The sequence below is a fragment of the Roseovarius sp. M141 genome (genome assembly GCF_024355225.1).
GTDB lineage: Bacteria > Pseudomonadota > Alphaproteobacteria > Rhodobacterales > Rhodobacteraceae > Roseovarius.
Genome location: NZ_VCNH01000008.1, coordinates 796,235 through 853,626, shown reverse-complemented (window position 1 = coordinate 853,626; position 57,392 = coordinate 796,235). Strand labels below are relative to the sequence as shown.

Genomic DNA, 57,392 nt, shown 5'->3' with positions numbered 1-57,392 from the left:
CGATGCCCGGCGCGGTCGCTGGGCAGGAATTCGTGCAGCGGCGGGTCGAGCAGGCGGATGCAGACCGGTTGATCCTGCATGATACGGAACAGATCGGCAAAATCGCCGCGCTGCATGGGCAAAAGCCGCTCCAGCGCCGCCGCGCGGTCGGGGCTGGTGCCGGCAAAGATCATCTCGCGCATGACGCGCAGGCGGCCTTCCTCGAAAAACATGTGCTCGGTCCGGCACAGGCCGATGCCGTGCGCGTTGAAATTTCGGGCCATCTTGGCGTCCATGGGCGTGTCGGCATTGGCGCGCACGGCGATGTCGCGCACGTCGTCGGCCCATGCCATCAGCACCTGAAAACTGTCATCATGGCCCGCGTCCAGCAGCGGCGCCTGCCCGAACAGCACCTCGCCATTGGTGCCATCGATGGTGATTTCATCGCCTTCCTTCAACACCCGGCCATCGGGCGCCGTCAGCTTGCGCGCCGCCGTCTGAAACCGCATCGAGGACGCGCCGACCACGCAAGGCAGGCCGATGCCGCGCCCGATCACGGCCGCGTGGCTGGTCATCCCCCCGCGTTCGGTCAGGACCGCGACGGCGGCATGCATGCCGCGGATATCCTCGGGGCTGGTTTCGCGCCGCACCAGCACGCAGGCCTCGCTGCGCGCAGCGGCGGCTTGCGACGCCTCGGCGGTGAACACGATCTTGCCGGTGGCCGCGCCGGGGCTGGCGGCAACACCGCGCGCCAGAACGTCGCGGCGGGCCTCGGGATCGACCTGCCGGTGCAACAATTCGTTCAGCGCGCGCGGCTCGATCCGCATCAGCGCCTCTTCGCGGGTGATGATGCGATCCTCGGCCAGCGCCACGGCGATGCTGACGGCGGCGCGCGCGTTGCGCGCCACGCGCATACCATCCAAAAGGTGAAGCTTGCCGTTTTCAATGGTGAATTCGGCCTGCATTTCCTCGCGCAGCTTTTCGCGCATAAGCACCAGATGCGATTTCAGCTGTGCGAACGCCTCGGGCGCGAGGTCTTCCAGTGACGGGCCGCGCGCATCGCGCTCCAGATAGATCGTGCCGTTTGTGCCGCTCAGCGCATCGCGGCCCTGGCTTTGGCTGAGGTAGCGCCCGGTGATCTGGCGCGCGCCCGATTTGCTGTTGACCAGCTGCATCACGCCGCTGCCGCTCTCGCCATGGCCAAGGCCGATGGCCATTTCCTGCACCACAAGGCCCAGCCCCGCATCCGCCGGCGCGCCCTTGGCCTGCCGCAGAAGGCGGGCGGTCGTTCCCTCCCACGCGCGCGCCATGGAGCGCAGGACCTCGGCCAGTTGCACGGCGATGTCCTGCGGAAACGGCTCTTCTGTTTCTTCAAGGTAGACCCGCAGCGCAAAGGCCACTGCATCATCCGGATCGTCGGGCATGTCGTCCAGCATGTCGGGGTCCAGCCGCGCCACGTGGATCGCGTAGCTTTCGATAAACCGCAGGTACAGCCGCGTCGCGGCAGCGAGGCCGATCCGGTCTGCCAGCGCATCGCGCATCGCATCCGACATGCCGATATTCAGCACCGCGCGCGGACCACCCCAATCGCCGTCTTCCGACGAGGGCCGCACGCAAAGCAGCGCCGAGCCGTCCAGCATCGACAGCAGCGCGCGCAGGTCCGGCATGCCGCCCGCCGCAATGCCGTGAACCACCTTGAAGGACAGCGCGACAGTCGGCGGCACCGGCATCTTCAGCCGGGCAAGGCGTTGCAGGCATTTCGCCCGCCCGCCATGCGTGTTTGCGCCAATCGGCGCCCCGGGGGTGACAAGCGTGATGTCGGTATCGCGATGCTGCACTGCGGCGCCTTTCATGTGTGGGTGCAGCATAGGCGTGATCGCGCGCATGGCAAGGGAAACTGCGGGTGAGGGGCGCAACGTAAGCTGGGCGCGCTACGCGCTTGATTCCGGGCCAAAGGGGCGCTGCCTAGCCCTCGATGCGCGTCAGATCCACTGCGGCCAGCCCGATCTTGCGGATCTGGCCCAGCATGTTCAGCCGGTTGCGCCGCACGATCTGATTGTCGGAATTCACCTGCACCGCCTCGAAAAACGCATCGATCGGCGCGCGCAGGCCCGCCAGCGCGGACATGACGGCGGCGAAATCCTCGGATTTGAGGGCGGTGGCTACCTGCGGCTCGGCGCGGGTCAGCGCGGCGAACAGCGCGCGTTCCTCGTCCGTCTCGGCAAATTTGGCATCGGCGCCAAAGGAGTATTCGACGCCGTCGTTTTCCTCGGCTTGGCTGAGGATATTGTTGGCCCGCTTGAAGCCTTGCAACAGGTTTCCCCCGTCCTCGGTTTTCAGGAAATCACTGAGTGCCGTGGCGCGTTTGACCAGAAGGGCGAGGTCGTCATTGCCTTCCATGGCGATGCAGGCGTCGATGACGTCATGGCGGATGCCTTGGTCCTTGAGGTAGACTTTGAGGCGGTCGTGGAAGAAGGAGAGGAGTTCTGCCCGAGTCTGTTCAATTATCGAGAGACCATCAACTCTATCATCGGTAAAACGGCTCCAGATAATACTCGTGTGCTTATCAATATAATCACTGTGTTTATCCAAGGTGGCTGAAAGCGGTAACCGCAAATCATTCTCCAAAACCAACCGAATAACCCCCAGCGCCGCCCTACGCAACGCGAACGGGTCCTTGCTCCCGGTCGGCTTCTCGTCGATCGCCCAGAACCCGGTCAGGATATCCAGCTTGTCCGCCAGCGCCACGGCCACGGATACCGGCGCGGTCGGCACATCATCGGACGGCCCCAGCGGCGCGTAATGCTCTTGCGCGGCCGCTGCGACTTCGGCAGGCAGGCCAGCGGCCTCTGCGTAATACCGCCCCATCAGCCCCTGCAATTCGGGGAATTCATAGACCATTTCCGAGGGCAGGTCGGACTTGGCCCAGCGCGCGGCCTGCTCGGCCAGATCGGGATCGGCGCCCACCACCGGCGCGATCTCGCGCGCGAGGGCGGCGATGCGGTTCACCCGGTTGGCCTGACTGCCCAGCTTGTTGTGGAAGGTGACATTGGCCAGCGCGTCCTGCCACGCCTGTCCGCCCGCCTCGGCGATGCGCAGGTCATTCTCCCAGAAGAATTTCGCGTCCGACAGGCGCGCGAACAGCACCTTCTGATTGCCAGCCAGAATGGTCGCGCCATTGTCCGCCGTCTCGCGGTTGGCGACTGTGATGAACCGCTCGATCCGGCCCGTCTTGGGGTTGCGCACGGAAAAGAACTTCTGATGCTCCTTCATGCTGGTTTGCAGCACCTCGGGCGGCAGGCCCAAAAACGTCTGATCAATCGTGCCCATCAGGACAACCGGCCATTCGACCAGCCCGGCGACCTCGGCCAGCAGGGCGCGGCCCTCGGCGACCTCCAGCCCGGCGGCGAAGGCCTGATTGGTGGCGTCCTGCCAGATCGCATCGGCCCGCTCGGCGGCGTCCAGAACGACGTGGCGCTTCTTCAGTTTGGCCGCGTAATCGTCAAAACCGGTGACAGCAAACCGCCCCGGCGCCATGAAGCGGTGCCCCTCGGTCGTGTTCCCGGTACTGATGCCGTCCACGTCCAGATCGACGATGCTGGCCTCGCCCGCCTCATCGCTAAGGATGCACAGGATCGAGTGCAGCGGGCGCACCCAGCGCAGGCTGCCAGTGCCCCAGCGCATGGATTTCGGCCACGGAAACCCGCGAATGACACCTTCCAGCACTTCGGCGACGATCACATCGGCATCGCGGCCCGGTTTGGTGATGGTGGCGTAGTAGACCTGCCCCTTCTTCTCGTCCCGGATTTCCAGATCGTCGCGGGTGACACCGGCGCCGCGCAGGAAGCCTTCGATAGCCTTTTCCGGCGCATCTGTGCGGGGGCCTTTGCGCTTTTCCTTTATCGTGGGCGAGGACGCGGTCAGCCCCTCGATCGCCAGCGTCAGACGGCGGGGCGTGGAAAACGCGGCGGCGCCCGCGTAGGTCAGACCGGCCTCGACCAGCCCATCGGTGATGCGCGATTTCAGATCCTCCGCCGCGCGGGTCTGCATCCGGGCCGGGATTTCCTCGGAGAAGAGTTCGATCAGCAGATCGGGCATGGCTTAGTATCCTTCGGGGGCTGGCGGGCAATCGTCGGGGGCGGGCTTGCCGTCAAACACGATCTCGCCGCAGCGGTTGATCTGGTCCCACGCCCAGCCGCGCCCGTCGTCGTGAATGGCAACCATGCGGTCGATGCCGTATTTGACATTTTCAGTGCCGAGAAAGGCCAGCGCGCTGCCTGCCTCGATCGCTGCGCCGATCTCCTTGGCATCGAAACAGTCGAACCATTTGGGCGCGGTCAGCGGCACGGCGTCCTCGTCCAGAATATAGGTTTCGGTCAGCATCGGCAGGCTCATCGACGTGGTGAAACAGGCGCGATAGCGGATGGGCGAGCTGTCGGCGTCGATGGCGCGAAAGCCATCATACAGCGCCGGTTCGGGCGTGTCCGTGATCAGCGACGTGATCTGCACATCGGTGTCGCCGTTGGGCGCCACCTCGTAATAATAGGCATAGACCTGCTGGTAATACATCAGGGCGCCGCCGCCGATGCCGCAGACAAGCAATAACACGGTGAGGACCTTTCCCATCTACGCCGTCCAGCCCCCTGCGGAGGTCTGCACGAATGCATCGGCGCATTGTTTCGCCAGCGCGCGCACGCGGCCGATATAGGCCTGGCGTTCAGTGACCGAGATGACGCCGCGCGCATCCAGCAGGTTAAAGATGTGGCTGGCCTTGATGCATTGATCATAGGCCGGGTGCGCCATGACGATGCGCTTGCCGGTCTTTTGGTCGGTGTCGGGCGCGTCCAGACTGGCGCGGCACTCGGCCTCGGCCTCCTCGAAGTGGCGCAGCAGCACCTCGGTATTGGCGATGTCGAAATTCCAGCGGCTGAATTCTTCTTCGGTCTGGCGGAACACGTCGCCATAGGTCAGCGGGATGGGCGCGGACGGGTCGTTATAGGGCATGTCCATGACGTGATCGACGCCCAGCACATACATCGCCAGACGCTCCAGCCCGTAGGTCAACTCACCCGAGACGGGCGCGCAATCATGCCCGCCGACCTGCTGAAAATAGGTGAATTGGCTGACTTCCATGCCGTCGCACCAGACCTCCCAGCCCAGACCCCATGCGCCGAGGGTGGGCGATTCCCAGTCATCCTCGACAAAGCGGATATCGTGGAGGGTCATGTCGATGCCGATGGCCCCAAGCGAGCCCAGATAGAGCGCCTGCAATTCCGGCGGGCTGGGTTTGATCAGCACCTGATACTGGTAATAATGCTGCAAACGGTTCGGGTTCTCGCCATAGCGACCGTCGGTGGGGCGGCGCGAGGGCTGCACATAGGCGGCGGCCCATGGGCGCGGTCCGAGGCTGCGCAGCGTGGTCGCGGGGTGGAACGTGCCGGCGCCGACCTCCATATCATAGGGCTGCATGATGGCGCAGCCCTGCGCGGCCCAATAGCTTTGCAATCGCAGGATAATGTCCTGAAAGCTGCGCGGTTTGGCGGTGGTTTCGGTCATGCGGGGCCCCTTGAGGATGTCATCGGGCCTGCGCCCCTGAAATCGCGCCCCCTACCTACGGCGGGGCGCAGAAAGGGTCAATCAGGCGGGCGGGCATAATTTGACGCATCTCAGTCGGATCGTCACGCCCATCCGGCCCTGTCAGCGTTCTGAATAGGCATATTTCGGGTGCATACCATGGCCTTTTTGTTAGAACACGTTAAATGCAACGGAAATTGCGCTGAGTTTCAAGGGTGACGAAGAGAATGATACGGACATTTCTGGCGACGGTTTTCGTGATTGTCGCAGGACTCGGCATGGCGCAGGCGCAGCAAACAGGCAGCAGCCGGGATCTGGTCTGGGTCCAGATCGAGGCACAGCCGAGTCTGGCCGCGATCAACGCCGCATTGCGCCGCCGCGCCGCGTCGCTGATCAACGTGAACGGGTTCGATCTGGACGGATCGGGATGGTACGTCGTGGCGCTGGGGCCTTATGACCCCGATACGGCAGCCGAAGTCCTGCGCGTGCTGCGCAGCGACGGCAGCATCCCCCGCGACAGTTACATCACCCAAAGCACGGATTACGCGCGCCAGATCTGGCCGGTCGGCGCCGATTATCTGACGCAGGGCGCAGGGGCCGCGACGGAAAATCCGGCACGCGACACCGATCTAGCCACCGCACTGGACCGGATCGACACGCCTCAATCAGGTGCGCAGCCCGAAACCAATCAGCCCGCGCCCGAATTCGTCGACGAAACCCCGCGTCAGGCGCGCGCCAGCGAGGCGACGCTCAGCCGCGAACAGCGGGCCAATCTTCAGCGCGCGCTGGAATGGGCCGGGCATTACGCGGGGCGCATCGATGCGCAGTTCGGCGCAGGCACGCGCCGGTCGATGGCCAGATGGCAGTCCGCCAACGGCCATGAGGGCACCGGTATTCTGACAACGCTTCAGCGGGCCGAATTGCTGGGCCAATATAACGCCGTACTCGACGGTCTGGAGTTGACGCGCGTCGCCGATCCCAAGGCCGGGATCGAAATGCAGATCCCGCTGGGGGTGGTGAAATTCACCAAATACGAGCCGCCCTTTGCGCATTTCGACGCCACCGGCGACAGCCCCGCGCGCGTTCTGATGATCAGCCAAGAGGGCACAAAGGACACGCTCTATGGTCTATATGACATCATGCAGACGCTGGAAATCGTCCCGCGGGACGGGCCGCGCGAACGGGGGCGCGACAGCTTTACCCTGACTGGCGAAAACGCCAGCATCGTGTCGCATACCGAGGCGCGGCTTGAGAATGGGCGGATCAAGGGCTTTACCCTGATATGGCCTGCAGGCGACGAACAGCGGCGCACGCGCCTTCTGCGCGTCATGCAGGACAGTTTCACCCGCACGGCCGGGGTGCTGGACCCCAGCGCCGGACATAACGACGCGCAGAGCATCGATTTGATTTCGGGGCTGGAGATCCGCAAGCCGAAATTCTCGCGCTCGGGCTTTTACGTCGACGGGCGTGGCACGGTTGTCACCACTGCCGAATTGGCCAATGGCTGCGGCCACGTCACCATCGAGGACGGTCAGGAGGTCGACATTGCCGCGACCGACAAGGCGTTGGGCGTGTCGGTTCTGCGCCCGCGCGGCACCGTGGCCCCTATCGGTGTCGCCGCGCTGAGCCAGGGCGCGCCGCGCATCCAGTCCGAAGTGACGCTGGCGGGATATTCCTATGGCGGCGTTCTGGGCGCGCCCTCGCTGACCTTCGGCACGGTGTCCGACATTCGCGGCCTCAACGGCGAGCAGGGCATCAATCGCCTGACCCTGGCCGCGCTGGAAGGCGATGCCGGCGGGCCGGTGATGGACGCGGGCGGGGCGGTGCTGGGCATGTTGCTGCCGCGCGCTGGCGGCGCGCGCACCCTGCCCGACGATGTCGCGTTTGCCGCTGGCGCCGGCGCGCTGGCGCGCGTGCTGGCCGATGCCGGCGCAACGCCCGCAACTGCAAACCGGTCTGGCGGGGCGCTGACCCCCGCGCAAATGTCAGAGCGCGCCATCGGCATGACCGTGCTGGTCAGTTGCTGGGAGTAACGAAATGACCGGCGACGACGACGCGTGACGCCGCCGCCGGAACCCGCTAAGACCGGGCCTGATACATGATCCCGAGGCGTGGCCCCCTATGACAAAGCCCCCAAAGACGAAACGCACGGCGCTCTATACCGAGCGTGACCGCGAAAACCTGCGCTGGCTCTGGTCGCGTTACCTACAGAAAAAGGCGCCTTGGCTGTTTGTTGTACTGGGCATGATCCTGGTGCAGGGTGTCGTCTATCAGCAGTTCCTGTCGATGACCGAAAGCGGCCTGCGCGTCATTTTCGACAGCGGCAGCGTGGCTGATCTGGTGATGGTATGTATCGTCGTTTTCATCCTGTTCGCCGTGCGTGGCCTGATGTCCTATCTGGTGCCGCGCGTGACGATCTGGATCAGCAACGACGCGATATTCCAGATGCGACGCGACCTGATCGCACATATGATGTCGCTGGATCTGGCCTATTTCGAGCGGACAAAATCGGGCGAGATCATTCAGCGGCTGGTCACGCAGACGCAGGCTCTGGGCGTATTCGTCGGGCAGGCTGTGGCGAACGCCGTGCGCGACGCTGTCACTGTCATCATCGTTTCGGGCTACCTGATCTGGAAAAACCCGATCCTGTTCACCACCGCCGTCATAGTGCTGCCGTTCATCATCTGGATCATGAATTACGTCTCGGACCGGGTAAAGATCGCACAGGGCGAGGCCGAAACGGCGATGGGCGATTACATGAACGGCATCGAAGAGACCGTGAATGGCATGCGCACCGTCAAGATTGCCAGTCAGGAAGGCGTCGAGACCAACCGCCTGATGAAGGGCACCGGCGCGATCCGCGACCTGATGAACCACGTGCAGATCACGCAGGCGCTGGTGATGCCGTCGATCGACCTCAGCTCGGCTTTTGTCTATGTTCTGGTGATCGGCGGGGGCGGTTACATGGTGCTGTCGCCCAGCTTTGACATGGACGGCGCGGGCATCATCACCTTCCTTCTGGGCATGGTCATGGTGTTCGATCCGGCCCGCCTGCTGGCGCTGTTCTTTGGCAGCCTGCCGTCGAATCTGGTCCTGCTGGAGCGTATTCGCCGCATCTATGACGAGGTGCCCAGCATCACCGACAAGGACGGCGCAGTGGCCGAATTCGACACCGGCGGCGATATCGTGCTGGAGGATGTGCATTTCTCCTACAGCCCCGATCATCCGCTGTTTCACGGGCTGGACATGACGTTCAAGGGCGGCGAAGTATCGGCCATCGTCGGCTCGACCGGGTCGGGCAAAACGACGATCCTGTCGCTGCTGACACGGCTTTATGACACCAAGGGCGGGCGCATCACCATCGGCGGCCAGCCGATTGACCAGCTGAAGGTCGGCGCGCTGCGCGGGGCCTATTCGGTGGTCGCGCAGGATATCGTGATTTTCAACAATTCGATCTGGGAAAATATCCGCTACGTCAACCCCGACGCGACCGATGAAGAGGTCTGGCAGGCCGCCGAGAACGCCGAGATTGCAGATCTGATCCGCGCGCGCGGCAGCGCGCCCGTCGGCCCCAAGGGCGCGCAACTGTCGGGCGGGCAGAAACAGCGCATCGCCATCGCGCGCGCCTTCCTGACCGACGCGCCGATTCTTCTGCTGGACGAGGCGACATCGGCGCTGGATCAGGCGACCGAGGCGCGGATCAAAAGCGCGCTGGACCGGCTGACACGCGGCAAGACGACCATCGTTGTCGCACACCGCCTGTCGTCCATCGCGGACGCGAGCCGCATTTTTGTTCTGGAGGCCGGCCAACTGGTCGAGGACGGGCGGCACGAGGATCTGCTGCGCCAGAACCGGCTGTATGCGCAACTGTATCAGGCGCAAAAGCAGGGCTATGACAAACAGTAGGGCGCGCGGCGCAGCGCGGCGATGAACCGCTGGACCCTTGCCCCCACCTGCCCCAGCCCATAGTTTCAGCGCGACCATACCCGCAAGGAGCCCTCCATGACCCAACGCCTTCACCTTGTCTTCGGCGGCGAGCTGACCGATCCGTCGAAAAACGTGTTCAAGAACGTGGACGACCTGCACATCGTCGGCATCTTTCCCAATTACGAGGCCGCCCATCACGCCTGGAAGGCCGAAGCGCAGCGCACCGTCGACAATGCGCATATGCGCTATTTCATCGCCCATCTGCACCGCCTGCGGGATGAGGAAACCCCCGCCTCGCCCACCGAAGAGCTGGGCTGAACAATGGCGGCCCCGCTCAGCCTGGCCGCCTATCTGGCCTGGGTTCGGCGCGGCGGCGCAAGCGCGGGCGCGGGTTTCGTGCCCACCTGCGAGCGGCCGGGCGGCGCGGTGGTCTGGGGCCATGCCACCAGTCTTGAACATGCCAATGCGCTGGTGCAACTGGTCGAACGCCTGTCGGCGCAGCGCGGCAATACGCCCGACATGGCCGGCGGCGGGCTGCATCTGCTGCTGACCACCGGGGATGGCGTGCAACTGCCCGGCCACGCCCGCGCGCTGACGATCCACCAGCCGCTGGAGGGCGACACCGCCGCGACCGCCGCAGCGTTTCTGGCGCATTGGCACCCCGATGTCTGCCTGTGGACCGGGGGCGATCTGCGCCCTGTCCTGCTGAAGGCCGCAGACGGCGCCGGGGTGCCACTGATCCTGGTCGATGCCGATGCGGCCCTGCTGGAGCCGTCCAACTGGCGCTGGCTGCCTGACACCACCGGCGCGCTGCTGGGCCGGTTCCAGAAGATCATGGCCCGGTCCGAGGCGACCGCGCGCATCCTGCGCCGCCACAGCGTGGCCGAGGACCGGCTGAGCGTCACCGGCCTCTTTCAGGAGGGTGCCATCGCCCTGCCCTATGACGAACCGCTGCGCGACGAGATGGCAGGCGCTCTGCGCGGGCGCCCGATATGGCTGGCCGCGATGATCACCCATAGCGAGCTGGACATCGTGCTGAGCGCCCACCGGCAGGCCAGCCGTCTGGCGCACCGGCTGTTCCTGATCGTGGTACCCAACGATATGTCCGAAACGGACGCCTTCCGCGATACCCTGAGACACGGCAAATGGCGCCACGCCATCTGGTCCCAAGGCGGCATGCCCGAGGAAGCGACGCAGGTTCTGCTGGCCGACACGCCCGGCGAGATGGGGCTGTGGTATCGGCTGTCCACGATATCGCTGATGGGCAGATCGCTGATGCCCGGCATGAGCGGCAGCGACCCGAACGGGCCGGCGGCCCACGGCTCGGCCATCATTTACGGCCCCAATGTGGGCCGCTATCTGCCCAGCTACAAACGCTATGCCGGCGCCGGCGGGGCGCGCATCGTGCGCGACGCCGAGACGTTGGCCGGGGCGCTGGCGCATCTGATCGCCGCCGATCGCAGCGCCACCATGGCCCATGCCGCGTGGGAGGTGGCGACGGCCGGCGCGCAGGTAACGGACCATATTCTGGAAATCCTGCACGACATGCTCGACGATCTGGAGCTGCGCTGATGCGCGCGCCGGACTTCTGGCACCGCCCCGCCTCGGCGCCCGGTCTGCGCGCGCGGCTGCTGGCACCGCTGGGCGCGCTCTATGCGCGCGCCACGGCGCGGCGCCTGGCAAAGGGCGTGCCTGCCCGCGCTGCTGCGGCGGTGATCTGCGTCGGGAACCTGAACGCCGGCGGCACAGGCAAGACGCCGACGGTGATCGCGCTGGTGCAGCATCTGGCCGCGCGCGGGCGCGCCGTGCATGTGGTCAGCCGCGGCCATGGCGGGCGGCTGGACGGCCCGGTTCGGGTGGACCCACGCACGCATGAGGCCGCTGATGTGGGTGACGAGCCGCTGCTGATTGCCGCCTTCGCCCCTGCATGGGTGGCCAAGGACCGCGCCGCCGGGGCGCAGGCGGCAGTGCAGGCCGGCGCCGAGGTGATCGTGCTGGATGACGGGTTCCAGAACCCGGCCCTGCACAAGGATATCTCGCTGTTGGTGGTCGATGCCGTCATCGGCTTTGGCAATGGCCGCTGCCTGCCGGCAGGGCCGCTGCGCGAGCCAGTGGACGTAGGGCTGGCGCGGGCCGATCTGCTGCTGTCGATCGGCGGCGCATCGGCGCAGTCCGCGTTTGATGCGGCATGGGGGGCTGCGGTGCGCCTGCCCCATCTGCGCGGCGCGCTGGCGCCGTTGCAGACCGGCATGGACTGGACTGGCACGCGCTGTCTGGCCTTTGCCGGAATCGGCCACCCGGAGAAGTTCTTTGCAACCTTGCGCAGCATGGGCGCCGTGCTGGCCGGGTTCGAGGCGCTGGACGATCATCAGCCCTTTACCACCGCGCTGCTGACGCGGCTCGAGGCCGAGGCGGGACGCCTGGGCGCGCAACTGGTGACGACCGAAAAGGACGCCGTGCGCCTGCCCCCGTCGTTCCGGCCCAAGGTGCTGACGCTGCCGGTCAGGCTGGAAGTGGCAGATTGGTCGGAACTGGACACGCGACTGGAGACGCTCGGCCTGTAGCAAGGCGCGCGGCGGGCGGCCTTGGCTCAGCCGCCGTCGCCCAGCTTCGGAGACGCGGTATCCAGCGACAATTCCGCATCCGAAAACCGGATCGGCGTGCGCACGCCGGGCACGCCATCGGGATTGATCCGCATACCGCGCGCGATGATCTGCGGATCGGCGTAGACCTCGTCCATATTGTTGATCGGACCGGCGGGCACGCCCGCGCCCTCGCAGGCGGTCAGCAGCCCGTCCTTGGTGAATGTCCGCGTCCGCTCGGTCAGCAGCGCGCTCAGTTGGTCGCGGCGCGCCACGCGGTCGGAATTGGTTGCATAATCTGGCGAAACTGCCAATTCCGGCACGCCCAGCAGGCCGCACAGCCGCTGATATTGCGCGTCATTGCCGACAGCGATGATGATGTAGCCGTCCGAGCAATCGAACACCTGATAGGGTGCCAGGTTGGGGTGGAAGTTGCCTATCCGGCCCGGCGCCTCGCCGGTGGTCAGGTAGTTCATCGACTGGTTCGCCGTCACGGCCACCGCCACGTCCAGCAGCGCCATGTCGATTTGCTGGCCCTTGCCGGTCACGCTGCGCTGGTGCAGCGCCGCGAGGATGGCAGTGGTTGCATAGACGCCGGTGAAGATGTCCGTCACGGCCACGCCCACACGCTGCGGCTGCCCCTCGGGGGCGCCGGTGATCGACATCAGGCCCGACATGCCCTGAATGATGTAATCATACCCCGCGCGGTGCGCATAGGGGCCGTCCTGCCCGAACCCGGTGATCGAGCAATAGATCAGCCCCGGATGCTCCTGCGCCAGCGACGCGTAATCCAGCCCGTATTTGACCAGACCGCCGACCTTGAAATTCTCGATGACGATATCGGCATCCGCGATCAGGTCGCGCACCTTGGCCTGCCCTTCGGGCGTGCGGAAATCAGCGGTGACGCTGATCTTGCCCCGGTTGCAGCCGTGGAAATAGGCCGCCGTGCGGTCGCCCTCACGCTCGACGAAGGGAGGGCCCCAGCGGCGGGTGTCGTCACCCTCGGGGCTTTCGACCTTGATGACTTCGGCGCCCAGATCGGCCAGCGTCTGACCGGCCCATGGGCCGGCCAGGATGCGCGCCAATTCGACGATTTTCAGGCCGGCAAGGGGCGCGGTCGTCATTGCGCCAACTTTTCGTCCAAGAGCGCCTTCAACTCGGCATAGGATGGATTGCCATAGGACTGACCGTCGATGACGACGGTCGGCGTCGACGTGATCTCGTCCGCGGCCGCGTGCTGACGGAACCATGCCTCCAGCGTCTCGGCCTTGTTCTGATCCTCGATGCAGGCGACGATCTGATCTTCGCCAAGGCCCGCGACCTTGCCGATGCGGACCAGATTATCCATCACATCGCCCATCGTCTTGGCGTCCAGCCATTCCTTTTGGCGGGTATAGAGCAGATCGTTGATGCCGAAGAACCGCGTCGGCCCGGCGCAGCGCGCCAGAAGCGATCCGCGCAGACCAGCCCCGTCAAAGAACACGTCACGGTAGATGTAGCGCACCTTGCCGGTGTCGATATAGTCGCGCTTGAGCTCCTGAAACGTCGTCTTGTGGAACTCGGCGCAATGCGGACAGGTCAGCGAGGCGTATTCGGTGACCGTCACCGCCGCATCCTCGGGACCCATCGTCATTTCGACGATGGAAGACGTGTCGATATCGGCATAGTCGGACGCGTCGGCATTTGCGGCCCCGGCGGTCTGATTACCGCCCAGTTGGGACCAGCCTACACCGCCAAGGAGGGCCAGCGCAGCAGCGCCAAGCAACAGTCTGCGATTCATGGGGATATTCCTTTCGGGTCAGCGTTTGGGTCTGGATAGAACATTTTGCGCAAGGGCTTCAAGCGCGGCACGCAGCCCGGTGTCGGCCACCGGCGCGGCGATATGGCGCGCCTCCTCGGCTTTTGCGGGGTCCGGCCCGCGCGGGGCCTTCGCAGGCGCGCGATGCTGGAAGCTGGCCTGCCCATCGGCAAAGCCCGTCGGCGCGGTCTGGGTGATGGTGATGCGCGAAATGGCGTTGTAGCCATAGACGCTGTTGACGCGGGCGCGCAGCGTTTCCTTCTGCATCTCCAGCATCGGCGCCTGCGCGCCGGTGGTCAGCAACGTCAGCGTCGCGCCCATGCCACCACGCCCGTACCCGACCTTGACCGGGCGGGCGATGGCGGCGACATCAGTGCCGACAATTTCGGCCCATTGGGTCAGCAGGCGCGATTCGGCAAAGCCCCGGCTTTCGGATGCCTTGCGAATCCGCTCTTGCAGCAGGGTACTGGAGCGGGCGAAACCCTTGGTTGTGGGGCGGCGGGGCGGCATCGGTTGATCTCCTGTCGTCCGGCGCCATTTTAGGGCATGGGGCGGGCGAGGCCAGCAGATAGCACGAATGGAACATAAAGAATGCGTGAGATGGCGAGAGCGGCCGATTTGCTGGAATGGTATGATCGCCATGCCCGCGACATGCCATGGCGCGTCGGCCCGGCGCGGCGCGGCGCGGGCGAATTGCCCGACCCCTACCGAATCTGGCTGTCCGAAGTCATGCTGCAACAGACCACCGTCGCCGCCGTCACCGCCTATTTTCAGCGGTTCACCCTGCGCTGGCCCACCGTCACCGATCTGGCCGGGGCCGAGGATGGCGATGTCATGGGCGAATGGGCGGGTCTTGGCTACTACGCTCGCGCGCGAAACCTGCTGAAATGCGCGCGGGTGGTGGTGGCGGATCATGGCGGGTGCTTTCCCTCCGATCACGCGGCGCTGCTGAAACTACCGGGCATCGGGCCATATACTGCTGCTGCCATTTCAGCCATCGCGTTTGACGCGCCCGAAACGGTGGTCGATGGCAATGTCGAGCGTGTGATGGCCCGTCTGCACGACATCCACACGCCCCTGCCTGCCGCCAAGCCCGACCTGACCGCCGCCGCCGCCGCCCTGACGCCAATGCAGCGCCCCGGCGACTATGCGCAGGCGGTGATGGATCTGGGCGCGACCATCTGCACCCCGCGCAGCCCGGCCTGTGGCATCTGCCCGTGGCGCGATCCTTGCGCCGCGCGCATCGCGGGCACCGCGCCGGATCTGCCGAAAAAGACCCCCAAAAAGGCCAAACCGATCCGCCATGGCATCGCCTATGTCGCCCAGCGCAGCGACGGCGCAATATTGCTGGAGCGGCGCGAGGATCGTGGCCTGCTGGGCGGCATGCTGGGCTGGCCCGGCAGCGACTGGACCGAGGACGCGGCCCTGCCCGCCCCGCCCGTAGACACCGATTGGCAGACAATGAACGAGGAGGCGCGCCACACATTTACCCATTTCCATCTGCGCCTGCGCGTCGAAGTGGCGCAGGTTGGCATGGATGCAGATCCACATACGGGCGACTTCGTCCCGATTGCCCGGTTCCAGCCGACGCAACTGCCGACCGTGATGCGCAAGGTCTTTGATCTGGCGCGTGGAATCCTGCGAGATCCCGGCTAAACTGCGCGCAATGTTACGGAGCCGCTCCATGTCCACCGCCCCCCATATCAGGCACGCCATCCCATTCTGGATGTCCCTGCTGCTGGTTCCCATCGCGGTGATCGGCGCGCTTCACGGCGGCTGGACGGTGATCCTGCTGCCGGTCTTTACCTGGTACTTCTTTTCGCTGCTGGATGCGTTCCTGGGCCTCAACCTGAACAATCTGGACCCCGAGGATGACGTCACATGGTATCGCGCCATCACGCTGATCTGGGCGCCGGTACAATGCGCGCTGCTGCTGTGGATGATCTGGTATGTGCCGCAGGCGGCGCATCTGGGCGCGCTGGAAAAAATCGTCCTGTTCTTCGGCGTCGGCGTCATCACCGGCACCATCGGCATCAACTACGCGCACGAACTGATGCATCAAAAACCGCGCGTCGAGCGCTGGATGGCCGATATCCTGCTGGCCATGGTGCTCTATTCACATTTCCGATCCGAACATCTGCTGGTGCATCACCGCCATGTCGGCACCCCGCGCGATACGGTCACGGCGCGCTATAACGAGGGGTTTCACCGCTTCTTTGCCCGCGTCCTACCGGGCGAAGTCACATCGGCGTTTCGCGCCGAGGCGGCGATGCAGGCGCGCCGCGGGCGCAAGTGGACGCATCCCGGCAATCCGTTTTTCCGCTACTGGGCGCTACAAGGCGCGATGCTGGCGCTGGCGCTGGCCTTGGGCGGCTGGGTGGGCCTCGCGTTGTTTCTGTGGCAGGCGCTGGTCGCGGTCTGGCAGCTGGCTCTGGTCAATTACGTCGAACATTACGGCCTGACGCGCGAACATCTGGGAAATGGCGCGTATGAGCATATCAAGCCGCGCCACAGCTGGAACGCTGCGCACAAGGCGACGAACTGGCTGCTGATCAACCTCCAGCGCCATTCGGACCACCACTACAAACCCGACCGCCGGTTTCCCTTGCTGCAAAACTATGCCGAGGATGAGGCCCCGCAGCTGCCCTATGGCTATCCCGTCATGACGATGGCCGCGATGGTCCCGCCCCTCTGGCGGCGCGTAATGAACCCCCGCGTGCGCGCGTGGCGCAAGGCAAATTACCCCCAGACCACCGACTGGAAACCCTATAACAAGGCGACCAATCCGCCCCCCGCTTGAAGGTGCCGGGGCAGAGGGCTAGCGTAGCAGCCAATGCCAGCCGGGGGGCCGCCTCATGCCAGATGGATCACAGCTGTTTGCACATCTGTTCATGCCGCTGAAAATCGGCGGTGTCGAGGTGGCGAACCGTATCCTGTCGACAGGCCACGACACGTCAATGGCGCACGAGGGCCGCGTGACGGACGCAATGATCGCCTATCACGAGGCGCGGGCACGCGGCGGTGCAGGGCTGATCGTGTCCCAAGTCGTCGGCGTGCATGAAACGGCACGCTATACCTCGCATGTGTTGATGGGCACCGATGACGGCTGCCTGCCGGGGTTTGAGCGGCTGGCACAGGTGGTCCACGCCCACGGCACCCGCATCTTTGCCCAGCTATTTCATCCGGGCCGCGAGATCATGGAGGTCGCGGACGGCACCGCACCAGTTGCCTACTCCGCGTCGGCCACGCCGTCGGATCGTTTTCACGTCATCCCCCGCGCGATGACCCTGCGCATGATCCGCGAGGTCGTCGCTGGCTACGCCGCCGCCGCCCGGCGCATGCAGCAAGCGGGCCTCGACGGGGTCGAGATTGTCGCCAGTCACGGCTACCTGCCCGCGCAGTTCCTCAGCCCGCAGGTGAACCGGCGCGAGGATGACTATGGCAGAAACTTCGACAATCGCCTGCGTTTCGTACGCGAGCTGGTCGAGGCAGTGCGCGCGGCCTCGACCGGACCCGGCTTTGTCATTGGCCTGCGCATTTCGGGCGACGAACATATTCAGGGCGGGATGGAGGACGCCGATAGCCTTGAGGTGATCCGCGCGCTGGCATCCAGGCTCGATTACGTCAGCGTGATCGCTGGCACCTCTGCCAGCCTTGGCGGGGCGATCCACATCGTGCCTCCGATGTTTCAGGACGCCGCCTATCTGGCCCCCTTCGCCCACATGGTGAAACAGGCGGTCGATATCCCCGTGATGGTCGCCGGGCGCATCAACCAGCCGCAGGAGGCCGAGGGCATCATCGCCACCGGGCAGGCCGACATGTGCGGCATGACTCGCGCGCTGATCTGCGACCCGATGATGCCGCTCAAGGCCAAGGCGGACCGCCCCGACGACATCCGCGCCTGTATCGGCTGCAATCAGGCCTGCATCGGCCATTTCCACAAGGGCGTGCCGATCTCCTGCATCCAGTTCCCCGAATCGGGCCGCGAACTGACCTATGGCACGCGCCGCCAGACCACTATGCCCAAAACCGTCATGGTGATCGGCGGCGGCCCCGCAGGTATGAAGGCCGCCGCGACCGCCGCCGCATTGGGGCATGACGTGACGCTTCACGAGGCTGCCGCGCAACTGGGCGGTCAGGCATTGCTGGCCCAGATGCTGCCGGGGCGCACCGAATTCGGCGGTATCATCACGAATCTCAGCCGCGAGATGGAGCTGGCAGGCGTCACCGTATGTCTGAATAGCGGGATCACAGCAGACGCGGTTGCCAAAGCCGCCCCCGATGCCGTCATCGTCGCCACCGGCGGCACTGCGCGCATACCGCAAGGGATGGAATTCAGCGACGACGCGCATATCGTCACCGCCTGGGACGTGCTGCGCAGCCACGCCAATGTCGGCGGCTCCGTCACAATTGCCGACTGGCGCGCCGACTGGGTGGGCCTTGGCGTCGCTGAACTGCTGGCCAGCGCGGGCCGCCGGGTGCGGCTCTGCGTGAACGGCACCCATGCGGGCGAAATGCTGCAAAGTTACGTACGCGACACAATGGTCGGGCGCGTGCAAAAACTGGGGGTCGAGATCATCCCCTACGCTCAGCTTTTTGGTGCCGATGACGACACCGCCTATTTCATCAACGCCGCCAATAACGAGCCGATGCTGGTCGAGGGCACCGATACGCTGGTACTGGCGCAAGGTACCGAAGTGTCGGATGCCCTGCTGACCGCGCTCGATGACTATGCGGGCGAGATCATCGGCATCGGGGACTGCATGGCGCCAAGGACCGCGGAAGAGGCTGTGCTGGACGGACTCAAGGCCGCGTGGGCATTGTGATGGCCAATTCCGGATTTGAGTATTTTTGGAACATTGAAAGCCTGTCATGGCGCATTTTCAATGTTCTGAAAATACTCAAAAAAACGCCCTACCGACAAACGGCAGGGCGCAGTTGATGGTGCCTAGCGTCAGACCACAGGCACCGGCGGTGTTCTTGCAAAACTTGGGGAACTCTTAGTTCGGGCGCTCGGCCATTTCGGCGCGGATCTGCTGGCGCAGAAGGTCGATCGGCACACGCTTGCCGTCCTTCTTGAAGTGCCAGTAGGTCCAGCCATTGCAGCTGGGCGCGCCTTCCAGATGGGCGCCGACCTGGTGGATCGAGCCCTTGATGTCGTCGCCGATCAGCGTGCCATCGGCGCGTACCTTGGCCTTGTGGCGCTGGTTCATCGAATAAAGCTCTTCGCCCGGGCGCAGCATGCCGCGCTCGACCAGCTGGCCGAAGGGCACGCGCGGCTCGGCGCGTTTGGACGTGCTGACCTGCAGCGCCTCGCGGTCGAATTTGCGGATGCCTCTCAGGCGTTTTTCAGCGACCTTGCGATAGGCCTCTTCGCGCTCGATCCCGATATAGTCGCGGCCCAGCATCTTGGCCACGGCGCCGGTGGTGCCGGTGCCAAAGAACGGGTCCAGCACGACGTCGCCGGGGTTGGTGCTGCCGACGATGACGCGGTGCAGCAGGCTTTGGGGTTTTTGGGTCGGATGGGCCTTATCGCCGGCCTCGTCCTTCAGCCGTTCATGCCCGGTGCAGATCGGCAGCACCCAGTCGCTGCGCATCTGCACACCGTCATTGAGCGCCTTCAGCGCCTCGTAGTTGAAGGTGTATTTTCCGCCCTCTTCCTTCGAGGCCCAGATCATCGTCTCATGCGCGTTGGTCAGGCGCTTGCCGCGGAAATTCGGCATCGGGTTCGATTTGCGCCACACGACATCGTTCAGGATCCAGTAGCCGGCATCCTGCAATGCCGCGCCAACGCGAAAGATGTTGTGATAGGATCCGATGACCCAGATCGCGCCATTGGGTTTCAGCAGGCGGCGCGCCGCTTTCAGCCATTCGCGGGTGAACTTGTCATAGACAGCGAAACTGTCGAACTGGTCCCAGGCATCATCGACCGCGTCGACCTGGCTGTTGTCGGGCCGGTGAAGGTCGCCCTTGAGTTGCAAGTTATAGGGCGGATCGGCGAAAATCAGATCGACCGAGTTTTCGGGCAGCGCATTCATCGCTTCGATGCAATCGCCGCTCAGGATGGTGTTAAGGGGAAGCGTCTGAGCCCCCTTGATATTCGTCATCTTTGTCATGTCTTGCCTCTGTCCCGGCGCGTTTTTGCGCTCTGTCTGCTTGAGGACAAGGATGAGTCATGGGCGATTCGCCGTCAATTTCTTTTTGAATCAATAGGTTATTTATTTATCTTGATACAAGATATTGTGTACCGGTTTGAATGAACGTCTATGGTGTGGAGTTACCCCCAGATTTTGAAGGGCCTCTTTGTGGCTTTTCGACGGATATCCTGCATTCGTCTCCCAGCCATATCCGGGATAGTGTTGCGCCAAATCCCGCATGACATAATCTCGACATATTTTGGCCATGATTGAGGCCGCCGAAATCGACACCGACAGCGCGTCGCCCTTGATGATCGCGCGCGCGGGGATGGTCAGGCCACGCGGAATCATGTTGCCGTCGATTAGCGCGATGCAGGGGCGGCGCGGCAGCCCGGCGACCGCGCGTTCCATCGCCAGATGCGACGCGCGCAGAATGTTCAGCTGATCAATCTCTTCCACGCTGGCATGGGCGATGCTGAATTCGGCGCTGGCGGCGATCGCATCATAAAGCGCAAGGCGCCGACGTTCGGTCAGTTTCTTGGAATCGTTCAGCCCCTCGGGGATGCGCGTCGCGTCCAGCACGACGGCGGCAGCGGTGACAGGGCCGGCGAGCGGACCGCGCCCGACCTCGTCAACGCCGGCGACGAGGTGCGCGCCCTGCATCAGCGCCTCGGTCTCATATGAATAATCGGGGCCGGTCATAGCCAAGGCTCAGACCACAGGGCGCGGCCAAAGAAAAGGCCCCACGCGGGGCACTTTTCCAACCATGCCAGCCGGCACGGCAGTGATGCGCGCCTATTTTCCGTAGCGATAGGGACGCGCGCTGTAGCCATATTGCGGACGCTGGTCGCGGCGATACTGGCGGCGCTCGGCCCGGCGGTCACGCACCTCGCGGCGGTGGTCATTATATCCCTGCCGATACGCGCGGTCTGCCTTGGAGTTATGGCGTTTGTGACGCTTGTGGGCCTTGTGCGGACGACGGGCGCCGAAAATGGGCTGCACATGGCGCTGGGGCGCGACGTACCGCTTGTCCCTCTTTGCGTCGTGGATTGCAGCGCCGAGAACGGCGATACCGGCCAGCGCGGCCAGCCCCAGGGCGAGATCCCGGTCAGCCGCACGGGCGGGGGTAACTGTCATACCGGTCACGGCGACCGATGCAGCGAGAATGAGGGTAATGAACTTGCCAGCCATTTTGTGGTCCTTTCATATCAATTCCGAGTTGTGCCACCACGCTGGCCCGCCCGGCGCTGCGCATGCAATAACGCGGCGCTGTTATCCGATAGCAGTGCTGCGCTACCGCTTTGGATATTGAATAGCAGCGCGGTGCAGGTCATGTTCGGTGCATGATGAAAATGATTGCCTCCCTCACTCTCGCCGCGCTGATCGCCGGTCCTGCCAGTGCCGCCTGCATCGCCGAATACAAGGCCAAGCGGGACGACCCGCTGCGCCTGTTCTACGGCACGATCGAGGTCAGCGGTGCCTGCACAGTCGCCGCCGCGACCGCGCAATTGAAGAATCAGCTGTCGGCGCAGGGAATGACCCTGCTCAAGGTGCTGTCGGTGACGCAGGAGTGAGCGGGCCGGGCACGATGGGTCGCCCCATCGCGGCAGATGCGCGCCGATCCGGCAACCGGGTGGTGGTGTTTGGCGTTGCCGCCATCGTGGCAATCCTGTCGCTGGCCGCGATCCTGCTGTTCCTGTCGCTGCCAGATGCGGGCGCCTTCAACGCGCGGGTCGAGCGGATCTTTGTCGAGAACGACGCGCTGACCAGCGACGCCGAGATCAAGCTGCTGGAGATCCTTGCGCTGTCGGGAACAGCGTTCAGCGAAACGCTGGTCAGTTACCGCATGGTGATCTTTGTGCTGCTGGTGTTCAGCGCCGCGCTGCTGATATCGGCGCTGGTGTTTCTGGTGATGCTGGTCACTCTGAACCGCCGCATGGCCCAGATAGAGAGGTCGGGGATCGAGGTGAATTCCCTGCTGATCAGCCGCGCGGAGAAATCGGTGTATCTGAACAACATGGGGTTCAAATTGACCGAAGCCGCAATGGAGACCCTATCGATACTGGCCGAGGCGCGCATGGATGGCGACATCCTCACCGGCGCGCAGATCGAGGGCATGATTTCGGGCCGCGATGCCAGCGATTGCGACGAGGCCGCCGGCGCCACGCGGATCAAGCGTTTGCGCGATACACTGGGCAACCAGATGGTCAGCGAATTGCTGGTACGCAACATCGCGCGGCAGGGCTATGTTCTGGCGATAGACAAGGATGTCATTCGCGTTATCTGAGGCATCGCCAAAAGAGAAATATGCGCTCCGCGCGGGGATATTTTCAGCAAGAAGAACGAGCGGTCTGGAAGCGGGTCCGGGCGGTGTGTATGATTGGCCCATGCCCGCATTTTGCCGAGATTGCCTGAGCGCCAACGAGCCTGAGCAGCGCCGCTGCGCCGTTTGCGGGCGTCCGCGCGTGGTCTCGCATCCTGAGCTGTTTGATCTGGCCATCGCCCACATGGATTGCGACGCCTTCTATGCCAGCGTCGAAAAGCGCGACAACCCCGAGTTGGAGGGCAAGCCGGTCATCATCGGCGGCGGGCGGCGCGGGGTTGTGTCGACCGCGTGCTATATCGCACGGATACGCGGTGTGCGCTCGGCCATGCCGATGTTTCAGGCGCTCAAGCTGTGCCCGGATGCCGTGGTCATCAAGCCGCGGATGGAGGTCTATGCCGCCGTGTCGCGCCAGATCCGCGCGATGATGGAGGATCTGACCCCCGCGATCGAGCCGCTGTCGCTGGACGAGGCCTTCATGGATCTGCGCGGCACGGCACGTTTGCACGGCGCGCCGCCGGCCGTGATGCTGGCGCGGCTGGTGCAGCGGATGCACGGCGAACTGGGCGTGACAGGCTCCATCGGGTTGAGCCACAATAAGTTTCTGGCCAAGATCGCATCGGATCTGGACAAGCCGCGCGGGTTTTCTGTGATCGGCGCCGCCGATACGGCGGAGTTTCTGCACAGCAAGCCCGTGCGCCTGATCTGGGGCGTCGGGCGGGCGGCGCAGCTGTCGCTGGAAGCGGCGGGCATTCGCACCTTTTCCGATCTGCTGCGCTGGGAGCGCACGGACCTGCATGCGCGGTTCGGTGCGATGGGGGACCGCCTGTGGCATCTGGCGCGCGGGCAGGACCACCGTCGCGTCGATGCGCGCGCGCCGGTCAAGTCGATCTCGAACGAGACCACATTCAACGACGACACCGGCGATCTGGATGTACTGGACGGCCATATCTGGCGGCTGGCCGAAAAGGTATCCGGCCGGGCCAAGGCGCGGCAATTGGCGGGACGCGTCGTGACGCTGAAGCTGAAGCGCAGCAATCATTCCAGCCTGACACGGCGACAGTCCCTGCGCGATGCCAGCCAGATGGCCGACACGATCTATCGCACCGCACGCGCGCTGATGGACGGCGCGGCGGGCGAGGCGCCGTTTCGCCTGATCGGGGTGGGCCTGTCGGATCTGGTGCCGGACAGCGCCGCCGACCTGTCGGGCGATCTGCTGGACCCCGGCGCCACCCGGCGCAGTGAGGCCGAGCGCGCCAGCGACGAAATCAGGCGCAGGTTCGGCGACGGCGCGATCCTGAAGGGGCGCGCGCTGCGGTGACGGGCGCTATTCGGCGGCCAGCGGCATGCTGGCGGCGCGCCCGATATCGGTAATCCCGGCGACGATCTGATCCAGCAACGTCTGAAATGCCGCGAAGCCGGGCGCCGGGCGCACCGTCTTTTCGTCCATATAGAGCGCGCGGTCGATTTCAATCTGGATGGCGTGACGCCCCCGCGCCGGGCGCCCGTAGGTTTGCGTGACATAGGCCCCGGCAAAGGGTGTGTTGCGCACGACCGTCAGCCCGGCGGCGGTGAACGCCTCTTCGATCCGGTCGGTAATATCGCCGGCCGCCGACGCGCCAAAGCGGTCGCCCAGTACCACGTCGGGCCGCCGCGCGCCGGTGCGCGCCATTCCGTCCATCGCCTCGTGCGGCATCGAATGGCAGTCGACCAGGATCGCGCGCCCGAACATCGCATATGCGCGGTCCATCTCGGTCGCCAGCGCGGCATGGTAGGGCCGCCAGATGTCGTCGATGCGCCGCTGCGCCTCTGCCAGGGGCAGCTTGCCACGATAGATCGCGCGCCCACCTGCGACGACGCGGGGGATCACCCCCAGTCCGGCGGCGACGCGCGGATTGTGACCCGCATGGCGCAAACCCTCGATCAGGGCCGGGTCCAGTTCGTCCGCACTGCGGTTGAGGTCGACGAACGCACGCGGCGCCCCGGCCAGCAGCAACGGCGCGCCATGGCGCGGCGCTGCGGCGAACAGGTGATCGACAAACGCATCCTCCGAACTGCGCAGGGTCAGCGAATCAAGCAGCGAGCTACGCAGGAACCACGCCGGGTAGTCACGCGCGCTATGCGGCGATGCGAATACGATACAGGTATCGCGCCGGTCGGGAACGTGCAGATGAAAGGCGGCCCTGGGCATGATATCTCCGGCTTGCGACGTGATATGATAGTCCGAAGTTTACGTTATGCAAAAGCCCCTTGATCCCCCGTGCGACTCCTTTTATAGACCAGCGGACCGGCGCGTATTTTCGCGCCCCTTTCTTGTGAGGGGCACGGCGATGGCGGCGGTATTCATGGGCGATTAGCTCAGTGGTAGAGCACTTCGTTGACATCGAAGGGGTCACAAGTTCGAACCTTGTATCGCCCACCATGAATTCACTGGCGCCGAATTCGGCACCGCCCGCAACCTCAGGCGCTGGCCCGCGCCGCGACAGATCAGGAGATGAACGATGAAAGTTCGCAACTCGCTCCGCTCGCTCAAGAACCGGCACCGGGATTGCCGCGTCGTGCGCCGCAAAGGCCGCGTTTACGTGATCAACAAGACCCAGCGCCGTTTCAAGGCCCGTCAGGGCTAAGCTGGCAATCCTCCTACGGGATGGATGATTTCGAGAACCCCGTCTCAGCCGAGGCGGGGTTTTTGTTTGACCCGCGCGCGCTTGCAAACCGCTCTCTTGCCCATGGCAGGCGAAACGCTTTAGCTGTGACTGTGCAGCGGGAGGCAGGACATGAAGACGCAGAACATCATTGTCGTCGGGGCCGGAATCTGCGGGTTGTCCGCCGCGATCTGGCTGCGCCGCGCGGGCCATGACGTCACCCTGATCGACAAGGACGGGCCGGGCGCGGGCGCGTCCTATGGCAATGCCGGGCTGCTGGCCGAATGGGCCGTCGTGCCGGTCAGCGGGCCGGGGATTGCGTGGATGGGCCTCAAATACTTGATGTCGCGCGATGCGCCGCTGTCGCTGCAATGGTCACAGATGCCGCGACTGGCGCCTTGGCTGGCGCAGTTTCTGCGCAATTCCACCGACACGCGCACGCGCCGGATCTCAGCCGCGCTGTCGCATCTGCTACATGACAGCGTCGATCAGCACCGCGCGCTGACACGCGGCACCCGGGCCGAGCGATGGATCGCCTCCAGCGATTTCGGCTGGGCCTACGCCGATCGCGCCGCGTTTGAAAAGGACGCTTACACGTGGGAGCTGCGGCGCCTTGCGGGCTATGTGCCCGACGTGATCGACGGCCCCGCCGTGCGCGAGGTCGTGCCGATGCTGGGCCCCGCCACCAATTGCCTCGTGCGGCTGAAGGGGCATGGTCATATCGTCAATCCCGGCGCCTATATGGCCGATCTGGCGCAGGTGCTGGAGGATGAGGGCGGCACCCTGCGCCGCGCCGAAATGCGCGATGTGGCGATGGTGGACGGGCGCATCACCGAGGTGCTGACCGACCAAGGCCCCCTGCCCTGCGACACTGCCGTTCTGGCCGCCGGCATCTGGTCCGAGCCGCTGGCGCGCAAGCTGGGCGTGCGCGTGCCGCTGGTGGCCGAGCGGGGATTCCATCTGGAATTCAAAGGCCCGTCGCAGGTGCCAAAAATGCCGCTGATGATGACCGGCGGCAAATTCGCAGTGAACCCGATGGAGCAGGGACTGCGCTGCGCCGGCATGGTCGAGCTGGGCGGAACGTCGGCCAAAATGTCGCGCGGGCCGCTGAACCTGCTGGCGCGTAACGTCGCACGGGTGTTCCCGGGTCTGCGCTATGACAGCGTCGAGGAATGGATGGGCTATCGCCCGTCGACCCCGGACAGCCTGCCGCTGATCGGGGAAATGGGCGTCAGCGGCGTGTTTGCGGCCTTTGGCCATCAGCATATCGGGCTGACAGGTGGGCCAAAGACCGGGCGCTGGGTGGCCGACATGATCGGCGGGCGCGGCAATGCAGATTTGCAGCCGTTCGACGCCAACAGGTTCAGGTGGTCCTAGGACGTGCCGGGCAAAAATCGTCCGGCACGTCTTTGGACGTCAGGCGATCATATCGCGCAGCCGCGCCATTCGATCCTCAACCTGACCTTTCAGGAAATCGTTGTTCAGCGTGCCATCCTCGCCAAATTCATTCTGCGCTGCCGCAACCAGAATCAGCGGGCCGTGCACCACGTTGACCTGTAGCTGCGTCAGGATCGAATGGGTCATGAAATGCCCCGTTTCTCCCCCGGTGCGGCCACCGGCGGCGGACAGGATCACGGCAACCTTGTTCTTCAGCACCGGCGGATTGGCGCGGCTGAGCCAGTCGATCGCGTTTTTCAGGACACCGGAAATACCCTTGTTATATTCCGGCGCACCGATCACCAGCGCATCGGCGCGCACGACCTGATCCATCAGGGTCTGAACGGCGGGCGGCGTGCCTGCATCCTCGACATCGCCATCATATAGCGGCAGGTTCAGATCGCCCTCGATCACCTCGGCCTCGCCAAAGGCGCGCACGGCTTCGGCGATCAACATACGGTTGTAGGACCCCTTGCGCAGGGATCCGGACATGGTCAGAAGGACGGGGGCGCTCATCAAATATTCCTTTTCGGTTGGCGTTGCCCCCTTATCTGTGCTGCCGCACGTCAAAAGCAAGCAGGCAGTGCCAGACGGAACAGCGCGGCAGCCGCGCATCCCGGGACGGCGGGCCTACCATTCGGTCGGCCCCTTGTCGGCGAAGGCGTTTACCAGAAAATCGATGAAGGCCCGCACCTTGGGCTGGGTAAACCGGCCCGGCGGATAGAGTGCATAGATGCCTTGGGTCTCATCCGGCAGATCGGGGATCACATCCTCGACCAGCCCCTGTTTCATGGCGGCCGCATAGAGGAAGCTGGGCAGATACGCGATGCCGAGCCCCGATATCGCGGCATTCAGCAGCGATTGGCCGTCATTGACCGACAGACCCCCGGCGGTACGCACCTGACGTTTCTCGCCCGAGGGCGCGGTCAGTTTCCACACCGATCCGCCCGCCTGACTGGAATAATGCAACAGCTTGTGCGCGTTCAGATCGTCGATTTTCCTGGGACGGCCGTATTTGGCGATATAGCCGGGCGCGGCGATCATCCGTCGGGTCGTGTCGGTCAGCTTGCGGGCGCGCAGGCTGCTATCCTCCAGATCGCCGATCCGCACGGCCATGTCGAAGCCTTCTGAAATCAATTCGACGTAGCTGTTGTTCAGCACCATGTTCACCGTGATTTCAGGGAACTCATCCAGAAACGTGCCCAAAACCGGACTGATGTGATTGACGCCGAAATCCGTGGGGACGCTGATCCGCAGCAGGCCCGACGGATCACTCTGCATCGAGCTGACCAGCGCGTCTGCCTCGCCTGCGTCGTTCAGAACCCGCAGGGCGCGGTCATAATAGGCCAGCCCGATTTCGGTCGGACTGACGCGGCGCGTCGTGCGGTTCAGCAGCCGCGCGCCCAGCCGCGCCTCGAGGGACGAGACATGCTTGGACACCGCCGATTTGGACATGCCCAGCTTGCGCGCTGCGTCGGTAAAGCCGCCCTGATCCACAACCGTGGCGAAGGCTTCCATTTCTGTCAGGCGATCCATTTAACGCATCCTTGCGACTGTCTGTCAGCCTCGGGTATGCCCGGCAATTCAGGCGCAATAGCGGCGCGGTTTCGACAATCTCGGGGTATTGCCGGAAATCGTTCACGCTATGGAAACACGGAAACACCCGTTTCCGGGACGTCTCATCGCGGGATGTCAGAACAGACTGCCCTGATCGGGCTTGCGTCCGGCCGACTTGGGCGCCGGTTTTTTGGCCGCAGGCGCCGCGCCGGTCTCCAGACGGCCATCGGCGAATTCGATCTCCAGCGTTCCGGCCTTTTTTGCCGCCTTGCGTGTCGTGACCAATGCACCGCTCGCGCGCACCACGGCATAGCCGCGCTCCAGCGTGGCCTTGTATCCCAGCGTTTCGCGCAAGCGATCCAGCGCGTCGATACGCTGACGCCATGTGACGGTCTGCCGCTGGCCAGCAGCGGACAGGCGTTGCACACTACGGTCCAGATCCGCGCGCCGCGTGGCAATGCCATCGCCCGGCGCACGGGCGGTCAGCCGCGCGGCCAGCCCCTCCAGACGCTTGGCATCGTCGCGGGTGCGGCGCAGCAGCGTGCCGCCCAGCCGCTCGGACGCCGCATTCAGACGGCGGGTGTCACTGTCGATCATCCGGCGCAGCACGCCGGGGCGCAGGGCGCCGCCAGCCTCGGACAGGGCGACGCGGCGCATCTGCACGCCCCGGATCAGCGCGGCAGGCAGGCGGTCGCCCCAGACGTCCAGTCGCTGGCGCGGGGTATCCAGCAGCGCCTCCACCCGGGGCAGGGCGCGCGCCAGATCGCGCAGGCGCTGGCCGCGCTGCGCCACCCCCGTGGTCAGCGCGCGGATCAGCCGCCCCTCCTGCCCGTCCAGCCATGTCAGCAGTTCCAGCCGCACCGGCACGGCCAGTTCGGCGGCGGCGGTGGGGGTCGGCGCGCGCTTGTCCGAGGCATAATCGATCAGGGTCGTGTCCGTCTCATGGCCCACGGCAGAGATCAGGGGAATGTCGCTGGCCGCCGCAGCGCGCACGACTGATTCTTCGTTGAAGCCCCAGAGATCCTCGATCGAGCCGCCGCCGCGCGCGACGATGATCAGATCGGGCCGGGGCAGCGCGCCACCGGGCGTCATGGCGTTGAATCCCTCAATGGCGCGCGTGACCTCCCCGGCGCAACGTTCGCCCTGAACGGCGACGGGCCAGATCAGCACCTTGCGCGGGAAACGGTCGCGCAGACGATGCAGGATGTCGCGAATCACTGCGCCCGAGGGCGAGGTGACGACGCCGATGATTTCAGGAAGGTAGGGCAAGGGGCGCTTGCGTTCGGACGCGAACAGCCCCTCGGCGGCCAGCGCCGCCTTGCGTTTCTCCAGCATCGCCATCAGCGCACCTGCGCCTGCCGGTTTGATATCCTCGATGACGATCTGATAGCGCGATTGGCCGGGGAAGGTGGTCAGGCGGCCCGTTGCGACCACCTCCATCCCCTCCTCGGGCTGGACGGGCAGACGGCCTGCGACGCCCTTCCAGATGATGCCGTTGATCACGGCGCGATCATCCTTGAGATCCATATAGATATGGCCGGACTTTGGGCGGGACACGCGCCCCACCTCTCCGCGCACCCGGACATGACCAAATTCGCCCTCGATCAGCCGCTTGATCGCGCCCGACAGGTCCGAGACGGAGAATTCGGGCGCGTTTTCGCCGGGATGGGGATCATCGATAAGGTCAGACATGCCCCATCAATGCCCCATCCCGGCGCGCTTGAAAAGACGTGCCGTCAGGCAGCGCGCGAGGTATGTTTGCCCTCGCCGATTTCCTCGATCAGCTTGGCGCAGAACGCGGGCAGATCGTCGGGGTTGCGGCTGGTCACCAGCGCCTTGTCGCAGACCACATCCTTGTCGTGCCAGTTGGCGCCCGCATTCTCCACATCCTTGCGGATCGAATGGTAGGAGGTCATGTCGCGGCCCTTGGCGATATCCGCCTCGATCAACAGCCACGGGGCGTGGCAGATCGCGCCGATGGGTTTTTTCGCATCCCAGAAGGCCCGCACGAAGGCGACGGCGTCGGGGTTGGCGCGCAGGATATCGGGGTTCATCTGGCCTCCTGGCAGCATCAGCGCGTCGTAGTCGGCCTGCTTGACCTGATCCAGCGTGTGGTCGACCTTGACGCTCTGGCCCCAGTCGCCGCCGTCCCAGCCGCGAATCTCGCCGCCCTCGGGGGCGATGACATGCACGGTCGCGCCTGCCTCCCTCAGCGCCTTGAGCGGATGCTCAAGTTCGGATTGCTCGAAGCCGTGCGTTGACAGAATTGCGACCTTGCGTCCTGAAATATCAGCCATTGTCTTTCCTTCCGTGTCTTGGTGTCTTCTGTCGGCCCAACGCGCGCCGCGCGGCTGCGTTCCATCCCCTGCCGCTTGCCTGCGCGGCACCTTGGCCCTATTCAGTGCGCGCAGGCGAAAACAGCAGGAGAGCGGCATGAACATCTTGATCCTCGGCAGCGGCGGGCGCGAACATGCGCTGGCATGGGCCGTGCTGCAAAATCCCAAATGCGACCGCCTGATAGTGGCGCCGGGAAATGCCGGGATCGCGGCCATCGCCGATTGCGCGACGCTGGATATCATGAACCCCGGCGCCGTCGTGACATTTGCGGAGCAGGAGGCGATTGATTTCGTCATCATCGGCCCCGAGGCGCCCCTGGCCGCCGGTGTCGCCGACCGCCTGCGCGAGGCCGGCGTGCTGACCTTCGGACCGTCGAAGGCGGCGGCGCTGCTGGAAGCGTCGAAAAGCTTCACCAAGGAAATCTGCGACGCTTGCGGCGCACCCACCGCCGCCTATGGCCATTTCACCGATGCCGCCGCCGCGCGAGATTATGTCGCCGCCCAAGGCGCCCCCATCGTGGTCAAGGCCGATGGGCTGGCGGCAGGCAAGGGCGTCATCATCGCCGAAACGGTCGAGGAAGCGCATGCCGCCATCGACGACATGTTTGGCGGGGCCTTTGGCGGGGCCGGCGCCGAGGTGGTGATCGAGGAATTCATGGAGGGCGAGGAAGCATCGCTGTTTGTCCTGTGTGACGGGGAAAACATCCTGTCCATCGGCACCGCGCAGGATCACAAGCGCGTGGGTGAGGGCGATACCGGCCCCAACACCGGCGGCATGGGCGCCTATTCCCCCGCGCCGGTCCTCACGCCCCGGATCGAAGCGCGCGCGATGGATGAAATCGTGCGCCCCACCATGGCCGAAATGGCGAAACGCGGGATGCCGTTTCAGGGCGTGCTCTATGTCGGGCTGATGATCCAGGATGGTCAGCCGCGTCTGGTGGAATACAACGTGCGCTTTGGCGATCCCGAATGCCAGGTGCTGATGATGCGCCTTGGCGCGCAGGCGATGGACCTGATGCACGCCGCGGCCGAGGGGCGGCTGGATCAGTCGGATGTGACATGGGGCGAGGATCACGCGCTCTGCGTCGTCATGGCCGCAGATGGCTATCCCGGCGACTATGCCAAGGGCAGCGTCATCGGCGGGCTGGAGGACTGCCCGGCCGACAGCTTCAACATGGTGTTCCACGCCGGCACTGCGGCCAAGGATGGTAAGACCACAGCAGCGGGCGGGCGCGTTTTGGGCGTCACCGCGCGGGGCGCCACCCTGCGCGAGGCGGCGGATCGCGCTTACGATACCGTCGACCGGATCGATTGGCCCGAAGGGTTCTGCCGTCGCGACATCGGCTGGCGCGCGCTGTGATCATCCGCGACAAGCCGGGGCTGCTGCAACTGCTCTTTTCAGTGCGCGGCTCGGTCCTGCCCCGAATTCTGCCGCGTATTTTCGTCGTGACGCTTTTCGCCACCGGGCTGGTCTGGATCGACAAGAATTACATGCAGTTGCCCCATACCAGCGCCGCCCCCTTCGCGGTGTTCGGTATCGCGCTGTCGCTGTTCCTCGGCTTTCGCAACAACGCCGCGCATGACCGGTGGTGGGAGGGGCGCAAGCTGTGGGGCCGCCTGATCGCCGACATGCGCTCCCTGTCGCGCGAGGTCGAGATTTTCCTGCCCGAACGCGCCGACCGGCACCGCGTGCTGACCCTTGCGCTGGGGTTCATCCACGCGCACAGGCTGAACCTGCGGCAGCTGTCGTCGAAATCGGCGCCCCTGAATTGGCTGAGCGCCGAAGATCTGGCCACCCCGCACCCGCCCTGCACCAAACTGAACCAGATGACCGAGGTGATCGTGCGCGCCGCGCCCGATGGCTTTGCCCGCCGCGCCCTGGCTGAACGCCTGGCAGCAATCGTACAGTCGCAATGCGGCTGCGAAAGGATCGCGACGACGCCACTGCCTTATGTCTATTCGCTGCTGATCTTTCGGACGACCTATGTCTATTGCGGCCTCATCCCGTTCGGCCTGATCGAAACGGCCGGCTGGCTGTCGCCGGTCTTCGTGGGGATGATGGCCTATATCTTTATCGGCCTCGCCGAAGTGACCGAGGAGTTGGCCCACCCTTTCGGCGAGACGGTGAACGGCCTGCCGCTTGACGCGATGTGCCGCACCATCGAAATCAGCCTTGCGCCGCATCTGGATATGCCCGTGCCTGCACCGATGAAGGCAGACCGTTTCTATCTGAGCTGACCTGCGACCGCCACACGCGCGACACCGGCAGCGTGCGGCGTGCGCAGCAGGGCCACGGGCGCAGCGGCAGACGCCGCGCCCCGGCCAAAGTCAGATCTGTTTTATCAGATTTGCTTTTCAGGCATCTGAACCACGAGGCCGTCCAGATCGTCGGTCACTTTCAACTGGCAGGTCAGACGCGAGCGGGCGGGATCGGGCTCGTAGGCAAAATCCAGCATGTCCTCTTCCATGTCGTCCTTGGCGGGCAGCTTTTCCACCCATGCAGCATCGACATAAACATGGCAGGTCGAGCAGGCGCAGGCGCCGCCGCAATCGGCCTCGATCCCCGGAATGTTGTTGTCGCGCGCGCCTTCCATGACGGTCAGACCGTTCGGAACGTCGACCTCATGTTTGGTCCCGTTATGCTCGACATAGGTAATCTTGGCCATGATTGCAGACTCCCGTTTCTGGCGTTCCGGGCTTGTTAGAGTGTTTCGAGTTCAAGTTGAAGCACAACTTGAATCCGAAACCCGCGCTGCTGGCGACGGCGATACCTGTGCGTCACTTCTCGAACAGGCGCGCGGCGTCGAAGATACTGTCCAGCCGCTCATAGCGTTCGCGCGTTTCGGGCCAGTTCGCCTCTTGAGTGGCGGCAATCAGCGCCTCCAGCAGCATCATGGTCGAGGTGTTGCTGTCCCATGCCGACGGGATCTGCGTCCAGCAATGAAACGTGTGCGCGGCATGGGCGGCGGCCGGGCTGGCCCATTGATCGGTGATCAGGATCACGGCAACGCCGCGCTCGGTCGCCAGCTGGGCAAGGCGCAGCAGGTTCGTCTCGTACCGGCGCATGTCGAACAGCAGCAGCACGTCGCCCTCGGTCATGTCCAGCACGTAATGCGGCCATGTGGCCGAGCTGGAAGTCATATGCGTGATGCGCCTGCGCATCGCCTGAAAATGGGTAAAGGCATAGTCGGCCAGCGCGCGACTGATCCGCCCGCCGACGACATAAAGCCGCCTGTCGGTATCGGCCAGCAGCCGCGTCGCGCTGTCGAACTGCGCGCTGTCCAGATTGGCCAGCGTCTGCTGGATGTTGTCGCCCACCGCCGTGGCAAAGCGGTTCAGCAGGTGCGATTCCGGCACCTCGCTGGCCCATTGGTCGCGGCGCTGGGTGGGGCCGGAGGCCTTGGCCTCAAGCTCGGCCAGCAGGGCCTGCTGGAACTGTGGATAGCCCTTGAACCCCAGCTTTTGCACCAGCCGCGCCAGTGTCGGCGTCGAAACCTGCGCATTGGCCGCGGCGATGGTGATCGAGGCAAGACCCGCCGCCGGGTAATTATCCAGCAGCGCCTGCGCGAATTTGCGTTCGGACTGGGTCAACGCGGCATAATGCGTGCGGATCGCCTCGCGCACCGTTTGGCCTGTGGCATGGCCTGTAGGTCGGGAAGTCTGGCTCATCGCAAGGTTTCTCCGAAAAGGTCTGGAAAGATATTGACAGAATTTCTGCGGCGTGGAAAGATTTTTCCAAGCAACGAGGGGGCGTCATGTCAGGCGAGCCGCAGGAAAACGCAGTAGTCGAAATTATCGGCGCCGATGCCACCGGCGCGGCGCTGATCCTGTGCGAACATGCCGCGCATGATATTCCCGCGCGCTACGGCGGGCTGGGCTTGACGCCCGAGGCGGCGACGAGCCATGCGGCATGGGATCCCGGCGCGCGCGATCTGGCGCAGTATCTGGCCGGTTACCTCGATGGCACGCTGATTGCCGCCACGGTTTCGCGGCTGGTTTACGACTGCAACCGCCCGCCAGAGGCCGCATCGGCCATGCCGGAAAAATCCGAACTGATCGACGTGCCCGGCAATGCCAACCTGACAGATGCCCAGCGCGCCGAGCGGACCGAAACGGTGTATCGCCCGTTCTGCGCTGCCGTGGCAGGCGCCATCGCCGCGCGGCAGCATCGCTCGCAGCCCACGGCAATCATTACGGTTCACAGCTTTACCCCGGTTTACTATGGCGAAACGCGCGAGACTGAAATCGGCGTGCTGCACGATACCGACACCGCGCTGGCCGATGCCATATTGCACAGCGCGGCAAAGGTGGCGCACCGCACGATTCACCGCAACCAGCCCTATGGTCCCGAGGACGGCGTCACCCATTCGCTGCGAATTCACGGAATGGCGCATGGCCTGGCGAATGTGATGATCGAAGTGCGCAACGATCTGCTGAAAACGCCCGAGGATGTCGCCCGGATGGGCGACGAGCTGTGCGCGATGATCGCCCCCGCGCTGATCCATCTGGGCCTTCAAACGCAAGGAGCCAGACATGCCTAAGGTCATCCGGGGTTTCGTGCGCGGCGTCGATGCGATGAATTATTTCATCGGCCGCATCGCGATGTATCTGATCTTTGCGCTGATCGGCGTGCTGATGTGGTCGTCCGTGTCCAAGACGTTTTTCGAGCCGACGCTGTGGACGCTGGAAATGGCGCAGTTCGTCATGGTCGCCTTTTACGTTCTGGGCGGGCCCTATGCGATTCAGATGGGGTCGAACGTGCGGATGGATCTGTTCTACGGCAACTGGACCGTGCGGCAAAAGGCGTGGATGGACGCCATTACCGTGCTGTTCCTGATGTTCTACCTCGGCGTACTGCTCTACGGCGCCATCGGGTCAACCGCCTATTCGCTGGGGCATTTCACCGGCGAACCGTTCAGCTTTTTCTGGGATCTGTTCAAGACGCTCCTCACCGAAGGCCCGTCAGCGGCCAAGGAGCAGATGGGTTTCATGGAGCGCAGCCCGACCGCGTGGCGGCCCTATATCTGGCCGGTCAAGACCATAATGATCATCGGCGTCACGCTGATGCTGCTGCAAGTCACCGCTGAATTTTTTCGCGATATTGGCCGCATTCGCGGGGAAGAAATCTGATGCCATACGAGATGATTGCGATCCTGATGTTCAGCTCGATGATGCTGATGCTGCTGACGGGTCAGCGGGTGTTCGGCGCCATCGGCTTTGTGGCCGCCGCTGGTGGCATGCTGCTGTGGGGCACGGGCGGGGCGGATATGCCGTTTTCCGCCGCGATGAAGCTGATGAAGTGGTATCCGCTGCTGACGCTGCCGATGTTCATTTTCATGGGCTATGTGCTGAGCGAGAGCCGCATTGCCGATGATCTCTACCGCATGTTCCACGTCTGGATGGGGCCTGTGCGCGGCGGTCTGGCGATTGGCACGATCCTGTTGATGGTGCTGATTTCGGCCATGAACGGCCTGTCGGTCGCCGGCATGGCCATCGGCGCGACCATCGCGCTGCCCGAACTGCTGAAGCGCGGCTATGACAAGATCATGGTGACGGGGGTCATTCAGGCGGGGTCATCCCTGGGCATTCTCGTGCCGCCCTCGGTGGTGCTGGTGCTGTATGCGATGATCGCACGTCAGCCGGTCGGGCAATTGTGGCTGGCGGGGGTCATTCCCGGCCTGATGATGGCGACGATGTTCATCATCTACATCTATGTGCGCTGCCGGATGCAGCCCGATCTGGGCCCGCCCCTGCCGGTCGAGGAACGCAATGTCGGCACCCGCGAAAAGCTGCGCCTGCTATCGGCGGGCATCCTGCCGCTGGTCATCTTTGCGGTGATGATGGTGCCCTTCGTCAAGGGCTGGACCTCGCTGGTGGAAAGCAGTGCGATCGGCGCGATGGCGGCCTTCCTCGCCGCCGTCCTCAAGGGGCGGATGACGCGCGAGGTTTTCGAGAATTCGGTGCGCAACACGCTGGGCATCTCGTGCATGTTCATGTGGATCATCCTCGCCGCACTTGGCTTTGGCGCGATCTTTGACGGGCTGGGCGCGGTCAAGGCGATTTCGGATCTGTTCACCGCGCAATGGGGGCTGGACCCGTGGATCATCCTGATCCTGATGCAGCTCAGCTTTATCGTGATGGGCACGTTTCTGGACGATACGGCCATGCTGGTCATCGTCGCGCCGCTCTACGTTCCGCTCGTGGGCGAGCTGGGGTTTGATCTGATCTGGTACGGCGTGCTCTATACGATCACCTGCCAGATCGCCTATATGACGCCGCCCTTCGGCTATAACCTGTTCCTGATGCGCGCGATGGCGCCGCCCGAAATCTCGATCCGCGATATCTATCGGTCGATCATTCCGTTCGTGGCGGTGATGGTCGTCGCGCTCGCGGCTGTCATGGCCTTCCCGCAGATCGCCCTGTGGCTGCCGAATCTGGTGTATAACTGACAACATAAGAACTCCGCCAAGGAGCATTCGAGCCAACGTGAACCAACAAGGAGAGAAAAGATGACGACACGCAGAAAGTTTCTGGCCTCCGCCGGTATCGGTACGGCGGCCACCGCGCTGGGCGCACCGTCCATCGTTCGTGCGCAAGCGCCGATCAAATGGCGGTTTCAGACCTATGCCGGCGCCGCACTGGGCGAACATGTGACGAAACCCGCCATCGACTACATCAACGCCGCCGCCAATGGCGAGATGGAGATCGAACTGTTCTACGCCGATCAGATCGTGCCCACCGGCGAGATGTTTCAGGCCCTTCAGCGCGGCACCATCGACGGCGTCCATTCGGACGACGATTCGATGGCCTCGCCAACGCCGCTGCAACAGTTCGGCGGATATTTCCCGCTGGCGACCAAGCATATTCTGGACGTGCCCGTCCTGTTCAACCAGTACGGGCTGGCCGATATCTGGACAGCCGAATACGACAAGGTCGGCGTCAAATGGTTGTCGGCCGCGGGTCAGGACCCCTGCAACTTCAACACCACCCGCGAGATCACGTCGCTGGCGGATCTGGACGGTCTCAAGCTGTACACCTTCCCCACCGCCGGGCGGTTCCTGTCGCAGTTCGGCGTCGTACCGGTCAGCATCCCCTACGAGGATGCCGAGGTCGCCGTGCAAACCGGCGAGCTGGACGGCATGGCATGGTCGGGCATCACCGAGGATTACACGGTCGGCTGGGCGAACGTCACCGATTATTTCCTGACCAACAACATCTCGGGCGCGTGGATCGGATCGTTCTTCGTCAATCCCAAACAGTGGGCGGACCTGCCCGAGCATCTGAAGCAGATCGTCATGGCCGGAATCGAGGCCAGCCACACCTACCGCAACCAGTGGTATTGGGGCGGCGAGGCGCGTCTGCGTGCGCAGGGCGACAAGCTGAAGCTGCGCTCGATCCCGCAAAAAGAGTGGAAAACCGTCGAAGACGCTGCCGTCATATTCTGGGACGAGATCGCTCAGGAAGGCGAGGTTCACCAGCAGGTCGTGCAGATCTTCCGCGACTATAACGATGTGATCGGCAAGGCGGGCGTGCCCTACTCCTTCGACTGATCGCTTGTGGCAACTGGTAGCCCCGGCATCCTGCCGGGGCTGGCCCCCCCCTGAATTCACCAACCGCTACTTTGAGGTTCCCCATGTCTGCACAGACCCCCGCCCTGACATTCGACGCGCTGAAAAAACAGGTGAAGGACGGCACCACCGACACCGTACTGGTCTGCTTTGTGGACATGCAGGGGCGCCTGATGGGCAAGCGGTTCCACGCGCAGCATTTCATCAATGGCGCCTACAAGGAAACGCATTGCTGTAATTATCTGCTGGCCACAGATCTGGAAATGTCCACGCCTGACGGCTATGCCAGCACCAGCTGGGAAACGGGCTATGGCGATTACATCATGGCGCCTGATCTGGACACGCTGCGCCCGATGCCGTGGCTGGAGGGCACCGTCATGGTGCTGTGCGACGTGCTGGATCACCGCACCCACGAACCCGTCCCCCATTCGCCGCGTGCGATGCTGAAAAAGCAACTGGCGCGGCTGGAGACGATGGGTTTCACCGCCATGATGGCGACCGAACTGGAGTTTTTCCTGTTCGAGAAAAGCTTTGATGAGATCCGCAAGGGTGGCTACCGCGACCTCGCCCCGATTTCGGGCTTTAACGAGGATTACAACATCTTCCAGACCACCAAGGAAGAACATGTGATGCGCCCCTTGCGCAACCACCTGTGGAACGCCGGGCTGCCCATCGAATGCACCAAGGGCGAGGCCGAGGTGGGCCAAGAAGAGCTGAACATCAAATATGCCGCCGCGCTCGACACGGCAGATTACCACACGATTGCCAAGCACGCGGTGAAAGAGATTGCATGGCAACAGGGCCATGCCGCCTCCTTCCTCCCGAAATGGCACAAGGACCGCGTCGGCAGCTCGTCCCATGTGCATCAATCGCTGTGGAAAGATGGTGAGAACGTGTTCTTTGACAAGAGCGACGATCTGGGCATGTCCGCGCTGATGAAGAACTACATGGCCGGGATGCTGAAATACGCACCCGATTACACCTATTTCCTCGCGCCCTATATCAACAGCTACAAGCGGTTCCAAAAGGGTACGTTCGCGCCCACACGCACGATCTGGTCCGTGGACAACCGCACCGCCGGTTTTCGCCTCTGCGGTGACGGCACCAAGGCGGTGCGCGTGGAATGCCGCGTCGGCGGGTCGGACATCAACCCCTACCTTGCCATGGCCGTGCAACTGGCCGCCGGGATTGCGGGCATCGAGGAGGGGCTGGAACTGGCGCCGCCGTTCAAGGGAGATGCGTATTCCGGCGACGAGGGCATGATACCGACCAACCTGCAAGGCGCCTACGCGTCGCTCAAGGGGTCGGACATGCTGCGTGCTGCGCTGGGCGATGACGTTATCGATCACTACGCCCGCGCCGCCGAGATCGAAATCGAAGATTTCGAGGCCGTCGTCACCGACTACGAAATCGCGCGTGGCTTTGAGCGGTGCTAAGCCGCTGACGTTTGCGCTGGCTGAGATCGCCGGAGCCTCCGGCGGGGATATTTTGGGCAAGAAGAATGACTGGCCCTGCTAAAAACTAGATAGGTTTGCCAATGAGCGAGACACTTACCTGCATTTCACCGATCGACGGATCGGTTTTCGCCACGCGCGCGGCGCTGGATGCCGACGCCGCGCGCGCTGCCGCTGATCGGGCGCGGGCTGCCCAAGTCAACTGGGCCGCGCGCCCACTGGATGACCGTATCCGTTTGGTGATGGCAGGCGTCGCCGCCGTGGGCGCGATGAACGACGAGGTCGTGCCGGAACTGGCCCATATGATGGGACGCCCCGTGCGCTATGGTGGCGAATTCGGCGGCTTTGACGAGCGGGCGTCGCATATGGCGAAGATCGCGGCGGATGCGCTGGCCGATATCGAGGTGGGCGAAGACGCGACCTTCACGCGGTATATCAAGCGCCTGCCGCATGGCGTGGTTCTGGTCGTGGCGCCGTGGAACTATCCTTACATGACGGCAATCAACACGGTCGCGCCGGCGCTGATCGCCGGCAATACCGTGCTGCTCAAGCACGCCACCCAGACGCTGCTGGTGGGCGAGCGGATGGCGCAGGCGTTTCACGGCGCGGGCGTGCCAGAGGATGTGTTTCAGAACGTGTTCCTAGGTCATGACACAACATCACGGCTGATCGCGGATCGCGCGGTGGATTTCGTGAACTTCACCGGCTCGGTCGGTGGCGGGCGCGCGATGGAGCAGGCGGCAGCCGGCACATTCACATCGGTAGCGACCGAACTGGGCGGCAAGGATCCCGGCTATGTCATGGAGGACGCCGATCTGGATGCCGCCGTCGATACGCTGATCGACGGGGCGATGTTCAACTCGGGCCAGTGCTGCTGCGGGATCGAGCGGATCTATGTGCATGAGAGCCTGTATGACGCTTTCGTCGAAAAGGCCGTGAAGATCGTACAGGGCTATACCCTGGGCAATCCGCTGGACCCCGCCACCAGCATCGGCCCGATGGCGCATGTTCGCTTTGCCAAGGAAGTACGCGCCCAGATCGACGAGGCCGTGCAGGCAGGCGCGACGGCGCATATCGCGCCGATGGCGGCAGATGACGGCGGCGCCTACCTGACGCCGCAAATCCTGACCGACGTGACCCATGACATGCGCGTCATGCGCGACGAAAGCTTCGGCCCCGTGGTCGGCATCATGAAGGTGGCGTCGGATGACGAGGCGATCGAGCTGATGAACGACAGCAATTTTGGCCTGACCGCCAGCCTCTGGACCGCCGATCTGGACCGTGCGCAGGCCGTTGGCGACCGGATCGAAACCGGCACCGTTTTCATGAACCGGGCCGATTATCTGGACCCCGGTCTATGCTGGACAGGCTGCAAGGATACAGGTAGCGGCGGCGGACTGTCGGTCATCGGCTATCACAATCTGACGCGCCCCAAATCCTACCATCTCAAGAAGGTGACAAAATGAACCTCATTGGAAACTGGTCCTACCCGACCTCCGTGAAATTCGGCGCTGGCCGCATTGCCGAACTGCCCGCCGCCTGCGCGCAGGCTGGAATGAAACGCCCCCTGCTGGTCACAGACAAGGGGCTGGCCGATCTGCCGATTACCGCGCAGGTGCTGGACATCATGGAAGGCGCAGGGCTGGGGCGGGGCATCTTCTCGGAGGTTGATCCCAACCCGAACGAAAAGAACCTTGATGCTGGCGTCGCCGCCTACAAATCGGGTGGCCATGACGGCGTGATCGCCTTTGGCGGCGGCTCGGGTCTGGATCTGGGCAAGATGGTCGCCTTCATGGTCGACCAGACGCGCCCCGTCTGGGACTATGAGGACGTGGACGACTGGTGGACGCGCGCCGATGCGGACGCCATCGCGCCGATCATCGCGGTGCCGACAACCGCCGGAACAGGCTCGGAAGTGGGGCGCGCCAGCGTCATCACCAATTCCGAAACGCATGTGAAGAAGATCATCTTCCACCCCAAAGTGCTGCCGACGGTCGTGATCTGCGATCCCGAACTGACCGCAGGCATGCCGAAATTCATCACCGCCGGCACCGGCCTCGATGCCTTTGCCCATTGCGTCGAGGCGTTCAGCAGCCCGCATTACCACCCGATGAGCCAGGGCATGGCGCTGGAAGGGATGCGTCTGGTCAAGGATTACCTGCCCCGCGCCTATGCCAATGGCAACGACCTTGAGGCGCGCGCGCACATGATGAGCGCCGCGATGATGGGCGCGACCGCATTCCAGAAGGGCCTTGGCGCGATCCACGCGATGAGCCACCCAGTCGGCGCGGTCTTTGGCACGCATCACGGCACCACCAACGCCGTCTGCATGCCCGCCGTGCTGAAACTGAACGCGCCCCAGATCAAGGACCGCTTTCGCACAGCGGCCGCATACTTGGATATCGAAGGCGGCTTTGACGGCTTTTGCAGCTTCGTTCAGGAATTCAACGACGCGCTCGGCATCCCCCGCAAGCTGAGCGATATGGGCGTGGACGCCGCCCGCATCGACGATCTGGTGAACGAGGCGATCAAGGATCCCAGTTGCGGCGGCAATCCCGTCAAGCTGACCGAGGCAAACCTGCGCGCGCTTTACGAGGCCAGCATCTAAAGCGTTTCGCGAAAAACCTGACTCACAGCTCTTCGCGAAACGCAGCGCAACATGTTGGCGTTGCGCGCGTTTCGCCTCAAGTGAGTGTCTCAAGTTTAAGGCGAAACGCTTTGAGCTTTCAATGTTCTAAAAATACTCAAGATCCCCGGACGCCAAGCACGCGCCCGGGGATTTTTCTATCGCAGCTCTTATTCGGCAGGCACGGCCATCTGCGCGTCGCTCAGCGGATGGGGCAGCTTGTCCAGCATTTCACGCGGGCAAACTTGCAGGAAATGCACTTTTTCGACGTCCCAGTGTCGCAAGATATCCAGCGCCTTGAGGCTGCCCGTCTCATCCGCGTGGCGCTGGATCAGGTCCTGCAACTGCGCCTCCCAATGGGGATGCTGAACGGGGCCGGTGACGATGGTTTCGCGGTTCATCAGGGGGTCGGTCTGCCCTTCGGGGTCATAGAGATACGCCATGCCCCCCGTCATTCCCGCACCGAAATTGGCGCCGATGCGGCCCAGAATAACGGCAGTGCCGCCAGTCATATATTCGCACCCGTTGCTGCCGCAGCCCTCGATCACCACATGCGCGCCCGAATTGCGCACGGCAAACCGCTCGCCCGCGCGCCCGGCGGCAAAGAGGTGGCCAGCGGTCGCACCATACAGCACCGTGTTGCCGATGATCGTGTTCCGACTGGCGTCCAGCGGACTGGACATCGGCGGGCGCACCACGATGATGCCGCCCGACAGGCCCTTGCCGACATAATCGTTCGCATCGCCCGACACTTCCAGCTTCAGTCCCGGCGCGGCAAACGCGCCAAGGCTTTGGCCCGCGCTGCCCGACAGTTTGACCGTCAGGTGATCGGGTTGCAGATTGTTGCGCATCCCGAATTTGCGCACGATATGGCTACTCAGCCGCGTGCCCACCGTGCGATGCGTGTTCTGCACGGCATAGTGCAGCTGCATCTTTTCACCGTCATTCAGGAAGCGGGCGGCGTCGCGCACGATTTCAGCGTCCAGCGTATCGGGCACGGCGTTGCGGTCGCGCGTGCGGTTCAGCGGGGCGCTTTGGCTGGCGACCGTGATCAACATGGGGTTCAGGTCCAGATCGTCCAGATGCGCGCTGCCCCGGCTGACCTGCGTCAACAGATCCGCGCGGCCAATCACCTCATCCAGGCTGCGTGCGCCGATACCGGCCAGCACTTCGCGGACCTCCTGGGCGTAGAAGGTGATGAGGTTCACGACTTTTTCGGCGTTGCCGGTGAACTTGGCGCGCAGCGCATGGTCCTGCGTGCAAACCCCCACGGGACAAGTGTTGGACTGGCACTGACGCACCATGATGCAGCCCATGGCGATCAGGGCGGCTGTGCCGATGCCGTATTCCTCGGCCCCCATCATCGCGGCCATGACGATATCGCGCCCGGTGCGCAGCCCGCCATCGGTGCGCAGCGTCACGCGGTCGCGCAGGTTGTTCATCGACAGCACCTGATGCGCTTCGGTCAGGCCCATTTCCCACGGCAGCCCCGCGTATTTGATCGACGTTGCCGGGCTGGCGCCGGTGCCGCCGTTATGACCCGAAATCAGGATGACGTCGGCCTTGGCCTTGGCCACGCCGGCGGCGATGGTGCCGACGCCCGATTGGGCGACCAGTTTCACCGTGACCTTGGCATGGGGGTTGATCTGCTTGAGGTCATAGATCAGCTGCGCAAGATCCTCGATGCTGTAGATATCGTGATGCGGCGGGGGCGAGATCAGCGTCACGCCCGGCGTCGACAGGCGCAGGCGCGCGATCAGCTCGGTCACCTTCATGCCGGGCAGCTGGCCGCCCTCGCCGGGCTTGGCGCCTTGGGCGACCTTGATCTCCAGCTCTTCGCATTGGTTGAGGTATTCGGCGGTGACACCGAAGCGGCCTGATGCAACCTGCTTGATCTTGGCCGAGGGGTTGTCACCGTTCGGCTCGGGCGTGAAATGCGCCGGATCTTCGCCGCCCTCACCTGAATCGCTGCGCGCGCCGATACGGTTCATCGCCACATTGAGGGTCTTGTGCGCCTCGGGGGACAGCGCGCCCAGTGACATGCCAGGGGTGACGAACCGCTTGCGGATCGCAGTGACGGACTCCACCTCGTCCAGCGAGATCGCCTTGCCCATCGGCTTGATCGCCATCAGATCGCGCAGGTGGATCGGCGGGGCCGATTGCATGGCCGCCGAATAGCGTTTCCACAGATCGAAACTGGCGGTATTGCACGCCGTTTGCAGCATGTGCATGTTCTGGGCGCCCCATGCGTGGGTCTCGCCCGTCTTGCGCGATTTGTAGAACCCGCCGATCGGCAGGACATTGTCGGGCGTGCTGAACGCCCGGGCGTGGACCTCCTCCAGCTTGGTCTGGATGCCGCTGACGCCGATGCCGCTGATGCGGCTGACAAGGCCGGGGAAATATTCGGCGCACATCGCGCGCGACAGCCCGATGGCCTCGAAATTCAGACCGCCGCGATAGGACGAGATGACGGAGATCCCCATCTTGGACATGATCTTCAGCAGGCCCGAATCGATGGCCTTGCGATAGCGCGCGACCACCTCGGTCAGGCTGCCGTCCAGCAGGTTCCGGTCGATCCGGTCGGCCAGTGAATCCTGCGCCAGATAGGCGTTGACGATGGTCGCGCCCGCGCCGATCAGCACGGCGAAATAATGCGGATCAATGCACTCGGCAGAGCGCACGTTGAGCGAACAGAAGGTGCGCAGGCCCTTGCGCGTCAGGTGGCTGTGCACGGCAGAGGTGGCCAGGATCATCGGCATCCCGATACGCCCCTCGCCCACCGCCTGATCGCTCAGCACCAGATGGCCCGCGCCGCTGCGCACCGCATCCTCGGCCTCGGCGCGGATACGCGTCAGGCTATTTTGCAGCGCATTCGGGCCGGGGGTAAAGGTGCAGTCGATATGCCCCACGTCCGAGCTGAACTGCTGCATCAGCACGTCCCACTCGCTATTGCCCACAAACGGGCTGTCCAGCACGATGATCTGGGTCTGCGCGCCGCTCTCGTCCAGCACGTTCTTGAGATTGCCGAAACGTGTCTTCAGGCTCATCACCCGGTATTCGCGCAGGCTGTCGATAGGCGGGTTTGTCACCTGCGAGAAATTCTGCCGGAAAAAATGGCTAAGCGGGCGGTACTGGTTCGACAGCACGGCACTGGGCGTGTCGTCACCCATCGACGCGATGGCCTCTTTGCCGTCCTCGCCCATGGGGGCAAGGATCTGCTCCAGTTCCTCGATCGTGTAGCCTGCCGCGATCTGGCGGCGGCGCAGATCGCCCGCGGTGTACATCGGCGCCTCGCTGACCACGGTCAACGTGTCATCCAGTTCCTTGATCTTGCCGACCCATTCGCCGAACGGGCGCGCGGCGGCCAGACGGTCCTTGATCTCGACGTCGTGGTACAGCTTGCCGTCCTGCATATCGACAGCCAGCATCTGGCCCGGCCCCAGCGCGCCTTTTTCGCGCACGGTCGCCTCGTCGATCGGGACCATTCCGGCCTCGCTTCCGGCGATCACCAGACCGTCGCCGGTCACCACATAGCGCATCGGGCGCAGTCCATTGCGGTCAAGCCCGGCGCAAACCCAGCGGCCATCGGTCATGGCCAGTGCGGCGGGGCCGTCCCACGGCTCCATCACGGAGTTGCAATAGGAATACATATCGCACCACGCCTGCGGCAATTCCTGCGCCTGATTGGACCATGATTCCGGTATCAGCATGGTTTTCGCCATCGGGGCAGAGCGGCCCGCGCGCACCAGCACCTCGAACACCGAATCCAGCGCGGCGCTATCGGACGCCCCGGCCGGCACGATGGGTTTGATATCCTCGGCCAGATCGCCAAAAGCCGAGGAAGCCATGCGAATCTCGTGGCTTTTCATCCAGTTGACGTTGCCCTTGAGCGTGTTGACCTCACCGTTATGGGCCAGCATGCGGAAGGGCTGCGCCAGCCACCATTGCGGGAACGTGTTGGTCGAATAGCGCTGGTGATAGATGGCAAAGGCGGATTTGAACCGCTCGTCCATCAGGTCAGGGTAGAATACCGCGACCTCCTCGGCCAGCATCATGCCCTTGTAGATGATGCTGCGGCACGACAGCGACGCGATGTAGAAATGATTGATTCCGGCGGCGATCACCGCCTTTTCGATGCGACGGCGAATCACGTACAGTTCGCGCTCGAAATCCTCCTCGTCGATGCCTTTGGCGTTCGAGATCAGGATCTGCTCGATCTCGGGGCGGGTCGCGTTCGCCTTTTCCCCCAGGCAGGAGACGTTCACCGGCACATGCCGCCAGCCATAGATCGTGTGGCCCATGCGCAGCACTTCGGTTTCGACAATCGTGCGGCAGGCCTCTTGGGCGCCGAAATCGGTGCGCGGCAGGAACACCTGACCGACCGCGACCAGCTGATCCTGACGCGGCTCGTGGCCGGTGCGGCGGATCTGGTCGTAGATAAAGCTGACCGGGATCTGCACATGGATGCCGGCGCCATCGCCGGTCTTGCCATCGGCATCTACCGCGCCGCGATGCCAGATCGCCTTGAGCGCGTCGATGCCCGCCTGCACCACCCGGCGCGAGCGTTTGCCATTGACCGCGACGACAAGGCCGACCCCGCAGGAGGAATGTTCCTCCGCGTGGGCATACATGCCGTTGTCGGCCATCCAGTCGCGCTTGGCTGCTTCGGCGGCGGCCCATGCATCATCATACTGTGTCATTCGGAAATCCCCTTGGCTTGGCAGCTATGGTGCCGGGCTGTTTTCATTCGGCGGCGACCGGCTGTGCGGCGGTGGTCAGATCATCCAGCAGCGCGGCCGCGCAGTCGCGCCCGTCGCGGATGGCCCAGACCACGAGGCTGGCGCCCCGCACGATATCGCCCACCGCATAAACGCCAGGCAGCGACGTGCGCCCTGTCGTAAATTCGGCCTTGATCGTGCCCCAGCGGGTCACTTCCAGTTCGGGCTGATCCCAGAGTGTCGGCAGCGCCTCGGCCTCGAAGCCCAGCGCCTTGATCACCAGATCGGCGGGCTCATCATGGACGGCGCCGTCGATTTCCTCGGGGGCACGCCGCCCGGTGACGTCGGCCGCACCAAGCCGCATTTGCTGTACCCGCACGGAACTGACCGGATCGCCGCCGAACCCCTTGGGCAGGCTGAGCCAGTCAAAGATCACGCCTTCTTCCTCGGCGTTGGCGACCTCGCGCAGGCTGCCCGGCATGTTGGCGCGGTCGCGGCGATAGAGGCATTTGACCGATGTGGCACCCTGCCGGATGGCGGTACGCACGCAATCCATCGCCGTATCGCCGCCGCCGATCACGACGACCCGCTTGCCGCTGGCATTCAGTTCGCCGCTGTCGAAATCGGGCACGTCATCGCCAAAGGACCGCCGGTTGCTGGCAGTCAGGTAGTCGATGGCGCGCACGATCCCCTTGGCGCCCGACCCCGGCCCGGCCAGATCGCGGGATTTGTAGACGCCGGTGGCGATGATGACAGCGTCATGGTCGCGCCGAAGATCGGCAAAGCTGACGTCCTGCCCGATGGTGCAATTCAGCCGGAAGGTGACGCCGCCCTCCTCCAACTGCTGCATACGGCGCATCACGACGTCCTTTTCCAGCTTGAAACCAGGGATGCCATAGGTCAGCAGCCCGCCACCCCGGTCATATCGGTCATAGACCGTGACCTGAATTCCAGCGCGGCGCAGTACGTCCGCCGCCGCAAGGCCACCCGGCCCGGCGCCGATGATCGCAGCGCTTTGCGCGCGCTCCTGCGTGGGCTTGGCGGGCGTGACCCAGCCTTCTTCCCACGCGGTATCGGTGATGTATTTTTCGACCGCGCCGATGGTGACGGTGCCATGGCCCGCCGTTTCGATCACGCAATTGCCCTCGCACAGGCGGTCCTGGGGGCAGATGCGGCCACAAATTTCCGGGAATGTGTTGGTGGCCTGGCTGAGTTCATAGGCCTCGCGCAGGCGGCCCTCGGCGGTCAGGCGCAGCCAGTCGGGGATGTTATTGTGCAGGGGGCAATGGCTTTGGCAGTAGGGGACGCCGCATTGGCTGCATCTGCTGGATTGCTCGCGGGCCTTATCGCCGGCGTATTCAGCATAGATTTCGCGAAAGTCGCGCCCCCTCAGATCCGGCGCACGCTTTTGCGGCATATCGCGCTGGACGGTTGTGAATTTCAGCATGGGATTGTCAGCCATCGCGCACCTATTCCTAATCAACCAGACATGAATAGACAGACGCGGACTATCTGAAAAGACAGCAACACTGCCCTATATATAGTTATTTTTGCGGTCAGATGAAAAATAGTGGCAGTATCGTATCTCCATTATGACACTACTGCTTACCTTTACTCAAAAACCAGCCAGCAGAAACCCCATGGCGAGCGACCCGACAATGATTCGCCACCACCCGAACAGCGCGTATCCGTTGCGGCTGACAAAGTTCAGCAGCCATTTGACCACGAGCAGACCGCTGACAAAGGCCATGGCAAAGCCCACAGCAATATCGCCCATCGCGCTGAGATCCAGCACGTCGCGATTCTGGTAAAGGTCATAGGCCACCGCCCCCGCCATGGTCGGTATCGACAGAAAGAACGAAAATTCCGCGGCCGCGCGTTTATCCACCCCCATCAGGAGGGCGCCGACAATGGTCGCGCCCGACCGGCTGGTGCCGGGGATCATGGCAAGGCATTGAAACAGGCCAATCCGCAGCGTCACCCAGATCGGCAGATGCGCGGCATCGTGGTAGCGCGGCGTCGGCGCACAGCGATCGACAAAGATCAGCACGCCCCCCCCGAGGATCAGCATCACGGCAATCAACATCGGCGTTTCAAACAACACATGCTTGATAAAGCCATGCGCCAGCACGCCGACCACCAGCGCCGGCAGAAACGCGATAATCACAGATGCCAGAAACCGCCGCGCACCGGGGCTGTGCGGCGCGTCCATCAAAACCTGCGCAAGACGCGTGAAATACACTGACAGGATTGCCAGCACCGCACCCAACTGAATGACCACCTCGAAACTGCGGCCGGCGCTTTGGAAGCCCAGAAAATGGCCAACCAGCAGCAGATGCCCGGTAGAAGATACGGGGATGAATTCAGTCAGGCCCTCAATCAGCCCGAGGGCCGCCGCGACGAGGGTCGTGTCAGACATGGATGGATCCGATTCGATTGGCGCCGGGCATCAGCCTTCGCGCAGGTTGCCTGCTGATTCCTTGATCGCGGCGTACTGCCCCGAACTGCGGAAGCGCCACAAATAGTCCGGCAGCACCGCCGCCATCGAATCCGGCACGATCCCAAGGGCATCAAAGCCCTGCGCACCGTCCTGCACCACATTGTCCGATTTCAGCGACGTCACCTGATCGCGCGTGATCTGCGCCTTGATAAGGCCCAGGGACAGCGTCTGAACCAGCTCCATCCCGGCGCCCATGATGCTGGCGGCAAAGAAGGGTATGTTCACGACAAGACGACGCTTGCGAATGGTGTCGAGCATCAGCTGCATCAACTCGCGGAAGCTATGCACATCCGGCCCGCCCAGTTCGTAAACGCCCGGTGCGGCAGTCCCCAGCGCGCCCATCTCCGCCGCCTGCGCAACGTCATCGGCATAGACCGGCTGAAACAGCGTATCGGCACCGACGACAGGCAGGACCGGGCCAAACCGTGTCATACCGGCAAAGCGATTGAAAAACTGATCCTCGGGGCCGAACACGACGGACGGGCGCAGGATGACGGCAGTCGGGAAATGCTTCAGCACACCGACCTCGCCCCGGCCCTTGCTGCGGGCATAAAGGCTGGCGCCATCCGCATCCGCGCCGATGGCCGAGATATGCACCATGCGCTGCACACCTTCTTCGGCGGCGATGCGGGCGATGCGCGTCGCGCCCTCGTCCTGCACGGCGCCAAAGTTGTTCTTGCCCTTGCGGTCGAACGTGCCGACGCAGTTGATCACCGCATCCGCCCCGCGCGTGACGCTGCGCACGCTGGCATCGTCGCGAATGTTGCACATTACGGGTTCGACCTGACCGACCTCGCCGTAGGGGCGCACGAACCCGGCCTGCTCGGGGCGGCGCACGGCAACGCGCACACGCCATCCGGCCTGCGCCATGCGATCCGCGATATAACGCCCGACAAAGCCCGATCCGCCAAAGATTGTGACCAATTTCGACATGTGGATACCCCCGTCACGCCCGCTTTTACGTATATTGACTTACTCCTACCCCTGCAACACCCCGTCGGCAAGGCGCTATGCCCCAGTATGCCACGATGCCGCGTCAGGTCACCGTCGCCGGTGCCGCAAAAAGCCCGTTGACACGCCCTCTGCCTACGTCTAAACGGCCCCTCACGTGACCTGCCCAGGTGGCGGAATGGTAGACGCGCTAGCTTCAGGTGCTAGTACTGGCAACGGTGTGGAGGTTCGAGTCCTCTCCTGGGCACCAAAATCAACCCCTAAAATCCAAGTATGCTTGATTTTCAGGGGTTTTCGACAGGATCACCTCAAAATCTGCCCCACAATGTGCAACACACGGCGCTGTTTGGCAGCCGGATGGTTCACGTCGTTCGCGCGGCGCGCGAGAGGTCGTAAAGTCTTGCAGCATACCACCGAATGCCGGCGTCGACATACAGGCGCCGTCCGCTATCAACGGGAAGCGGGTGGCAGTCTTCGCCTTGCAGTGAGAGCAGCGTGTCGACGGCTTCTTCGAGCGCCATGGCGAGTTCGGGTGCCGTTTCCGATGGCGCGAAGCAGGCTTCGATGGCCCGGCGGAAGGACGGGCCATGTAGGCCCGGGAAACGCCTGAGCAGGTCGTCGAGACCGCTGGCGTGCCGGTCCAGGAAATCCTGTGTCAGCCTGATCGCGGTGTTTTGCGGAACGCCGGTGGCGGGGTTGATGTTGATTGTCTGTAGTTTACCCATTTGGGTCCTCCTATTGCCGGGGACCGGCGGCATTATGCCGCCTCGGAAAATCCGCCGACCATCGTGTCAAGAACCGCCGCGAAGGAGGTCGCGGCGGCTTGGATCAGGGACGCAGGGACGTCGTCGCCGACCCACTCCGACATGCCCGGATGTTCCGGTCCGTCGATGGCATGCCAAATTCTGGTATCTGCTCTTTATCTCTGCTGCGCTGCTCTCGAGAATGGTCTCGCAAAAAAGGCCATTCGCGACAGTAGCGCAGGTGCAGATCGCGCCGACCTCCTGGTGTGTGATCAAACATGTCGAAACACTGACAGCGCCTCGGCGGTTTCCGAATTCCGCAAGACCACCCCAAGCAATATTTTTTATTTTCAGTACGCCCGCCACTTTCAACGCCGCTCACATAGTAGCGGCGTTGAAAGTGGCGGGCGCTTTTTTGATTGCAGCACTGCCGCTCAAGATACCAAAGCTTTCTTAATTCTAATGGTTCTTAGAACTCAATTCATGATAACGATAGCGATATCAGAAGCTTGGAACCCACGTCAGGTCGTCAGCACGGGATCACGTATTGCGAAATGTGCTAACCTGCTGTCAGGCGTTCAGTGTTCGGGATCCCGCCCCCGGCGTCCCCTGAGTATTTGCCCGGGACAACAAGCGCCTCTGCGCGGGGTGACTTGGCATCAAAACGGATCAATCCGCATTTTGAACGGGGTTCCGTGGGGACCAATTGCTCTGTGCAACAATCAGCACAGGAGCTCACATGCCCATCGATGACACCTATGTAATCCCGGATCACGTCGTCCGGTTTCTCTGCGACGGCCAGCGGAGCTTTCTTGCTCTGCGACTTGTCCATGGCCTTCTTTATGCGCTGGACAACGCTGTCCGAGGCAAGATGGCGCTCGTGCCCGCGCGGTTCCCTGGCGAACATAGTGCTCGAACGAGCGTTTTCGCAGCGGCCGTCGGCCCGGAAAAAGCGAAGGATAACCGCTGGATCCACGAAGCCTGCGCCGAACTGGCTGAGCTACTCCCCATTTGTTGGACAGGATCTGGCGCTTTTTAAGCTCTTCTTTGCTCCTGCTGATCGGGTTGCGTGACTTCGATTTGCCGTGAGTAGACCACTGCCGGTGGTCGGCCGCCAAGTGCTTTGTGCGGGCGGCGGTTATTGTAGAACTCCATCCAGTTGCGGACACCGGCGCGTGCCTGCGACCCGGTCTCCCATGCATGCAGATAGACGCATTCGTATTTCAGGGTGCGCCACAGGCGTTCGATGAAGATATTATCTAAGTAGCGACCCTTGCCGTCCATCGAGATGCGGATGCCGGACCGGCGCAGACGGTCTGTCCAGGCGAAGGATGTGAACTGCGATCCCTGATCACTGTTCATGATGTCGGGCGGACCGAACCGATAGATAGCCTCGTTCAGCGCTTCGACGCAGAAGTCGGCCTCCAGCGTGTTCGAGATGCGCCACGACAGAACCATCCGGGTATGCCAGTCCATGATCGCCACCAGATAGAGGAACCCGCGACGCATCGGTAGATAGGTGATGTCCACGCACCAGACCTGGTTTGGTCTGTCCACACGCAGCCCGCGCAGCAGATAGGGGTAAGTCTTGTGCCCTTTCGTCGGCTTGCTGGTGTTGGGTTTCTGGTAGATCGGCATAAGGCCCATCAGCCGCATGAGCCGACGGATGCGCTTCTCGTTCACGGCATGGCCATCGTTGCGCAGGTGCCACGTCATCTGTCGAACGCCGAAGAACGGCGTGTCGAGGAACTGCACGTCGATCAACCGCATCAGCGCAAGGTTCCCCAAGCAGCCCGCCGTGAGCGCGGTAGGAGAACGTCTGCCCGGTCCGCTCATCATGGAAGCGGCAGCGCCCGATGTAGGCGGCCCGGGCGACGGCCCCCGCGGTCTTGCCGCGCGACAGGGTGGTGACTGAAAAGTGGCATGCAGCATGTCTCATGCTCAGGGAGATCAGGCCCCGGCCAGGATCTCGCTACTGAAAAAGGCCCGCGGCAGGCGCGCTGCAAACGGAGTTTGCGTAATTGCGCCTTCCGAACTCTTGGTTCGTCAGGTTTTGAAACCCAACCGATCGATCCCACTCGCAAAATAAATGGAGCGGCGCGCCACCAAGGGAACGACATCCTTCTCGGAGCCCAGCCAACAGGAGATCGAGGATGTCCCGAACAGAGAAGAAAATTGCCGCGCTGACGAAAGAGATCGAGCAAAAGAACGCCCTGCTCTCGGACCTTGCGCAGAAGGTAAAGGAGGAAAGAAGGCGCGATGACACACGGAAAAAGATCATCTACGGTGCAGCATTCTTGGCATACGCAAACGCGCTGTCACCTGAAAACACAGAGAAGGCCTATGCCGCTGTTCGCAAGCGGATCACCAACAAGAAAGATCGCCAGTTCTTGGGACTTGATTCCGACGAGACACCGTAGAAACCTCGAATACGTCCCCCGATTTTCCTTCGCCACACGTCATGTGCCAAGCATCGGCCGCTGATCACGCAACGCTTCGCGGCATCAAAACTCCAGTCCCATATGCTTCAATGTCGCCCGATCCGGTGCGCCGGTGTCCGGCAATTCTTCCGCGGTCTGATAGCGTCGCATGGCCGCCGCCGAGCCTGCTCCCCACACGCCATCCGGCGTGCCTGCGTCACCCGACGGTGGCGGAGCTGAAGACCTATCTGGTCGAGGAAAAGCTGATCCCCGAGGATCGGATCAAGATTGCCACGGGCGAGCAGCGGGAACTTGACGGCGTGAACCTGCGCGATCCCGCCGAGCAGACCCGCCACGTGATCACCGTAGACGCGCTGAAGGAGGGGTGGGATTGCCCCTCGGCCTATGTTCTCTGCGCCACCCAGCGGCTCCAGAGCCGTGGGGCGGTCGAGCAGCTCCTGGGGCGTGTCCTGCGGATGCCCTATGCTGCCCGCCGCAAGGACGCCGCCCTGAACAGTGCCTATGCCCATGTTTCGGAACCCTCGTTCCGCGAAGCGGCCCAGGCCCTGACCGACAAGCTAATCGACATGGGCTTCACCGATGAGGAAGTCCGTGAATCGCTGAAGCCGCGTGGGGTGGAGCAGAACGACCAGGGAGAGTTATTCGACCCGGATCCTGTCCGGCCGAAGCCGGTTCTCCAAGTTACAGTGCCTGACAGCGAGGATGCCCGTGCGCGTCTGAACAATATGCAGGACGCCGGTGTCGATTACATCCACCGCGACGACGGTACCTTGGTCGTTGGTATGAAGGGCGAAGTGACTGACGAGGTCGCACAAGGCGTCCGCGAAATTACGCGCGAGGAAGACTACGCCCATTTCGATGCTCAGCTCGAAAAACACCGGGCGACGGTAAAGGCCAGCCGCACGTTGGCCCAGAAGGGCCATGCCATCGAGATTCCCCAGCTTCTGGTGGAGATGGAGGGCGAGACCTTTCTCGCTGAGACCGACGCGATCATGGAGCGCGTCGACTGGTCTCTGGATCGCCATTCGGCACGATTGTCCGAGCAAGAGTTGAGCTTCCACCGGTCGCAGGATGTCATTGAGATCGACCTGGAGGGCGAGAAGCTGGTCTACAGCCGGACGACTGAGGATCAGCCGATCCTGTCGGGCCTGCATACTCCATCTGATGCGGACCTTGAGGCATCACTCGTGCAGTGGCTGGAGCGCGAATGCCGGGTTGCGGATATCTCGCAGGCCGAGATGCTGCCATGGATTGCAGCGGTGGTTGCCGATCTGGTCACGAACAGGGAGGTAAACATTCGGACCCTGATCGACTGGCAGCATCAAATCGCGGCCCGCATCCGGTGGAAAATCCAGGCGATCCGCGACGAGGAGAAGACCCGTGCACACCAGATGGCTTTGTTTGACCGTCAGGCAAAGCCGACCTGGTCCGAAAACCGCGTGATCCGGTTCGATGACACAATTTATCAGAATGTGCCGACGCAGGCGACCGGCGCTTTCCGGTTCAACCGGCACCTCCTCGGCGCCGACAGGGCCCCTCTCATCGACGGGGACCTCAACGGCGAGGAATTCCAGTGTGCCTGGAGCCTTGACAGCCTTGAGGAGGTTGAAGTCTGGGTGCGCAATGTGGCTCGCCACCCGGACTCCTTCTCCTTGCCCCGGGTCGGCCGAAGGTTTTTCCCGGACTTCGTCGCGAAGCTTCGTGATGGCCGCATCTTCGTCGTGGAATACAAGGGTGAGCATCTGATCGGCGCACCTGAGGCTCGCGAGAAGGATGCCATCGGCAAGATTTGGGCCCGCACTACGGGGGGCGTGTTCCTCATGGTGAGGAAGGTCGCCCACGGGGTGGAAATGGCCGATCAGATGAGAAATGCAGTGGCCGGCAGTGACAAATCTTTCCACTGAGCAAGCCCGACGCAGCAGGATGTGGCCCTCACCAATCAACTATTTTGCTGGGCTTTTAGCCAGGCTTGGACAAGACGGGCGCTATCCGGTCCTGCGCGGTGGGGTGGCGGATGCCGTTCAAGGGTTTCGTACAGCATATCAAGCGCCAAGCCGGAAAACTGCGCGAAAGAAACATGATGATAATCTTGGATCTCCGGCACTGGGAAGTATTCACCGGCGTGCAGCAACCGTGATAGCCAACGTGCCTCGAATTCGGGCGCATCGGACACGAGCACTTTTTCCTCCAACCGCTCGAATAAATCATCTACAACCGCGGACGCGGAGGGAGCGTCCTGCAATACTTCAAGGGCAATGCCATGAACGGCGGCACTCTGTACGGACCATGCGGAAAGGCTCCAACTCGGCGCGGGCTGGATCAGCGAACTCCACGTCTGCACATTCCCGCTTTCCAGCCAAGAAAGGCCAACTTCGATAGGCCAGCTATCCGGCGCGAGACTCGAGGCTTCGAAATCCAAGGCGGCAAAGGCTTCGATGTTTGCGCACTTTTTCATACCGTGTCTCACCTTGTGGATACCGCTGTTAGTGAAGGATTGGCCACCGAGATATGGAACGATGCAATGTGCCTCGACCTCACTATCCACGGATGACGGAGGAGCTGAAGGAGATTGGCTTGGACGTTGGGCATCGCCGCGTAGGCCGTTTGATGCGTCAGAACGGCATATCGGTCGTGCGAACGCGCAAGCACAAGGTCACAACGGATAGCGACCATAAATTTAATATCGCGCCGATCCACAGCAAGACATTGACGCACCTTGACACGAGGCTCGTTGGGTTCCTCGTATACGGGAAAACGGAACAGACGATCTCGCCGTCGGTCGGCGGCTCGGTCCAGGTGGGATAGGAAAGGTCGAACATAATACTCTCCCATTGTCGGTGAGAAAACCGACACGACGAAACCCGTTCATCCGGCGCAGCCGTCCCGCGTCAGGTGCGTCACAAAGGCACGCGCACCTGATGCGGTGCGGGGAAAACGCCCTCGTGCTAAATCTGCTTTCCAAGTCCGTGCACGTTTGCGAACCAGCGTTGGTACACAGTCAGTCTTTGCTAATGATGCCATTCGAAAATGCAACTTCAAGAAGTTGACTTGGACCTCTTGATCTTACTCCACATAGATGAAGAGCGTATCTTGCCCGAGAGGCGGCCACATAAAGACGATTGTGAGCAACATAAGACGAGAAATTTCTTGAGTTCGAGTCAGTCGACTCACCTTCCTTGGGAACTCGCCCTTTATCGACGCCGACGACCACTACAACGTTGAATTCAAGGCCGCCAACAAAATCCGCGTGACCTAAAACAAAATGCCCAGAATTTTCCGCTTTTTGGATTGTCGTGTAATCGCCTCGTCGATCAAGATATGTAATTGGTTTATTTTTCCTCTTGCATATTCCTGCATCTTTTCGATCAAGCTGTCATCCAGAGAAGTAATTAAGACCTGCGATTTACTGGAGTCAGTTTTGGACATTAGTGCCTCTGCCGTTTCAAAGGCGGATGAAATCAAAGTAGCATCATCCGCATACTCGGAGTAGCTGATAGGTTGAGATCGTCGCTCATCTTCAACTGTGAAGGCACTTTGAGTCTGATTCAGTGTGTCAGTAAAGTTCGAAAAAAGCGTCGCGCCCGAAGCAAGTATCGAGTGGCAAAAATCACGTATCGCCGGTGAACTTCTGAAAACCGCTGACAGCACCGTTTTTTGCACGTGTTTGCCAGATGGCTCTGACATTCCTTCAAAAAAGGCTTCGACACTCCCCCATCCGCGATCTCCAACGGCCTGAGCTTGATCGACCGTGAATGAAATTGGAAGTTGATCGCTTCCTCTCGTAAAATGATGGAACACGTGCAACTCATTTATGTTGAATAGATGAGTTTCATCAATTGCGATAAAGTCAAAGCCCTCACGCGCACGACGCCTTCTCCAGATTGGTGTATCGAGCTGCCCTATGGCCGATATTACGACATCATCCGTATCAAACTGACTATTTTGAGCAAGTTGTCCCTGGTAACGCTCAAAAACCGAAAATGCAAAACCCTTATCAGCATTGTTTTCAATTGGAAGGCCAAACGAAATGGGCGGGCAGTTCTGATAGGTATTGAACGAGTCGCCTGCCCTTCCTTTTATTAGTATGCTAATTTCA

Annotated in this window: 49 protein-coding genes, 2 tRNA genes and 3 pseudogenes (2 of these 54 running past the window's edge); 28 read left to right on the top strand and 26 right to left on the bottom strand. The window is 63.1% G+C overall.

The window, feature by feature from the left end; genetic code table 11:
• From FGD77_RS08260 to FGD77_RS08245, 4 genes are all read right to left on the bottom strand, one after another.
• Window positions 1-1,832, bottom strand: partial view of a putative PEP-binding protein gene (locus FGD77_RS08260; protein WP_255008406.1) — the 5' portion only. It extends 727 nt beyond the left edge of the window; the window shows 1,832 of its 2,559 coding nt (coding positions 1-1,832); its start codon is at window positions 1,830-1,832; the stop codon falls past the left edge of the window.
• A gap of 112 nt (window positions 1,833-1,944) precedes the next feature.
• On the bottom strand, window positions 1,945-4,077 hold the full coding sequence (gene glyS / locus FGD77_RS08255; protein ID WP_255008404.1) for a glycine--tRNA ligase subunit beta: 2,133 nt from the start codon (window positions 4,075-4,077) through the stop codon (window positions 1,945-1,947).
• Between the two features lie 3 nt (window positions 4,078-4,080).
• On the bottom strand, window positions 4,081-4,605 hold the full coding sequence (locus FGD77_RS08250) for a DUF6446 family protein (protein ID WP_255008402.1): 525 nt from the start codon (window positions 4,603-4,605) through the stop codon (window positions 4,081-4,083).
• Window positions 4,606-5,535 carry a glycine--tRNA ligase subunit alpha gene (locus FGD77_RS08245; RefSeq protein WP_255008400.1) on the bottom strand — a complete coding sequence of 310 codons (930 nt, stop codon included), beginning with the start codon at window positions 5,533-5,535 and terminating at the stop codon, window positions 4,606-4,608.
• Between the two features lie 245 nt (window positions 5,536-5,780).
• On the opposite strand from FGD77_RS08245, the gene FGD77_RS08240 reads away from it, so the two are divergent.
• The 5 genes from FGD77_RS08240 to lpxK all read left to right on the top strand — a co-directional run bounded on the left by FGD77_RS08240 (window position 5,781) and on the right by lpxK (window position 12,044).
• Entirely contained in the window at window positions 5,781-7,586 is a 1,806-nt protein-coding gene (locus FGD77_RS08240; protein WP_255008398.1) for a serine protease, read from the top strand.
• A gap of 88 nt (window positions 7,587-7,674) precedes the next feature.
• Complete coding sequence (locus FGD77_RS08235; protein WP_255008396.1) at window positions 7,675-9,459, top strand: ABC transporter ATP-binding protein; 1,785 nt, start codon at window positions 7,675-7,677, stop codon at window positions 9,457-9,459.
• 96 nt (window positions 9,460-9,555) lie between these two features.
• Complete coding sequence (locus FGD77_RS08230; protein WP_255008395.1) at window positions 9,556-9,798, top strand: DUF4170 domain-containing protein; 243 nt, start codon at window positions 9,556-9,558, stop codon at window positions 9,796-9,798.
• A gap of 3 nt (window positions 9,799-9,801) precedes the next feature.
• Entirely contained in the window at window positions 9,802-11,052 is a 1,251-nt protein-coding gene (locus FGD77_RS08225) for a 3-deoxy-D-manno-octulosonic acid transferase (protein ID WP_255008393.1), read from the top strand.
• Window positions 11,052-12,044, top strand: coding sequence for a tetraacyldisaccharide 4'-kinase (gene lpxK, locus FGD77_RS08220; protein WP_255008391.1), 993 nt, complete (start codon window positions 11,052-11,054; stop codon window positions 12,042-12,044). The genes FGD77_RS08225 and lpxK overlap by 1 nt, the downstream gene beginning before the upstream one ends.
• A 26-nt stretch (window positions 12,045-12,070) precedes the next feature.
• Here the strand turns inward: lpxK and FGD77_RS08215 are convergent, their stop codons facing one another.
• From FGD77_RS08215 to FGD77_RS08205, 3 genes are read right to left on the bottom strand one after another with little or no spacing between them, the layout of a single operon-like run.
• Window positions 12,071-13,186, bottom strand: coding sequence for a CaiB/BaiF CoA-transferase family protein (locus FGD77_RS08215; protein WP_255008389.1), 1,116 nt, complete (start codon window positions 13,184-13,186; stop codon window positions 12,071-12,073).
• Window positions 13,183-13,842, bottom strand: a complete 660-nt coding sequence (locus FGD77_RS08210) for a DsbA family protein (protein ID WP_255008388.1) — start codon at window positions 13,840-13,842, stop codon at window positions 13,183-13,185. The genes FGD77_RS08215 and FGD77_RS08210 overlap by 4 nt, the downstream gene beginning before the upstream one ends.
• A gap of 18 nt (window positions 13,843-13,860) precedes the next feature.
• On the bottom strand, window positions 13,861-14,370 hold the full coding sequence (locus FGD77_RS08205) for a DUF721 domain-containing protein (RefSeq protein ID WP_255008385.1): 510 nt from the start codon (window positions 14,368-14,370) through the stop codon (window positions 13,861-13,863).
• Between the two features lie 81 nt (window positions 14,371-14,451).
• On the opposite strand from FGD77_RS08205, the gene mutY reads away from it, so the two are divergent.
• Genes mutY through FGD77_RS08190 form a run of 3 tightly spaced genes read left to right on the top strand, consistent with a single transcriptional unit; the run spans window position 14,452 to window position 18,686 of the window.
• Window positions 14,452-15,516 carry an A/G-specific adenine glycosylase gene (gene mutY, locus FGD77_RS08200; protein WP_255008383.1) on the top strand — a complete coding sequence of 355 codons (1,065 nt, stop codon included), beginning with the start codon at window positions 14,452-14,454 and terminating at the stop codon, window positions 15,514-15,516.
• Between the two features lie 28 nt (window positions 15,517-15,544).
• Entirely contained in the window at window positions 15,545-16,660 is a 1,116-nt protein-coding gene (locus FGD77_RS08195) for an alkane 1-monooxygenase (protein WP_255008381.1), read from the top strand.
• Window positions 16,661-16,715: 55 nt separating this feature from the next.
• The gene (locus FGD77_RS08190) at window positions 16,716-18,686 is read left to right on the top strand and encodes an FAD-dependent oxidoreductase (protein ID WP_255008379.1); all 1,971 of its coding nucleotides are present in this window, start codon (window positions 16,716-16,718) and stop codon (window positions 18,684-18,686) included.
• Between the two features lie 174 nt (window positions 18,687-18,860).
• On the opposite strand, the gene FGD77_RS08185 is transcribed toward FGD77_RS08190, so the two are convergent.
• From FGD77_RS08185 to FGD77_RS08175, 3 genes are all read right to left on the bottom strand, one after another.
• A complete protein-coding gene (locus tag FGD77_RS08185) occupies window positions 18,861-19,976 on the bottom strand; it encodes a site-specific DNA-methyltransferase (protein ID WP_255008377.1) in 1,116 nt (371 codons plus the stop codon).
• A gap of 102 nt (window positions 19,977-20,078) precedes the next feature.
• The gene (locus FGD77_RS08180; protein ID WP_255008375.1) at window positions 20,079-20,699 is read right to left on the bottom strand and encodes a ribonuclease HII; all 621 of its coding nucleotides are present in this window, start codon (window positions 20,697-20,699) and stop codon (window positions 20,079-20,081) included.
• Window positions 20,700-20,792: 93 nt separating this feature from the next.
• Window positions 20,793-21,188, bottom strand: coding sequence for a hypothetical protein (locus FGD77_RS08175; protein ID WP_255008373.1), 396 nt, complete (start codon window positions 21,186-21,188; stop codon window positions 20,793-20,795).
• A gap of 152 nt (window positions 21,189-21,340) precedes the next feature.
• Here FGD77_RS08175 and FGD77_RS08170 point away from each other — a divergent pair, with 152 nt between their 5' ends.
• From FGD77_RS08170 to FGD77_RS08160, 3 genes are all read left to right on the top strand, one after another.
• A complete protein-coding gene (locus FGD77_RS08170) occupies window positions 21,341-21,571 on the top strand; it encodes a hypothetical protein (RefSeq protein WP_255008371.1) in 231 nt (76 codons plus the stop codon).
• A 14-nt stretch (window positions 21,572-21,585) separates the two neighbouring features.
• On the top strand, window positions 21,586-22,284 hold the full coding sequence (locus tag FGD77_RS08165; RefSeq protein ID WP_255014148.1) for a helix-turn-helix domain-containing protein: 699 nt from the start codon (window positions 21,586-21,588) through the stop codon (window positions 22,282-22,284).
• Window positions 22,285-22,384: 100 nt separating this feature from the next.
• Window positions 22,385-23,641, top strand: coding sequence for a DNA polymerase IV (locus FGD77_RS08160; RefSeq protein WP_255008369.1), 1,257 nt, complete (start codon window positions 22,385-22,387; stop codon window positions 23,639-23,641).
• Window positions 23,642-23,647: 6 nt separating this feature from the next.
• Here FGD77_RS08160 and FGD77_RS08155 read toward each other — a convergent pair whose 3' ends face one another.
• Window positions 23,648-24,511: an N-formylglutamate amidohydrolase gene (locus FGD77_RS08155; protein WP_255008367.1), complete on the bottom strand. Its 864-nt coding sequence runs from the start codon at window positions 24,509-24,511 to the stop codon at window positions 23,648-23,650.
• Window positions 24,512-24,667: 156 nt separating this feature from the next.
• On the opposite strand from FGD77_RS08155, the gene FGD77_RS08150 reads away from it, so the two are divergent.
• The 3 genes from FGD77_RS08150 to FGD77_RS08140 all read left to right on the top strand — a co-directional run bounded on the left by FGD77_RS08150 (window position 24,668) and on the right by FGD77_RS08140 (window position 26,342).
• Window positions 24,668-24,742: transfer RNA gene (locus FGD77_RS08150), tRNA-Val, on the top strand.
• 79 nt (window positions 24,743-24,821) lie between these two features.
• Entirely contained in the window at window positions 24,822-24,947 is a 126-nt protein-coding gene (gene ykgO, locus FGD77_RS08145) for a type B 50S ribosomal protein L36 (RefSeq protein WP_005850168.1), read from the top strand.
• Between the two features lie 150 nt (window positions 24,948-25,097).
• Complete coding sequence (locus FGD77_RS08140; protein WP_255008365.1) at window positions 25,098-26,342, top strand: FAD-binding oxidoreductase; 1,245 nt, start codon at window positions 25,098-25,100, stop codon at window positions 26,340-26,342.
• Between the two features lie 39 nt (window positions 26,343-26,381).
• Here the strand turns inward: FGD77_RS08140 and FGD77_RS08135 are convergent, their stop codons facing one another.
• The 4 genes from FGD77_RS08135 to FGD77_RS08120 form a co-directional block, all read right to left on the bottom strand.
• Complete coding sequence (locus tag FGD77_RS08135) at window positions 26,382-26,918, bottom strand: NADPH-dependent FMN reductase (protein WP_255008361.1); 537 nt, start codon at window positions 26,916-26,918, stop codon at window positions 26,382-26,384.
• A gap of 114 nt (window positions 26,919-27,032) precedes the next feature.
• Window positions 27,033-27,938, bottom strand: coding sequence for a LysR family transcriptional regulator (locus FGD77_RS08130; protein WP_255008360.1), 906 nt, complete (start codon window positions 27,936-27,938; stop codon window positions 27,033-27,035).
• Between the two features lie 156 nt (window positions 27,939-28,094).
• Complete coding sequence (gene xseA / locus FGD77_RS08125; protein ID WP_255008358.1) at window positions 28,095-29,651, bottom strand: exodeoxyribonuclease VII large subunit; 1,557 nt, start codon at window positions 29,649-29,651, stop codon at window positions 28,095-28,097.
• Between the two features lie 44 nt (window positions 29,652-29,695).
• A complete protein-coding gene (locus tag FGD77_RS08120; RefSeq protein ID WP_255008356.1) occupies window positions 29,696-30,256 on the bottom strand; it encodes a type 1 glutamine amidotransferase domain-containing protein in 561 nt (186 codons plus the stop codon).
• 136 nt (window positions 30,257-30,392) lie between these two features.
• Between FGD77_RS08120 and purD the strand changes: the two genes are divergently transcribed.
• Together purD and FGD77_RS08110 are read left to right on the top strand one after the other, a co-directional pair.
• Window positions 30,393-31,655 carry a phosphoribosylamine--glycine ligase gene (gene purD / locus FGD77_RS08115; RefSeq protein WP_255008353.1) on the top strand — a complete coding sequence of 421 codons (1,263 nt, stop codon included), beginning with the start codon at window positions 30,393-30,395 and terminating at the stop codon, window positions 31,653-31,655.
• Window positions 31,652-32,533, top strand: coding sequence for a bestrophin family protein (locus tag FGD77_RS08110; RefSeq protein ID WP_255008351.1), 882 nt, complete (start codon window positions 31,652-31,654; stop codon window positions 32,531-32,533). The genes purD and FGD77_RS08110 overlap by 4 nt, the downstream gene beginning before the upstream one ends.
• Window positions 32,534-32,637: 104 nt before the next feature.
• Here FGD77_RS08110 and FGD77_RS08105 read toward each other — a convergent pair whose 3' ends face one another.
• Both FGD77_RS08105 and FGD77_RS08100 read right to left on the bottom strand, forming a co-directional pair.
• Window positions 32,638-32,961, bottom strand: coding sequence for a 2Fe-2S iron-sulfur cluster-binding protein (locus FGD77_RS08105; protein WP_255008349.1), 324 nt, complete (start codon window positions 32,959-32,961; stop codon window positions 32,638-32,640).
• A gap of 112 nt (window positions 32,962-33,073) precedes the next feature.
• Entirely contained in the window at window positions 33,074-33,964 is an 891-nt protein-coding gene (locus FGD77_RS08100) for a MurR/RpiR family transcriptional regulator (RefSeq protein ID WP_255008339.1), read from the bottom strand.
• An 86-nt stretch (window positions 33,965-34,050) separates the two neighbouring features.
• On the opposite strand from FGD77_RS08100, the gene FGD77_RS08095 reads away from it, so the two are divergent.
• From FGD77_RS08095 to FGD77_RS08065, 7 genes are all read left to right on the top strand, one after another.
• A complete protein-coding gene (locus tag FGD77_RS08095; protein WP_255008337.1) occupies window positions 34,051-34,836 on the top strand; it encodes an N-formylglutamate amidohydrolase in 786 nt (261 codons plus the stop codon).
• The gene (locus FGD77_RS08090) at window positions 34,829-35,425 is read left to right on the top strand and encodes a TRAP transporter small permease subunit (protein WP_255008335.1); all 597 of its coding nucleotides are present in this window, start codon (window positions 34,829-34,831) and stop codon (window positions 35,423-35,425) included. The genes FGD77_RS08095 and FGD77_RS08090 overlap by 8 nt, the downstream gene beginning before the upstream one ends.
• Window positions 35,425-36,744 carry a TRAP transporter large permease subunit gene (locus FGD77_RS08085; RefSeq protein WP_255008333.1) on the top strand — a complete coding sequence of 440 codons (1,320 nt, stop codon included), beginning with the start codon at window positions 35,425-35,427 and terminating at the stop codon, window positions 36,742-36,744. Before FGD77_RS08090 ends, FGD77_RS08085 begins: the two co-directional genes overlap by 1 nt.
• A gap of 60 nt (window positions 36,745-36,804) precedes the next feature.
• Window positions 36,805-37,845 carry a TRAP transporter substrate-binding protein gene (locus FGD77_RS08080; protein ID WP_255008330.1) on the top strand — a complete coding sequence of 347 codons (1,041 nt, stop codon included), beginning with the start codon at window positions 36,805-36,807 and terminating at the stop codon, window positions 37,843-37,845.
• 83 nt (window positions 37,846-37,928) lie between these two features.
• Complete coding sequence (locus FGD77_RS08075; RefSeq protein WP_255008328.1) at window positions 37,929-39,299, top strand: glutamine synthetase family protein; 1,371 nt, start codon at window positions 37,929-37,931, stop codon at window positions 39,297-39,299.
• A gap of 101 nt (window positions 39,300-39,400) precedes the next feature.
• Window positions 39,401-40,783 (top strand): aldehyde dehydrogenase family protein, encoded by a 1,383-nt coding sequence (locus FGD77_RS08070; protein ID WP_255008326.1) that lies wholly within the window; start codon window positions 39,401-39,403, stop codon window positions 40,781-40,783.
• Window positions 40,780-41,925, top strand: a complete 1,146-nt coding sequence (locus FGD77_RS08065; RefSeq protein ID WP_255008324.1) for an iron-containing alcohol dehydrogenase — start codon at window positions 40,780-40,782, stop codon at window positions 41,923-41,925. Before FGD77_RS08070 ends, FGD77_RS08065 begins: the two co-directional genes overlap by 4 nt.
• A gap of 188 nt (window positions 41,926-42,113) precedes the next feature.
• On the opposite strand, the gene gltB is transcribed toward FGD77_RS08065, so the two are convergent.
• The 4 genes from gltB to FGD77_RS08045 form a co-directional block, all read right to left on the bottom strand.
• Entirely contained in the window at window positions 42,114-46,643 is a 4,530-nt protein-coding gene (gene gltB / locus FGD77_RS08060) for a glutamate synthase large subunit (protein ID WP_255008321.1), read from the bottom strand.
• A gap of 43 nt (window positions 46,644-46,686) precedes the next feature.
• Window positions 46,687-48,123, bottom strand: coding sequence for an NAD(P)-dependent oxidoreductase (locus FGD77_RS08055; protein WP_255008319.1), 1,437 nt, complete (start codon window positions 48,121-48,123; stop codon window positions 46,687-46,689).
• Window positions 48,124-48,276: 153 nt separating this feature from the next.
• On the bottom strand, window positions 48,277-49,080 hold the full coding sequence (locus FGD77_RS08050) for an undecaprenyl-diphosphate phosphatase (protein ID WP_255008317.1): 804 nt from the start codon (window positions 49,078-49,080) through the stop codon (window positions 48,277-48,279).
• A gap of 30 nt (window positions 49,081-49,110) precedes the next feature.
• Window positions 49,111-50,094, bottom strand: a complete 984-nt coding sequence (locus tag FGD77_RS08045) for a complex I NDUFA9 subunit family protein (RefSeq protein ID WP_255008315.1) — start codon at window positions 50,092-50,094, stop codon at window positions 49,111-49,113.
• Between the two features lie 182 nt (window positions 50,095-50,276).
• On the opposite strand from FGD77_RS08045, the gene FGD77_RS08040 reads away from it, so the two are divergent.
• A tRNA-Leu gene (locus tag FGD77_RS08040) sits at window positions 50,277-50,362 on the top strand.
• 112 nt (window positions 50,363-50,474) lie between these two features.
• On the opposite strand, the gene FGD77_RS08035 is transcribed toward FGD77_RS08040, so the two are convergent.
• A complete protein-coding gene (locus FGD77_RS08035; protein WP_255008313.1) occupies window positions 50,475-50,837 on the bottom strand; it encodes a hypothetical protein in 363 nt (120 codons plus the stop codon).
• Window positions 50,838-51,594: 757 nt separating this feature from the next.
• Here FGD77_RS08035 and FGD77_RS08030 point away from each other — a divergent pair.
• A complete protein-coding gene (locus FGD77_RS08030) occupies window positions 51,595-51,894 on the top strand; it encodes a hypothetical protein (RefSeq protein WP_255008311.1) in 300 nt (99 codons plus the stop codon).
• Here the strand turns inward: FGD77_RS08030 and FGD77_RS08025 are convergent.
• Window positions 51,891-52,637: pseudogene (locus FGD77_RS08025) on the bottom strand (IS3 family transposase); the annotation flags it as partial. The gene FGD77_RS08030 and the pseudogene FGD77_RS08025 sit on opposite strands and share 4 nt — an antisense overlap.
• A 371-nt stretch (window positions 52,638-53,008) precedes the next feature.
• Here FGD77_RS08025 and FGD77_RS08020 point away from each other — a divergent pair.
• Window positions 53,009-53,275 (top strand): hypothetical protein, encoded by a 267-nt coding sequence (locus FGD77_RS08020; RefSeq protein ID WP_255008308.1) that lies wholly within the window; start codon window positions 53,009-53,011, stop codon window positions 53,273-53,275.
• A gap of 84 nt (window positions 53,276-53,359) precedes the next feature.
• On the opposite strand, the pseudogene FGD77_RS08015 reads toward FGD77_RS08020, so the two are convergent.
• Window positions 53,360-53,479 (bottom strand): annotated as a pseudogene (locus FGD77_RS08015) (peptidoglycan-binding domain-containing protein); the annotation flags it as partial.
• A 23-nt stretch (window positions 53,480-53,502) separates the two neighbouring features.
• Here FGD77_RS08015 and FGD77_RS08010 point away from each other — a divergent pair.
• Window positions 53,503-55,200: a hypothetical protein gene (locus tag FGD77_RS08010; RefSeq protein WP_255008305.1), complete on the top strand. Its 1,698-nt coding sequence runs from the start codon at window positions 53,503-53,505 to the stop codon at window positions 55,198-55,200.
• Between the two features lie 35 nt (window positions 55,201-55,235).
• Here the strand turns inward: FGD77_RS08010 and FGD77_RS08005 are convergent, their stop codons facing one another.
• Entirely contained in the window at window positions 55,236-55,751 is a 516-nt protein-coding gene (locus FGD77_RS08005) for a hypothetical protein (protein WP_255008303.1), read from the bottom strand.
• Window positions 55,752-55,837: 86 nt separating this feature from the next.
• On the opposite strand from FGD77_RS08005, the pseudogene FGD77_RS08000 reads away from it, so the two are divergent.
• Window positions 55,838-55,987 (top strand): annotated as a pseudogene (locus FGD77_RS08000) (IS3 family transposase); the annotation flags it as partial.
• A 561-nt stretch (window positions 55,988-56,548) separates the two neighbouring features.
• Here the strand turns inward: FGD77_RS08000 and FGD77_RS07995 are convergent.
• Window positions 56,549-57,392 carry the end of a UvrD-helicase domain-containing protein gene (locus FGD77_RS07995; RefSeq protein WP_255008302.1) on the bottom strand. It continues 1,208 nt past the right edge of the window, so 844 of the gene's 2,052 nt are visible here — the last part of the coding sequence; its start codon lies off the right edge, out of view — the gene reads right to left on this strand; its stop codon occupies window positions 56,549-56,551.

Coding starts and splice junctions, on each gene's coding strand:
- FGD77_RS08020 (WP_255008308.1), top strand. CDS start 53,009: ATGTCCCGAACAGAGAAGAAAATTGCCGCGCTGACGAAAGAGATCGAG.
- gltB (WP_255008321.1), bottom strand. CDS start 46,643: ATGACACAGTATGATGATGCATGGGCCGCCGCCGAAGCAGCCAAGCGC.
- FGD77_RS08140 (WP_255008365.1), top strand. CDS start 25,098: ATGAAGACGCAGAACATCATTGTCGTCGGGGCCGGAATCTGCGGGTTG.
- FGD77_RS08240 (WP_255008398.1), top strand. CDS start 5,781: ATGATACGGACATTTCTGGCGACGGTTTTCGTGATTGTCGCAGGACTC.
- FGD77_RS08245 (WP_255008400.1), bottom strand. CDS start 5,535: ATGACCGAAACCACCGCCAAACCGCGCAGCTTTCAGGACATTATCCTG.
- FGD77_RS08170 (WP_255008371.1), top strand. CDS start 21,341: ATGATGAAAATGATTGCCTCCCTCACTCTCGCCGCGCTGATCGCCGGT.
- FGD77_RS08005 (WP_255008303.1), bottom strand. CDS start 55,751: ATGAAAAAGTGCGCAAACATCGAAGCCTTTGCCGCCTTGGATTTCGAA.
- FGD77_RS08050 (WP_255008317.1), bottom strand. CDS start 49,080: ATGTCTGACACGACCCTCGTCGCGGCGGCCCTCGGGCTGATTGAGGGC.
- FGD77_RS08095 (WP_255008337.1), top strand. CDS start 34,051: ATGTCAGGCGAGCCGCAGGAAAACGCAGTAGTCGAAATTATCGGCGCC.
- lpxK (WP_255008391.1), top strand. CDS start 11,052: ATGCGCGCGCCGGACTTCTGGCACCGCCCCGCCTCGGCGCCCGGTCTG.
- ykgO (WP_005850168.1), top strand. CDS start 24,822: ATGAAAGTTCGCAACTCGCTCCGCTCGCTCAAGAACCGGCACCGGGAT.
- FGD77_RS08225 (WP_255008393.1), top strand. CDS start 9,802: ATGGCGGCCCCGCTCAGCCTGGCCGCCTATCTGGCCTGGGTTCGGCGC.
- FGD77_RS08155 (WP_255008367.1), bottom strand. CDS start 24,511: ATGCCCAGGGCCGCCTTTCATCTGCACGTTCCCGACCGGCGCGATACC.
- FGD77_RS08215 (WP_255008389.1), bottom strand. CDS start 13,186: ATGACGACCGCGCCCCTTGCCGGCCTGAAAATCGTCGAATTGGCGCGC.
- FGD77_RS08205 (WP_255008385.1), bottom strand. CDS start 14,370: ATGCCGCCCCGCCGCCCCACAACCAAGGGTTTCGCCCGCTCCAGTACC.
- FGD77_RS08175 (WP_255008373.1), bottom strand. CDS start 21,188: ATGGCTGGCAAGTTCATTACCCTCATTCTCGCTGCATCGGTCGCCGTG.
- FGD77_RS08250 (WP_255008402.1), bottom strand. CDS start 4,605: ATGGGAAAGGTCCTCACCGTGTTATTGCTTGTCTGCGGCATCGGCGGC.
- FGD77_RS08235 (WP_255008396.1), top strand. CDS start 7,675: ATGACAAAGCCCCCAAAGACGAAACGCACGGCGCTCTATACCGAGCGT.
- FGD77_RS08085 (WP_255008333.1), top strand. CDS start 35,425: ATGCCATACGAGATGATTGCGATCCTGATGTTCAGCTCGATGATGCTG.
- FGD77_RS08165 (WP_255014148.1), top strand. CDS start 21,586: ATGGGTCGCCCCATCGCGGCAGATGCGCGCCGATCCGGCAACCGGGTG.
- FGD77_RS08090 (WP_255008335.1), top strand. CDS start 34,829: ATGCCTAAGGTCATCCGGGGTTTCGTGCGCGGCGTCGATGCGATGAAT.
- FGD77_RS08185 (WP_255008377.1), bottom strand. CDS start 19,976: ATGACAAAGATGACGAATATCAAGGGGGCTCAGACGCTTCCCCTTAAC.
- FGD77_RS08075 (WP_255008328.1), top strand. CDS start 37,929: ATGTCTGCACAGACCCCCGCCCTGACATTCGACGCGCTGAAAAAACAG.
- FGD77_RS08080 (WP_255008330.1), top strand. CDS start 36,805: ATGACGACACGCAGAAAGTTTCTGGCCTCCGCCGGTATCGGTACGGCG.
- FGD77_RS08180 (WP_255008375.1), bottom strand. CDS start 20,699: ATGACCGGCCCCGATTATTCATATGAGACCGAGGCGCTGATGCAGGGC.
- FGD77_RS08045 (WP_255008315.1), bottom strand. CDS start 50,094: ATGTCGAAATTGGTCACAATCTTTGGCGGATCGGGCTTTGTCGGGCGT.
- purD (WP_255008353.1), top strand. CDS start 30,393: ATGAACATCTTGATCCTCGGCAGCGGCGGGCGCGAACATGCGCTGGCA.
- FGD77_RS08100 (WP_255008339.1), bottom strand. CDS start 33,964: ATGAGCCAGACTTCCCGACCTACAGGCCATGCCACAGGCCAAACGGTG.
- xseA (WP_255008358.1), bottom strand. CDS start 29,651: ATGTCTGACCTTATCGATGATCCCCATCCCGGCGAAAACGCGCCCGAA.
- FGD77_RS08030 (WP_255008311.1), top strand. CDS start 51,595: ATGCCCATCGATGACACCTATGTAATCCCGGATCACGTCGTCCGGTTT.
- FGD77_RS08035 (WP_255008313.1), bottom strand. CDS start 50,837: ATGGGTAAACTACAGACAATCAACATCAACCCCGCCACCGGCGTTCCG.
- FGD77_RS08135 (WP_255008361.1), bottom strand. CDS start 26,918: ATGAGCGCCCCCGTCCTTCTGACCATGTCCGGATCCCTGCGCAAGGGG.
- FGD77_RS08160 (WP_255008369.1), top strand. CDS start 22,385: ATGCCCGCATTTTGCCGAGATTGCCTGAGCGCCAACGAGCCTGAGCAG.
- mutY (WP_255008383.1), top strand. CDS start 14,452: ATGCGTGAGATGGCGAGAGCGGCCGATTTGCTGGAATGGTATGATCGC.
- FGD77_RS08055 (WP_255008319.1), bottom strand. CDS start 48,123: ATGGCTGACAATCCCATGCTGAAATTCACAACCGTCCAGCGCGATATG.
- FGD77_RS08230 (WP_255008395.1), top strand. CDS start 9,556: ATGACCCAACGCCTTCACCTTGTCTTCGGCGGCGAGCTGACCGATCCG.
- FGD77_RS08190 (WP_255008379.1), top strand. CDS start 16,716: ATGCCAGATGGATCACAGCTGTTTGCACATCTGTTCATGCCGCTGAAA.
- FGD77_RS08070 (WP_255008326.1), top strand. CDS start 39,401: ATGAGCGAGACACTTACCTGCATTTCACCGATCGACGGATCGGTTTTC.
- FGD77_RS08210 (WP_255008388.1), bottom strand. CDS start 13,842: ATGAATCGCAGACTGTTGCTTGGCGCTGCTGCGCTGGCCCTCCTTGGC.
- FGD77_RS08195 (WP_255008381.1), top strand. CDS start 15,545: ATGTCCACCGCCCCCCATATCAGGCACGCCATCCCATTCTGGATGTCC.
- FGD77_RS08105 (WP_255008349.1), bottom strand. CDS start 32,961: ATGGCCAAGATTACCTATGTCGAGCATAACGGGACCAAACATGAGGTC.
- FGD77_RS08065 (WP_255008324.1), top strand. CDS start 40,780: ATGAACCTCATTGGAAACTGGTCCTACCCGACCTCCGTGAAATTCGGC.
- FGD77_RS08130 (WP_255008360.1), bottom strand. CDS start 27,938: ATGGATCGCCTGACAGAAATGGAAGCCTTCGCCACGGTTGTGGATCAG.
- glyS (WP_255008404.1), bottom strand. CDS start 4,077: ATGCCCGATCTGCTGATCGAACTCTTCTCCGAGGAAATCCCGGCCCGG.
- FGD77_RS08120 (WP_255008356.1), bottom strand. CDS start 30,256: ATGGCTGATATTTCAGGACGCAAGGTCGCAATTCTGTCAACGCACGGC.